Annotated in this window: 57 protein-coding genes, 1 tRNA gene and 1 riboswitch (2 of these 59 only partly in view); of the genes, 28 read left to right on the forward strand and 30 right to left on the reverse strand. The window is 65.8% G+C overall.

The window, feature by feature from the left end:
• Window positions 1–129: the 3' end of a DUF475 domain-containing protein gene (locus ShzoTeo12_RS14970; protein WP_318910195.1), read on the forward strand. The gene continues 978 nt to the left of window position 1, outside the view; 129 of the gene's 1,107 nt are visible here — the last part of the coding sequence; its start codon lies off the left edge, out of view; the stop codon is at window positions 127–129.
• 127 nt (window positions 130–256) lie between these two features.
• Here ShzoTeo12_RS14970 and ShzoTeo12_RS14975 read toward each other — a convergent pair whose 3' ends face one another.
• From ShzoTeo12_RS14975 to ShzoTeo12_RS14995, 5 genes are all read right to left on the reverse strand, one after another.
• Window positions 257–421: a hypothetical protein gene (locus ShzoTeo12_RS14975; protein ID WP_162911546.1), complete on the reverse strand. Its 165-nt coding sequence runs from the start codon at window positions 419–421 to the stop codon at window positions 257–259.
• A 153-nt stretch (window positions 422–574) separates the two neighbouring features.
• A complete protein-coding gene (locus ShzoTeo12_RS14980) occupies window positions 575–2,092 on the reverse strand; it encodes a tripartite tricarboxylate transporter permease (protein ID WP_119259020.1) in 1,518 nt (505 codons plus the stop codon).
• Between the two features lie 10 nt (window positions 2,093–2,102).
• Window positions 2,103–2,591: a tripartite tricarboxylate transporter TctB family protein gene (locus ShzoTeo12_RS14985; RefSeq protein ID WP_318910196.1), complete on the reverse strand. Its 489-nt coding sequence runs from the start codon at window positions 2,589–2,591 to the stop codon at window positions 2,103–2,105.
• Window positions 2,588–3,532 (reverse strand): tripartite tricarboxylate transporter substrate binding protein, encoded by a 945-nt coding sequence (locus ShzoTeo12_RS14990; protein WP_318910197.1) that lies wholly within the window; start codon window positions 3,530–3,532, stop codon window positions 2,588–2,590. The genes ShzoTeo12_RS14985 and ShzoTeo12_RS14990 overlap by 4 nt, the downstream gene beginning before the upstream one ends.
• A 209-nt stretch (window positions 3,533–3,741) precedes the next feature.
• Window positions 3,742–4,809 carry an ABC transporter substrate-binding protein gene (locus ShzoTeo12_RS14995; RefSeq protein WP_318910198.1) on the reverse strand — a complete coding sequence of 356 codons (1,068 nt, stop codon included), beginning with the start codon at window positions 4,807–4,809 and terminating at the stop codon, window positions 3,742–3,744.
• 77 nt (window positions 4,810–4,886) lie between these two features.
• Between ShzoTeo12_RS14995 and ShzoTeo12_RS15000 the strand changes: the two genes are divergently transcribed.
• On the forward strand, window positions 4,887–5,561 hold the full coding sequence (locus ShzoTeo12_RS15000; RefSeq protein WP_318910199.1) for a response regulator transcription factor: 675 nt from the start codon (window positions 4,887–4,889) through the stop codon (window positions 5,559–5,561).
• Window positions 5,558–6,946 carry a sensor histidine kinase gene (locus tag ShzoTeo12_RS15005; RefSeq protein ID WP_318910200.1) on the forward strand — a complete coding sequence of 463 codons (1,389 nt, stop codon included), beginning with the start codon at window positions 5,558–5,560 and terminating at the stop codon, window positions 6,944–6,946. The genes ShzoTeo12_RS15000 and ShzoTeo12_RS15005 overlap by 4 nt, the downstream gene beginning before the upstream one ends.
• On the opposite strand, the gene ShzoTeo12_RS15010 is transcribed toward ShzoTeo12_RS15005, so the two are convergent.
• On the reverse strand, window positions 6,943–7,584 hold the full coding sequence (locus ShzoTeo12_RS15010) for a LysE family translocator (RefSeq protein ID WP_318910201.1): 642 nt from the start codon (window positions 7,582–7,584) through the stop codon (window positions 6,943–6,945). The genes ShzoTeo12_RS15005 and ShzoTeo12_RS15010 overlap by 4 nt on opposite strands.
• A gap of 172 nt (window positions 7,585–7,756) precedes the next feature.
• Between ShzoTeo12_RS15010 and ShzoTeo12_RS15015 the strand changes: the two genes are divergently transcribed.
• Window positions 7,757–8,242, forward strand: a complete 486-nt coding sequence (locus ShzoTeo12_RS15015; protein ID WP_119259027.1) for a MarR family winged helix-turn-helix transcriptional regulator — start codon at window positions 7,757–7,759, stop codon at window positions 8,240–8,242.
• Window positions 8,243–8,312: 70 nt separating this feature from the next.
• Here ShzoTeo12_RS15015 and ShzoTeo12_RS15020 read toward each other — a convergent pair whose 3' ends face one another.
• Window positions 8,313–9,536: an argininosuccinate synthase gene (locus ShzoTeo12_RS15020; protein ID WP_119259047.1), complete on the reverse strand. Its 1,224-nt coding sequence runs from the start codon at window positions 9,534–9,536 to the stop codon at window positions 8,313–8,315.
• 185 nt (window positions 9,537–9,721) lie between these two features.
• Between ShzoTeo12_RS15020 and ShzoTeo12_RS15025 the strand changes: the two genes are divergently transcribed.
• The gene (locus ShzoTeo12_RS15025; RefSeq protein WP_318910202.1) at window positions 9,722–10,573 is read left to right on the forward strand and encodes an SDR family NAD(P)-dependent oxidoreductase; all 852 of its coding nucleotides are present in this window, start codon (window positions 9,722–9,724) and stop codon (window positions 10,571–10,573) included.
• Between the two features lie 70 nt (window positions 10,574–10,643).
• On the forward strand, window positions 10,644–11,285 hold the full coding sequence (locus ShzoTeo12_RS15030) for a LysE family translocator (protein ID WP_318910203.1): 642 nt from the start codon (window positions 10,644–10,646) through the stop codon (window positions 11,283–11,285).
• A gap of 6 nt (window positions 11,286–11,291) precedes the next feature.
• Here the strand turns inward: ShzoTeo12_RS15030 and ShzoTeo12_RS15035 are convergent, their stop codons facing one another.
• The 9 genes from ShzoTeo12_RS15035 to ShzoTeo12_RS15075 all read right to left on the reverse strand — a co-directional run bounded on the left by ShzoTeo12_RS15035 (window position 11,292) and on the right by ShzoTeo12_RS15075 (window position 19,402).
• Complete coding sequence (locus tag ShzoTeo12_RS15035) at window positions 11,292–12,086, reverse strand: ABC transporter ATP-binding protein (RefSeq protein WP_119259029.1); 795 nt, start codon at window positions 12,084–12,086, stop codon at window positions 11,292–11,294.
• Window positions 12,086–12,964, reverse strand: a complete 879-nt coding sequence (locus ShzoTeo12_RS15040; protein ID WP_318910204.1) for an ABC transporter permease — start codon at window positions 12,962–12,964, stop codon at window positions 12,086–12,088. The genes ShzoTeo12_RS15035 and ShzoTeo12_RS15040 overlap by 1 nt, the downstream gene beginning before the upstream one ends.
• Before the next feature lie 121 nt (window positions 12,965–13,085).
• On the reverse strand, window positions 13,086–14,039 hold the full coding sequence (locus tag ShzoTeo12_RS15045) for an ABC transporter substrate-binding protein (protein WP_119259031.1): 954 nt from the start codon (window positions 14,037–14,039) through the stop codon (window positions 13,086–13,088).
• 247 nt (window positions 14,040–14,286) lie between these two features.
• Entirely contained in the window at window positions 14,287–15,516 is a 1,230-nt protein-coding gene (rlmN, locus tag ShzoTeo12_RS15050; protein WP_413251153.1) for a 23S rRNA (adenine(2503)-C(2))-methyltransferase RlmN, read from the reverse strand.
• Window positions 15,517–15,743: 227 nt separating this feature from the next.
• Window positions 15,744–16,247 (reverse strand): invasion associated locus B family protein, encoded by a 504-nt coding sequence (locus ShzoTeo12_RS15055; protein WP_119259033.1) that lies wholly within the window; start codon window positions 16,245–16,247, stop codon window positions 15,744–15,746.
• A 306-nt stretch (window positions 16,248–16,553) separates the two neighbouring features.
• Entirely contained in the window at window positions 16,554–16,943 is a 390-nt protein-coding gene (locus ShzoTeo12_RS15060) for a YkvA family protein (RefSeq protein ID WP_119259034.1), read from the reverse strand.
• An 87-nt stretch (window positions 16,944–17,030) separates the two neighbouring features.
• The gene (locus ShzoTeo12_RS15065) at window positions 17,031–17,339 is read right to left on the reverse strand and encodes a 4a-hydroxytetrahydrobiopterin dehydratase (RefSeq protein ID WP_318910206.1); all 309 of its coding nucleotides are present in this window, start codon (window positions 17,337–17,339) and stop codon (window positions 17,031–17,033) included.
• A gap of 69 nt (window positions 17,340–17,408) precedes the next feature.
• On the reverse strand, window positions 17,409–18,134 hold the full coding sequence (locus tag ShzoTeo12_RS15070) for a beta-ketoacyl-ACP reductase (RefSeq protein ID WP_318910207.1): 726 nt from the start codon (window positions 18,132–18,134) through the stop codon (window positions 17,409–17,411).
• 86 nt (window positions 18,135–18,220) lie between these two features.
• Window positions 18,221–19,402, reverse strand: a complete 1,182-nt coding sequence (locus tag ShzoTeo12_RS15075) for an acetyl-CoA C-acetyltransferase (RefSeq protein WP_313194764.1) — start codon at window positions 19,400–19,402, stop codon at window positions 18,221–18,223.
• A gap of 292 nt (window positions 19,403–19,694) precedes the next feature.
• On the opposite strand from ShzoTeo12_RS15075, the gene phaR reads away from it, so the two are divergent.
• Window positions 19,695–20,273 (forward strand): polyhydroxyalkanoate synthesis repressor PhaR, encoded by a 579-nt coding sequence (gene phaR / locus ShzoTeo12_RS15080; RefSeq protein ID WP_119259038.1) that lies wholly within the window; start codon window positions 19,695–19,697, stop codon window positions 20,271–20,273.
• Window positions 20,274–20,306: 33 nt separating this feature from the next.
• On the opposite strand, the gene ShzoTeo12_RS15085 is transcribed toward phaR, so the two are convergent.
• The 4 genes from ShzoTeo12_RS15085 to mtgA all read right to left on the reverse strand — a co-directional run bounded on the left by ShzoTeo12_RS15085 (window position 20,307) and on the right by mtgA (window position 22,700).
• Window positions 20,307–20,714, reverse strand: a complete 408-nt coding sequence (locus ShzoTeo12_RS15085; RefSeq protein WP_119259039.1) for a hypothetical protein — start codon at window positions 20,712–20,714, stop codon at window positions 20,307–20,309.
• A 155-nt stretch (window positions 20,715–20,869) separates the two neighbouring features.
• Entirely contained in the window at window positions 20,870–21,055 is a 186-nt protein-coding gene (gene rpmF / locus ShzoTeo12_RS15090) for a 50S ribosomal protein L32 (protein ID WP_119257782.1), read from the reverse strand.
• Window positions 21,056–21,200: 145 nt separating this feature from the next.
• Entirely contained in the window at window positions 21,201–21,848 is a 648-nt protein-coding gene (locus ShzoTeo12_RS15095; RefSeq protein ID WP_318910208.1) for a glutathione S-transferase family protein, read from the reverse strand.
• A gap of 69 nt (window positions 21,849–21,917) precedes the next feature.
• Window positions 21,918–22,700 (reverse strand): monofunctional biosynthetic peptidoglycan transglycosylase, encoded by a 783-nt coding sequence (gene mtgA, locus ShzoTeo12_RS15100; protein ID WP_413251102.1) that lies wholly within the window; start codon window positions 22,698–22,700, stop codon window positions 21,918–21,920.
• 100 nt (window positions 22,701–22,800) lie between these two features.
• On the opposite strand from mtgA, the gene ShzoTeo12_RS15105 reads away from it, so the two are divergent.
• The 3 genes from ShzoTeo12_RS15105 to ShzoTeo12_RS15115 all read left to right on the forward strand — a co-directional run bounded on the left by ShzoTeo12_RS15105 (window position 22,801) and on the right by ShzoTeo12_RS15115 (window position 25,547).
• On the forward strand, window positions 22,801–23,718 hold the full coding sequence (locus ShzoTeo12_RS15105; RefSeq protein ID WP_318910209.1) for a farnesyl diphosphate synthase: 918 nt from the start codon (window positions 22,801–22,803) through the stop codon (window positions 23,716–23,718).
• 4 nt (window positions 23,719–23,722) lie between these two features.
• Window positions 23,723–24,778: a histidinol-phosphate transaminase gene (gene hisC / locus ShzoTeo12_RS15110; protein WP_318910210.1), complete on the forward strand. Its 1,056-nt coding sequence runs from the start codon at window positions 23,723–23,725 to the stop codon at window positions 24,776–24,778.
• A 124-nt stretch (window positions 24,779–24,902) separates the two neighbouring features.
• Window positions 24,903–25,547, forward strand: coding sequence for a LysE family translocator (locus ShzoTeo12_RS15115; RefSeq protein ID WP_318910211.1), 645 nt, complete (start codon window positions 24,903–24,905; stop codon window positions 25,545–25,547).
• On the opposite strand, the gene ispG is transcribed toward ShzoTeo12_RS15115, so the two are convergent.
• The 3 genes from ispG to ShzoTeo12_RS15130 all read right to left on the reverse strand — a co-directional run bounded on the left by ispG (window position 25,548) and on the right by ShzoTeo12_RS15130 (window position 28,885).
• Window positions 25,548–26,801: a flavodoxin-dependent (E)-4-hydroxy-3-methylbut-2-enyl-diphosphate synthase gene (ispG, locus tag ShzoTeo12_RS15120; RefSeq protein WP_318910212.1), complete on the reverse strand. Its 1,254-nt coding sequence runs from the start codon at window positions 26,799–26,801 to the stop codon at window positions 25,548–25,550.
• Window positions 26,802–26,893: 92 nt separating this feature from the next.
• Window positions 26,894–28,087: an MFS transporter gene (locus ShzoTeo12_RS15125; RefSeq protein ID WP_318910213.1), complete on the reverse strand. Its 1,194-nt coding sequence runs from the start codon at window positions 28,085–28,087 to the stop codon at window positions 26,894–26,896.
• 27 nt (window positions 28,088–28,114) lie between these two features.
• Entirely contained in the window at window positions 28,115–28,885 is a 771-nt protein-coding gene (locus ShzoTeo12_RS15130) for a DeoR/GlpR family DNA-binding transcription regulator (protein WP_318910214.1), read from the reverse strand.
• A 218-nt stretch (window positions 28,886–29,103) separates the two neighbouring features.
• On the opposite strand from ShzoTeo12_RS15130, the gene ShzoTeo12_RS15135 reads away from it, so the two are divergent.
• The 6 genes from ShzoTeo12_RS15135 (at window position 29,104) to ShzoTeo12_RS15160 (ending at window position 36,454) form a co-directional block, all read left to right on the forward strand.
• Window positions 29,104–29,769 carry a thiamine diphosphokinase gene (locus tag ShzoTeo12_RS15135; protein WP_318910215.1) on the forward strand — a complete coding sequence of 222 codons (666 nt, stop codon included), beginning with the start codon at window positions 29,104–29,106 and terminating at the stop codon, window positions 29,767–29,769.
• Between the two features lie 3 nt (window positions 29,770–29,772).
• Complete coding sequence (locus ShzoTeo12_RS15140) at window positions 29,773–31,599, forward strand: ABC-F family ATP-binding cassette domain-containing protein (RefSeq protein ID WP_318910216.1); 1,827 nt, start codon at window positions 29,773–29,775, stop codon at window positions 31,597–31,599.
• Between the two features lie 180 nt (window positions 31,600–31,779).
• A riboswitch (SAM riboswitch) is annotated at window positions 31,780–31,857 on the forward strand.
• Window positions 31,858–31,916: 59 nt separating this feature from the next.
• On the forward strand, window positions 31,917–32,840 hold the full coding sequence (metA, locus tag ShzoTeo12_RS15145; protein WP_119257792.1) for a homoserine O-acetyltransferase MetA: 924 nt from the start codon (window positions 31,917–31,919) through the stop codon (window positions 32,838–32,840).
• A gap of 3 nt (window positions 32,841–32,843) precedes the next feature.
• Entirely contained in the window at window positions 32,844–33,296 is a 453-nt protein-coding gene (locus ShzoTeo12_RS15150; protein ID WP_318910217.1) for a GNAT family N-acetyltransferase, read from the forward strand.
• A 75-nt stretch (window positions 33,297–33,371) separates the two neighbouring features.
• The gene (locus tag ShzoTeo12_RS15155) at window positions 33,372–34,406 is read left to right on the forward strand and encodes an aldose epimerase family protein (protein WP_413251103.1); all 1,035 of its coding nucleotides are present in this window, start codon (window positions 33,372–33,374) and stop codon (window positions 34,404–34,406) included.
• Between the two features lie 143 nt (window positions 34,407–34,549).
• A complete protein-coding gene (locus tag ShzoTeo12_RS15160; RefSeq protein ID WP_318910219.1) occupies window positions 34,550–36,454 on the forward strand; it encodes a methyl-accepting chemotaxis protein in 1,905 nt (634 codons plus the stop codon).
• A gap of 174 nt (window positions 36,455–36,628) precedes the next feature.
• Here ShzoTeo12_RS15160 and ShzoTeo12_RS15165 read toward each other — a convergent pair.
• Window positions 36,629–36,703, reverse strand: a tRNA-Gly gene (locus tag ShzoTeo12_RS15165).
• 217 nt (window positions 36,704–36,920) lie between these two features.
• On the opposite strand from ShzoTeo12_RS15165, the gene ShzoTeo12_RS15170 reads away from it, so the two are divergent.
• The 4 genes from ShzoTeo12_RS15170 to ShzoTeo12_RS15185 all read left to right on the forward strand — a co-directional run bounded on the left by ShzoTeo12_RS15170 (window position 36,921) and on the right by ShzoTeo12_RS15185 (window position 39,458).
• The gene (locus ShzoTeo12_RS15170; protein WP_318910220.1) at window positions 36,921–37,430 is read left to right on the forward strand and encodes a prolyl-tRNA synthetase associated domain-containing protein; all 510 of its coding nucleotides are present in this window, start codon (window positions 36,921–36,923) and stop codon (window positions 37,428–37,430) included.
• Between the two features lie 58 nt (window positions 37,431–37,488).
• Complete coding sequence (trxA, locus tag ShzoTeo12_RS15175; RefSeq protein WP_318910221.1) at window positions 37,489–38,451, forward strand: thioredoxin; 963 nt, start codon at window positions 37,489–37,491, stop codon at window positions 38,449–38,451.
• 127 nt (window positions 38,452–38,578) lie between these two features.
• On the forward strand, window positions 38,579–39,259 hold the full coding sequence (locus ShzoTeo12_RS15180; RefSeq protein ID WP_119258006.1) for an LON peptidase substrate-binding domain-containing protein: 681 nt from the start codon (window positions 38,579–38,581) through the stop codon (window positions 39,257–39,259).
• 10 nt (window positions 39,260–39,269) lie between these two features.
• Window positions 39,270–39,458 carry a Trm112 family protein gene (locus ShzoTeo12_RS15185; RefSeq protein WP_119257813.1) on the forward strand — a complete coding sequence of 63 codons (189 nt, stop codon included), beginning with the start codon at window positions 39,270–39,272 and terminating at the stop codon, window positions 39,456–39,458.
• On the opposite strand, the gene ShzoTeo12_RS15190 is transcribed toward ShzoTeo12_RS15185, so the two are convergent.
• Complete coding sequence (locus ShzoTeo12_RS15190; protein ID WP_318912461.1) at window positions 39,455–40,675, reverse strand: ubiquinone biosynthesis hydroxylase; 1,221 nt, start codon at window positions 40,673–40,675, stop codon at window positions 39,455–39,457. The genes ShzoTeo12_RS15185 and ShzoTeo12_RS15190 overlap by 4 nt on opposite strands.
• Before the next feature lie 110 nt (window positions 40,676–40,785).
• Between ShzoTeo12_RS15190 and tesB the strand changes: the two genes are divergently transcribed.
• The 6 genes from tesB (at window position 40,786) to ShzoTeo12_RS15220 (ending at window position 48,195) form a co-directional block, all read left to right on the forward strand.
• Complete coding sequence (tesB, locus tag ShzoTeo12_RS15195) at window positions 40,786–41,667, forward strand: acyl-CoA thioesterase II (RefSeq protein WP_318910222.1); 882 nt, start codon at window positions 40,786–40,788, stop codon at window positions 41,665–41,667.
• Between the two features lie 207 nt (window positions 41,668–41,874).
• A complete protein-coding gene (locus tag ShzoTeo12_RS15200) occupies window positions 41,875–42,225 on the forward strand; it encodes a P-II family nitrogen regulator (RefSeq protein WP_162911452.1) in 351 nt (116 codons plus the stop codon).
• A gap of 30 nt (window positions 42,226–42,255) precedes the next feature.
• The gene (locus tag ShzoTeo12_RS15205) at window positions 42,256–43,617 is read left to right on the forward strand and encodes an ammonium transporter (RefSeq protein ID WP_318910223.1); all 1,362 of its coding nucleotides are present in this window, start codon (window positions 42,256–42,258) and stop codon (window positions 43,615–43,617) included.
• Between the two features lie 237 nt (window positions 43,618–43,854).
• A complete protein-coding gene (locus tag ShzoTeo12_RS15210) occupies window positions 43,855–46,527 on the forward strand; it encodes a DNA translocase FtsK (protein WP_318910224.1) in 2,673 nt (890 codons plus the stop codon).
• 97 nt (window positions 46,528–46,624) lie between these two features.
• The gene (locus ShzoTeo12_RS15215) at window positions 46,625–47,299 is read left to right on the forward strand and encodes an outer membrane lipoprotein carrier protein LolA (RefSeq protein ID WP_413251104.1); all 675 of its coding nucleotides are present in this window, start codon (window positions 46,625–46,627) and stop codon (window positions 47,297–47,299) included.
• 89 nt (window positions 47,300–47,388) lie between these two features.
• Window positions 47,389–48,195, forward strand: coding sequence for an exodeoxyribonuclease III (locus tag ShzoTeo12_RS15220; RefSeq protein ID WP_318910225.1), 807 nt, complete (start codon window positions 47,389–47,391; stop codon window positions 48,193–48,195).
• A gap of 223 nt (window positions 48,196–48,418) precedes the next feature.
• On the opposite strand, the gene ShzoTeo12_RS15225 is transcribed toward ShzoTeo12_RS15220, so the two are convergent.
• Both ShzoTeo12_RS15225 and ShzoTeo12_RS15230 read right to left on the reverse strand, forming a co-directional pair.
• On the reverse strand, window positions 48,419–48,874 hold the full coding sequence (locus ShzoTeo12_RS15225; protein ID WP_119257819.1) for a cyclic nucleotide-binding domain-containing protein: 456 nt from the start codon (window positions 48,872–48,874) through the stop codon (window positions 48,419–48,421).
• Window positions 48,875–48,893: 19 nt separating this feature from the next.
• Window positions 48,894–49,577 carry a response regulator transcription factor gene (locus ShzoTeo12_RS15230; protein WP_119257820.1) on the reverse strand — a complete coding sequence of 228 codons (684 nt, stop codon included), beginning with the start codon at window positions 49,575–49,577 and terminating at the stop codon, window positions 48,894–48,896.
• 110 nt (window positions 49,578–49,687) lie between these two features.
• On the opposite strand from ShzoTeo12_RS15230, the gene ShzoTeo12_RS15235 reads away from it, so the two are divergent.
• Together ShzoTeo12_RS15235 and ShzoTeo12_RS15240 are read left to right on the forward strand one after the other, a co-directional pair.
• Window positions 49,688–50,233, forward strand: a complete 546-nt coding sequence (locus ShzoTeo12_RS15235) for a L,D-transpeptidase (RefSeq protein ID WP_318910226.1) — start codon at window positions 49,688–49,690, stop codon at window positions 50,231–50,233.
• 108 nt (window positions 50,234–50,341) lie between these two features.
• Window positions 50,342–51,172 (forward strand): aldo/keto reductase, encoded by an 831-nt coding sequence (locus ShzoTeo12_RS15240; RefSeq protein ID WP_318910227.1) that lies wholly within the window; start codon window positions 50,342–50,344, stop codon window positions 51,170–51,172.
• 58 nt (window positions 51,173–51,230) lie between these two features.
• Here the strand turns inward: ShzoTeo12_RS15240 and ShzoTeo12_RS15245 are convergent, their stop codons facing one another.
• From ShzoTeo12_RS15245 to ShzoTeo12_RS15255, 3 genes are all read right to left on the reverse strand, one after another.
• Window positions 51,231–51,743, reverse strand: coding sequence for a histidine phosphatase family protein (locus ShzoTeo12_RS15245; RefSeq protein WP_318910228.1), 513 nt, complete (start codon window positions 51,741–51,743; stop codon window positions 51,231–51,233).
• A 71-nt stretch (window positions 51,744–51,814) separates the two neighbouring features.
• Window positions 51,815–53,224: a 3-isopropylmalate dehydratase large subunit gene (gene leuC, locus ShzoTeo12_RS15250; protein ID WP_119257824.1), complete on the reverse strand. Its 1,410-nt coding sequence runs from the start codon at window positions 53,222–53,224 to the stop codon at window positions 51,815–51,817.
• Between the two features lie 243 nt (window positions 53,225–53,467).
• Window positions 53,468–53,789, reverse strand: the end of a protein-coding gene (locus ShzoTeo12_RS15255; protein WP_318910229.1) for an amino acid ABC transporter permease. It continues 494 nt past the right edge of the window; the window shows 322 of its 816 coding nt (coding positions 495–816); the start codon falls outside the window, past its right edge — the gene reads right to left on this strand; it ends in the stop codon at window positions 53,468–53,470.

Here is a 53,789-nt window from a genome sequence, read left to right on the forward strand (position 1 = left end):
ACCGGCCTTGGCGGCGCAACGCTCATCGGCATCTCGCTCTGGTCCTCGATCCGCTACAACCGGCGCGAACAGGCGCTGGAACGCCGCGAGGCCGACCATGTGACGGGCGGCCTCGGCAAGAACGCCTGACGCCTGCGGCCGGCCGCCGAAAGCGGCCGGCTCGCTATTCCCAAGACGAACGCAGCCCCAAATACAGAAGGCCCGCCGATCTTCCGACCGGCGGGCCTTTTCCATTCAGGGAATTCTCTCTCCCGCGTCAGACGCGCGGGAAGTCGGCGGGGTTGATGCCGAGGGTCTTCAGGTCGCGTTCCTTCGGGCGGCGGTGGCCCTCTACGGCCGCGGCGGCTGCGTGGGCAGCGCTCAGTACGGCAAAGGCCCGGCCGAAGAAGCCCTGGGCGAAGGAGTTGCGGAGGGTGGTCATTGGAATGCTCGCTTTCTGTTCTAGCTTACGGATGGAAGATGATGCTTCAGCCCCGAAAGTACAAGCGACGGAATCTCAGCCCAGCCATGCAACGGATGCAGGCCGGAAACGAGGTTTCCGGCCTGCAATATTTCCGCTCGTCGAAGAAGAACGTCAGTCTTCGTTGGCGGCGAACTGCGAAAGGACTTCGCCCTTGCCGCGCGCCCGCAGGATAAGCGGGACGATGACGGCGAGGAAGGCGAGGCCGAACAGCACGGCCGCGATGGGCGACATGAAAAGCACCGTCACGTCGCCCTGGCTGATGGCCAGCGCCCGGCGCAACTGCTGCTCCGCCATCGGCCCGAGGATGAGCCCCACCACGACGGGCGCGATCGGATAGCCGAAGAGCCGCATGGCAAAGCCCAGCAGACCGAAGACCAGCAGCATGCCGAGCTCGAAGACCGACGGATTGGCGCCGATGGTGCCGAGCGTCGCGAAGAGCAGGATGCCGGCATAGAGCCAGGGCTTGGGGATCGTCAGCAGCTTCACCCACAGGCCGATCAACGGCAGGTTCAGCACCAGCAGCATGAAATTGGCGATGAGCAGGCTGGCGATGAGGCCCCAGACGAGCTGCGGATTGGTCGCGAACAGCAGCGGGCCCGGCTGGAGGCCGTATTGCTGGAAGCCGGCGAGCATGATGGCCGCCGTCGCCGTCGTCGGCAGGCCCAGCGAGAGCAGCGGCACGAGCGTGCCGGCCGCCGACGCGTTGTTGGCCGCCTCCGGCCCGGCCACGCCCTCGATGGCGCCCTTGCCGAACTCGTCCTTGTGGGCGGAGAACTGCTTTTCCGCCGAATAGGAGAGGAAGCTGGCGATATCGGCGCCGCCAGCCGGCATGGCGCCGATCGGGAAACCGATCACGGTGCCGCGCAGCCACGGCTTCCACGAGCGCGCCCAGTCCTGCGCGTTCATCCAGACCGAGCCCTTCACCGCCTCCACCTTCTCGGGGATGCGGTCGCCCTGGCAGGCAACGTAGAGCGTCTCGCCGATGGCGAACATGGCGACGGCGAGCGTCGTCACCTCGATGCCGTCGAGAAGGTCGGGAACGCCGAAGGAAAGCCGCGCCTGGCCGGTCTGCTGGTCGATGCCGATGATGGCAAGGCCGAGGCCGACGAAGAGGGCGGTGAGGCCACGCAACGTCGAATCGCCGAAGGCGGCCGAGACGGTCACGAAGGCGAGCACCATCAGCGCGAAATATTCGCGCGGGCCGAAGGAGAGCGCGAACTTCACGACGAAGGGCGCAATGAAGGCAAGGCCGAGCGTGGCGATGAGGCCGGCGACGAAGGAGCCAATGGCGGCTGTGGCGAGCGCCGGCCCGCCGCGCCCGGCCCGGGCCATCTTGTTGCCCTCGAGCGCGGTGACGACGGAAGCGCTTTCGCCCGGCGTGTTGAGCAGGATCGAAGTCGTCGAGCCGCCATACATGCCGCCGTAATAGATGCCGGCGAACATGATGAGCGAGCCCGCCGGATCGAGCTTGTAGGTGACGGGCAGGAGCAGCGCCACGGTGAGCGCCGGCCCGATGCCCGGCAGCACGCCGACGGCCGTGCCGAGCGTGACGCCGATCAGCGCATAGAGCAGGTTCATCGGCTGGGCGGCGACGACGAGGCCCTGGAGCAGGAATTCGAATGTACCCATCGTCAGCTCCTCAGAAGAACAGGTGCTCGAGCAGTCCCGCGGGCAGCGAGAGTTGCAGGAAGCGGCCGAAGATGATGAAGACGACGAAGCTGATGGCGATGCCGACAGGCAGGGAGATCCAGAGCTTGCGTCGGCCGAAGCCGAAGGCCGTCAGCGCGAACAGCACGCCCGTGGCGATGGAAAAGCCCGCCGTCTTGAGCAGCAGCATCTGCCCGGCAAGCCCCGCGACGATCCAGACGACCGGCTGGATCTCGACGGGCTCGCGCTCCGGGAAATCACCGCGCCAGGCCTCGAAGCCCGTCCAGACGGCGAGCAGCGCCAGCCCGAGGGCGATGACATGCGGCACCGTCGCGGGGCCGATGCGCGAATAGTTGGTCATCTCCGCAAGCCGCCCCGCATCCCACCAGATGATGCCGGCAAGGATGAAGAGGACGGGAGCGATGACCAGCGCCGCCCTGTCGGGGCGGCGCGCTTCACGGGAGGATGGAACCTCGCTCATTTGACGAGCCCGATATCCTTGAGGATGCTTTCCGTCGCGGCGACATCCTTGTCGAGCTGCGCCTTGAAGGCATCGCCGGCGAGATAGGTGTCCTGCCAGCCCTTGGTCTTCAGGACGTCCTTCCAGGAGGCGGAGGTCACCATCTTCTCGATGTCACCATTGATCGAGGCGACCTGCTCGTCCGAAAGGTCGGGCGCGGCGGCGATCATGCGCCAGTTCTCGACCACGACGTCGAGGCCGCTTTCCTTGATGGTCGGCGCGTCGATGCCCTCGATGCGCTCGCCGCTGGAAATGGCGATCAGGCGCAGCGTGCCGGCCTTTACCTGGGCCTCGAACTCGCCGTAGCCGGAAATGCCCGCCGTCACCTGATTGCCGAGGATCGCGGCAAGCGCCTCGCCGCCGCCGGCATAGGCGACATAGTTGATCTTGGTCGGGTCGACGCCCGCCGCCTTGGCGATGAGGCCGGCCGTGATGTGGTCCGTGCCGCCGGCCGAGCCGCCCGCCCAGGAGACCGCGCCGGGATCGGCCTTCAGCGCCTTGACGAGATCTTCCATGTTCTGGATCGGCGAGGCGGCCGGAACGACGATCGCCTCGTATTCACCGGTAAGCCGCGCGATAGGCGTCACGTCCTTCAGGGTGACCGGCGACTGGTTGGTGAGGATCGCGCCGACCATCACGTAGCCGCCGACGATGAGGGCGTTCGGATTGCCGGAATTCTGGCTGGTGAACTGGGCAAGGCCGATCGTGCCGCCAGCGCCCGGAACGTTGACCACCTGCACGCTGCCGGCGATCTTCTCGTCCTGAAGAACCGTCTGGATCGACCGGGCCGTCTGGTCCCAGCCGCCGCCGGGGCCGGCGGGCGCGATGATCGAATAATCCGCGGCGAAGGCCGGAAGCGCCATGGCGCCGGCGATCAGGGATGCCAGGAAGAAATGTTTCAAGGGTCTGTCCTCCGTCAGGCGCGGGCTCACCCGCGCATCGTTGCCTGTGGCGGGAGGACAGAGCCGCCATGACGGCGCGAGCCGCCTTTCGGCGGGCGCGACTGTGGCAGAATTCTCCTCCCGGTCTTCCGTCCGCCTCCACGGACGATGAAGAACCCCAAGCGACCACAGAAAGCTGTCATTTACCTGACATGGCGGCGGAAGGCCGGCTACTGGTTGCGCAGGACCTCGTTCCAGCGCGCGATCAGCCGGGCACGCTTGACCTGGTCGAGATAGACCATCAGGCCGGGGCTGACCGGCACCGGCTTCAGCTGCGCACCGAGCAGTGCGTTCATCGTGCGCGCCGTGTTGGAGCCCGAGACCTCGGGACTGACGGCAGCGATCTGCAATTCGCGCGACAGGATCTCCTGCCCCTCCTGCGACATGAAGAAGGCGAGATACCGCCGGCCAAGCTCCGGCGAGGCGGCGGCCTGCGGCACCAGCCCGATGCGCGACATGACGACGGTATAGTCCTTCGGCAGCACGATCCCGACATCCGGGTGCCGCGAGGCCCAGTCCGCCGCATAGGAGCCGAGGATGTTGTAGCCGAGCACGAAGCGCCCGTCGGCGACGCGCTCCAGGATCGCCGAGCTGGTCGAATAGAGCTTCACGCCCGCCGCGCCCATCGCCTGGATCACGGTCCAGATGTCGCCGAACTGCTCCTGGTCGCGCGCCATGAAGAGGAAGCCGACGCCGGAGCGTTCGATGTCGTAGGTGCCGATGCGGCCATAGACCTTCTCGCCCTGCCGCTTGAGGTAGTCGACGAACTCGGCGCGCGAAGCCGGCGGCTTGCCGCCCTTGAAGCTCGGCTTGTGATAGACGAAGACGGCGGGCTCGAAGGTCAGCGCATAGGCGGTGTTGCGCCAGTTGGCCCATTGGGGCCAACGGTCGCTCATCGGCAGGTCGCTGCGCTGCGCGTAGCCGTCGTTGCTGAGCTTGACCTGCAGGTCCATCGCCGAGGAGAAGGCGAAGTCGGCGGTCTTCCGCCCGGCATCCGTCTCGCTGACGATGCGGTCATGCACCTCGCCGGTCAACATCTCCTCATAGCGCACCGCCACGTCCGGATTGGCCTTCTGGAAGCCATCGATCATCGGCCGGGCGAGCGGCTCGTCGAGCGAGGAATAGACGACGAGGACGGGCGCGTCCGCATTGCCGTCGCGCGCCGCGAAGAAGGCCGGCTCGGCAAGAACGGGCGAAGAGGTCGCCAGAAGTGCAAGAAGGGTGAGGACAAGGCGCATCGCATGACCTTGCCAAAGCGGACGCCCGTTCACAAGAGCGCCCGCCGCCGCTAAATTCGCCGTGGGAGGACGAAGACGTGCGCATTCTACTGGTCGAGGACAACGAAGCCCTGGCGGACGGCCTTTTCGCCATCCTCAAGGGCACCGGCCATGCCGTGGACGTGGTGCGCGACGGCGCTTCGGCCGACGCGGCCATCGCGTCGGAGAATTTCGACCTCGTCATCCTCGACCTGACGCTGCCGGAAATGGACGGGCTCGACGTGCTGCGCGCCATGCGCGCCCGCTCCAGCAAGGCCGCCGTGTTGATCCTGACAGCGCGCGGCGCGCCGGAAGAGCGGGTGCGCGGCCTCGATCTCGGCGCCGACGACTACATGATCAAGCCTTTCGACATCTCCGAATTCGAGGCGCGCGTGCGCATGCTGCTGCGCCGGCAGGCGGGGCTGCGCTCCTCCGCCATCGCCTTCGGCGGCATCGCGCTCGACCTCAATTCCCGCACCTTCTCGGCCGAGGGCGTGCCGCTCGACATTCCCGCCCGCGAACTCGGCCTTCTCGAGATCCTCTTCATGCGCGCCGGCAAGGTGGTCGCCAAGGAAGCCATCATGCAGTCGCTCGCCGCCTTCGACGACGACCTGTCGGCCAATGCCATCGAACAATATGTCAGCCGGCTCCGGAAGCGCCTCGCCCCGCACGGCCTCACCGTGCGCACCGCCCGCGGCATCGGCTACTATCTCGACAAGGCGGCGGCCGCTTGACGCTCCTTCCCGCCGCCTCCCTTCGCCGCCGCCTCCTCCTCTGGCTGCTCGTCTCGACGGCGGTGATCGGCGTCGTCGCCCTCGTCGACACCTATAACGAGGCGGTGACGACGGCGAACAACGTCTCGGACCGCGTGCTCGCCGGCTCGGCGCTCGCCATCGCCGAGCGCGTCGTGGTGACGGAAAACGGCGCGCTGGAGGTCGACATCCCTTATGTCGCGCTGGAAATGCTGACCTCGGCCGCGCAGGACCGCGTCTTCTACCGCGTCGACGGCCCGCCCGGCCGCTTCATCACCGGCTACCAGACCCTGCCGACCATCGCCGAGATGGGCGGCCGGTCGATCGGTTTTGCGGATGCGACCTTCCGCGGCGAGCCGATCCGCATCGCCGTGCTCCAGCGCTCCGCCTCCACCGGCATCAATTCCGTGCCCTTCGCCGTGACCGTCGCCGAAACCACCATCGCCCGCCGCCAGCTGACGCAGACGATCCTCCTGCGCTCGGCGCTGCGCCTTGCCATGATGATCGCGGGCGCCGCCGCCATCGTCTGGATCGCCGTCACCGTCTCGCTGCGTCCGCTCTACAGGCTCGGCGACGCCATCGCCGAGCGCAGCCCGAACGACCTGCACCCCATCGAACAGCGCGCGCCAAGCGAGGTGCAGGGCCTCGTCGACACGGTCAATTCCTTCATGGTGCGCCTGCAATCGGCGCTCGACGCGCTGCGCCACTTCTCCGGCAATGCCAGCCACCAGCTCCGCACGCCGCTCGCCATCGTCCGCACCCAGCTCGCGCTGGCGGGCCGGGCGGCGACGCTGGAGGAGGCGCAGGAGGCCGCACGCAAGGGGGATGCTGCCGTCGCCCATGCCGAGCGCATCCTCGCCCAGCTCCTGCTGATGGCGAAGATCGACGCCGCCGGCTCCAACGAGCCGCAGACGCTCGCCGCCGTCGACATCGCCGCCCTCGCCCAGCAGCTCACCGCCGACCGCGTGCCCGCCGCCGCCGAGGCCGGCATCGACCTCGGCTACGAAGGCGACGGCCCGGCCTTCGCCCGCGTCGAGCCGTTGCTGTTCGGCGAATTGCTGCGCAACCTCGTGGAGAACGCCATCGCCTATGCCGGCCGCGGCGCGGAGGTGACGGTGAGCGTGCGGCAGGGAAGGGATGCGGTGCATCTCACGGTCGAGGACAACGGCCCCGGCATCCCGCCGGAGCGCCGCACGCTCGCGCGCCAGCGATTCGCGCGCGGCGAACATCGCGACGCGCCCGGCATGGGCCTCGGCCTGCCGATCGTCGAGGAGATCGCCGCGCTGTTCGATGCGGCGATGACGCTGGAGAGCGGCCCCGCCGGCTGCGGCCTTCGCGTGGCGATCCGCTTCCCAGCGGCCGGTTAAGGCTTGCGCCAGCCGAGAAGGCCGGGCGCGGCGTGCCAGATCGCCTGCACGGCAAAGCCCATGAAGAGCAGGCCCGACATGCGCACGATGGCAAGCTCGTGGCGGCGATAGAACCGGCGCACCAGGCTCGCACCGATGATCACGACGAGAACGCCGTCCGCCAGCAGGAAGCCGACGAGCGAGGCGCTGAGGAGGAGCGGCAGCGCCTGGAAGTCCAGCGCGTTCGAGGAGCTGGCGAGCAGCGCCGTGAAGGTCGCGAGCGCCACGGGATAGCCCTTGGGATTGGTGAGACCGAAGATCAGGCCACGGCGCAGCGGCCGCTCGACCGTCAGCATCGACGCGCCGTCCGAGCGCTTGCTCGCCCGAAGCGCCGACCAGCCGAGCCAGGCGAGATAGAAGCCGCAGAGGAGGCCGAGCACGTCGAAGACCGTGGTGCCGATGGTCTTTGCCCCGACGATGGCGACGAGCGCGAGGCTGGACCAGACCATGTCGCCGGCAAGATGGCCGCCGAGGAAGAGCGCGCCTGCCTTGCGCCCCTGCCCCGCGCCGATGCCGAGCAGCGCGAGGAACGCCGGCCCGGGGATGAGCACATAGAGCAGGGCAGCCATGAAGGCGCCGAATAGCATGGAACCGGTCATCAGGAATTCCCTCGAATTTCAGGCATTTCAGTCTGCCGCACGGCTTTCGTCAAGGTGGGTCGGCGGGCATTTTTTCACCGCGCAGGGCAGCCATGCATTGCCGCCGCAGCTCGGCGGTTGTCCATTGCCGCGCCAGCCAGTAAGGAAAGCTTACAATAGCCAGAAAGTCATCATGTCCACGCGCCCCGATCCCGATGCCCTCGGTTTCGTCCTTATCGACGTTGCCCGCATGCTGCGTAGCGCCTTCGAGCGCCGCATCGCCACCGCCGGCCTCGGCCTCACGCCGGGCGAGGCCCGCACGCTCGTGCGCATCGCCACGCTGGAAGGCAGCCGCCAGCTCGAGATCGCCCAGCAGATGGGCATCGAGCCGATGACTCTCTCCACCTATCTCGACCGCCTCCAGAGCCTCGGTTTCATCGAGCGCCGGGCCGACCCCGCCGACCGCCGCGCCAAGCTGATCCACACGACGCCGGCCGCCGCCGAGGTCATCGCCCGCATCCGCGTCGAGCAGATCGAGCTGATGCGGCTGGTGACGGATGGCATCGGCGAGGAAGACCTTTCGCTGATGCGTGCGCGCATGAAGCATCTGCGCGCCAACCTTTCGGCCCTCGAGGAAGGCGGCGGCGCCCCTTCCCTCGCCAGTCAGGCGATCCGCTAGAACGGCGAGTTCCAGACGAAAAACCCGCCGCCGTTCCCGGCAGCGGGTTTCCTTCACGATGCGAGAGCGCTCAGCCGCGCTTGTTGCGGGCAGCGAGCGTGCGCAGGCGCAATGCGTTCAGCTTGATGAAGCCGGCGGCGTCCTTCTGGTCGTAGGCGCCCTGGTCGTCCTCGAAGGTGACGAGCTTGTCGGAATAGAGCGACTTCGGCGATTCGCGGCCGGTGACCATGACATTGCCCTTGTAGAGCTTCAGCGTCACCTCGCCCTCGACATGCTCCTGGCTCCGGTCGATCGCGGCCTGCAGCATCTCGCGCTCCGGCGAGAACCAGAAGCCGTAATAGATGAGCTCGGCATAGCGCGGCATCAGCTCGTCCTTGAGATGGGCGGCGCCGCGGTCGAGCGTGATGCTCTCGATGGCGCGGTGCGCAGCGAGCAGGATCGTGCCGCCGGGCGTCTCGTAGACGCCGCGCGACTTCATGCCGACGAAGCGGTTTTCCACGAGGTCGAGGCGGCCGATGCCGTTGTCGCGGCCGTAGTTGTTGAGCGTCGCCAGGATCGTCGCCGGCGACATGCGCACGCCGTTGATCGAGACGGCATCGCCCCGCTCGAAACCGACCTTGATGACGGTCGCCTTGTCGGGTGCCGTTTCCGGCGAGATGGTGCGCATATGCACGTATTCCGGCGCCTCGACGGCCGGGTCTTCCAGCACCTTGCCCTCGGAGGAGGAGTGCAGGAGGTTCGCGTCGACCGAGAACGGCGCTTCGCCCTTCTTGTCCTTGGCGACCGGGATCTGGTGCTGCTCGGCGAATTCGAGCAGATGCGTGCGGCTCTTGAACGACCAGTCGCGCCACGGCGCGATGATCTTGATGTCCGGGTTCAGCGCATAGGCCGAAAGCTCGAAGCGGACCTGGTCGTTGCCCTTGCCGGTCGCGCCGTGCGCGATGGCGTCGGCACCGGTCTTGGCGGCGATCTCGATGAGGTGCTTGGAGATCAGCGGGCGGGCGATGGAGGTGCCGAGCAGGTAGACGCCCTCATAGACCGCATTGGCGCGGAACATCGGGAAGACGAAATCGCGCACGAATTCCTCGCGCACATCCTCGATGAAGATTTCCTTGATGCCGAGCATCTCGGCCTTCTTGCGTGCCGGCTCCAGCTCTTCGCCCTGGCCGAGGTCGGCCGTGAAAGTCACGACTTCCGCGCCGAGTTCCGTCTGAAGCCACTTCAGGATGATCGAGGTATCGAGGCCGCCGGAATAGGCGAGCACGACTTTCTTCACGTCTTTATGTGATGCCATGATGATGAGGTCCGTTGCATGAAGGGCCGCAGCAAACCCGCGAAAGCCCGGTGTCGCGGCACTTTTAGCGAGATTGGCGCGCGGCGCAAGGGCAAGGCCCGGCGCATCGTGACGCAAAGCGGGTTTGACGGCGCCGCGCGCCTCCCCATATTCGGGGAAAGTGGACCATGGAAGGGGACGATCCCATGACGACCATCGAGGACATCATCAAATCCGCCAATGTCGCCGTCATCACCGGCGGCGCCTCCGGCATCGGGCTTGCCGCCGCAAGGCGCTTCGCCGAGGCCGGCATGTGCGTGGCGCTCGCCGACCGCAACGCCGACCAGCTCGGCGAGGCCCGCGCCGAACTCGAAGCCATTGCCGGCGAGGCGAATGTCATGGCCGTCGAGACCGACGTCGCCCACCGGCACGAGCTGGAATCGCTGGAACGCGCCGTTCTCCAGCGCTTCGGCCGCGTGCATGTGCTGATGAACAATGCCGGCATCCAGCCGGACACCTCCATCTTCAGCACTGAAGCCAACTGGGACCATATCCTCGCGGTCAACCTGATGGGCGTCATCCACGGCACGCAGGTCTTCGGCCCGAACATGCTGGCCCATGGCGAGCCCGGCCTCATCATCAATACCGGCTCCAAGCAGGGCATCACCACGCCGCCCGGCAATCCGGCCTACAATGTCTCGAAAGCCGGCGTGAAGGTCTTCACCGAAGCGCTCCAGCACGAATTGCGCAACACGGCGGGCGCGAAGGTTTCCGCCCATCTGCTGATCCCCGGCTTCGTCTTCACCGCCCTGACGAAGGGCGAGCGCACGGAGAAGCCCGGCGCCGCCTGGACGCCGGCCCAGACCGTCGACTTCATGCTGGAAAGCCTTGCGCGCGGCGACTTCTACATCCTCTGCCCGGACAACGACGTCGCCCGCACCCTCGACGAGCGCCGTATGGCCTGGGCGATGGGCGACGTCATCGAGAACCGCCCGCCGCTCTCGCGCTGGCATCCGGATTACGCGGAGAAATTCAAGGCCTTCGCCGAACGTCCCTGAAAGCGTTTCGGCTGGCAATTTTCCGAAAGGCGGATAAGAGTCGCCTCTTTCCGCCTTCCAGAGGATCGCCATGGACTTCGTGCCCGCGCTTGCGACGCTCATCACCTTCGCGGCGACGACATTGCTTCTGGCCGCCACGCCCGGGCCGGACATGACGCTCTCGATCAGCCGCGCCCTGTCGCAGGGCCGCGGCCCGGCGCTCTACGTGGTGCTCGGCACCTGCCTCGGCATCCTCGTGCACACGCTGCTCGTCGCCTTCGGCATCTCGGCTCTCATCGCCGCCTCGCCGACGACCTTCACCATCCTGAAGAGCGGCGGCGCGGCCTATCTGCTGTGGCTCGCCATACAGGCGATCCGCCACGGCACCAGCCTGACGATCAAGGCGGCGGACAGCCCGCGCGGCACCGCGCTCGCCAGCATCTCCACCGGCTTCTGGGTGAACCTGCTCAATCCGAAGGTCGTCATCTTCTTCGTGACGTTCCTGCCGCAGTTCGTCAGCGCCGGCGATCCCCATGTCACGGGCAAGCTGGTCTTCCTCGGCCTGTTCTTCATCGCCGTCGGCATACCCGTCAACATCGCGGTAATCCTTGCCGCCGACCGGCTCGCCGGCTGGCTGCAGCGGAACCCGAAGGCGCTGCGCGGCCTCGACTACACCTTCGCGGGCGTCTTCTCGGTCTTCGCCGTCAAGATCTTCCTGACGCAGGCGCGATAGGAAGCGTCAGCCGATCAGCAGCGCGTCGTCGTCGAGCGTCTGACCGCGCATCTTGCGGAACATGGCGATCAGGTCCTCGACCTCGAGATTCTTGCGGTTGTCGCCGGCGACGTCGAGCACGATCTCGCCGCCATGCAGCATGACAGTGCGGTGCCCGTAGTCGAGCGCCTGGCGCATCGAATGGGTCACCATCAGGGTCGTCAGCTTGCGCTCGGAGACGATCTTCTGGGTGAGGGTCATGATGAATTCCGCCATGCCCGGATCGAGCGCGGCGGTGTGCTCGTCGAGCAGCAGCACGTCGGAGCCGGCAAGCGTCGCCATGACGAGCGAGACCGCCTGCCGCTGGCCGCCGGACAGAAGGTCCATCCGGTCGCGCATGCGGTTCTCGAGCCCGAGATTGAGCTCGGCGATGCGCTCGCGGAAATGCGCGCGGCGCTGCGGCCCGAGCGCCGAGGAAAGGCCGCGCCGTTCGCCGCGCCGGGCGGCGAGCGCAAGGTTCTCCTCGATGGAGAGCGCGCCGCAGCTGCCGGTCAGCGGATCCTGGAAGACGCGGGCGACGCGGCCGGCGCGCGCGGCGGTGCCCTGCCGGGTGACGTCGGTGGTGCCGATCTTCACCTGGCCTTCGCTGGCGATGACGTCGCCGGCAAGAACCCCGAGCAGCGTCGACTTGCCGGCGCCGTTCGAGCCGATGACGGTGACGAACTGGCCTTGATCGATGGTGAGGCTGACGCCGTTCAGCGCCTGCTTCTGCAGCGGCGTGCCCTTGCCGAAGACGACCTTGATATCGGAAACGGAGATCATCAGGCGGCTCCCCCGCGGCGAAGGCGCGGCAGAACGAGCGCCACGGTGACGAGCAGGGCCGTCACGAAGTTGAGGTCCGATGCCTGCAGGCCGAGCACGTCCGAGGAGAGCGCGAGCTGGATGGCGATGCGGTAGAGGATCGAGCCGATGACGCAGCCGATCAAGGCCATCAATATCCCGCGGGCGCCGAACAGCGTCTCGCCGATGATGACGGCGGCAAGGCCGACGACGATGGTGCCGACACCCGACGTGACATCCGCAAAGCCGTTGGTCTGCGCGAAGAGCGCGCCGCCGAGGGCGACCAGCGCGTTGGAGAGCGCGATGCCGAGATAGATCTGCTTGTTGGTGTTGACGCCCTGCGCGCGGGCCATGCGGGCATTCGCCCCCGTCGCGCGCATCGAAAGGCCGGCATCGCTTTCGAGAAAGCGCCAGACGAGGAAGACCGTGACGACGACGAGGATGCCGACGAAGAGCGGCCGCACGTAGAAGTCCCTGAGGCCGAGACCGAAGAAGGGGCTGATCATCGTGTCGGCATTGATGAGCGCGACATTCGGCTTGCCCATGACGCGCAGGTTCACCGAGAAGAGCGCGATCATGGTGAGGATCGAGGCGAGCAGGTTGAGGATGCGGAAGCGCACGTTCAGCATGGCCGTCACGAGGCCGGCGACCGCGCCCGCCACCATGGCGACGGCGGCGGCGAGCCAGGGATTGAGGCCGGCGATGATCAGCACCGCCGTGACGGCCGCGCCGAGCGGAAACGATCCGTCAACGGTCAGGTCCGGAAAATCCAGCACGCGGAAGGCAAGGTAAACGCCGATCGCGACGAAGGCATAGACCAGCCCCAGTTCGACGGCACCCCAGAAGGCAATCAGGCTCACGGCTCTCGGCTTTCCTTGTTCCCCCTCCGCCTCTCGCGGATGGGTCTTTCTAACAGATCAACCGCTGCCGGGCGATCCGGCAGCGGTTGATTCCGGTTGGCAATGTCCGGGAAATCCCGGATTATTCGATCACGCGGGTTGCGCGGCCGACGACGGCTTCCGGAAGGGTAACGCCCATCTTGGCGGCGGCGCCCTTGTTGATGACGAGGTCGGTGCCGGCGGCAACCTTCACGGCGATGTCGCCGGGCTTCTCGCCCTTGAGGATGCGCACGACCACTTCACCGGTCTGACGGCCGACATCCTTGTAGTTGAAGCCGAGCGCCGCGACGGCGCCGCGCGAGACGGAATCCGTGTCGGCGGTGAAGAGCGGGAGCTTGGCTTCCTCGGCAACCGCGACCGCGCCTTCGAGGGCGGAGATGATCGTGTTGTCCGTCGGGACGTAGATCGCGTCGGCGCGGCCGACCAGCGCACGGGCAGCGCCCTGCACTTCGGCGGACTTGGTGGCAGCGGATTCGACGACCGTCAGGCCGGCCTTCTCGGCTTCGGCCTTCAGCACGGCGAGCAGCGAGACGGAATTCGCCTCGCCCGAATTGTAGAGGTAGCCGATGGTCTTCACGTTGGGCAGGATTTCCTTGATCAGCGCCAGATGCTCGGCGACCGGCGACAGGTCGGAAAGGCCGGTGACGTTGCCGCCCGGCTTGTCCATGTCCTTGACGAGCTGCGCGCCGACCGGATCGGAAACGGCGGTGAAGACGATCGGGATGTCCTTCGTCGCGGAAACGACGGCCTGGGCCGAGGGCGTGGAGATCGGCACGATGACGCTCGGATTGTCGCCGACGAACTGGCGGGCGATCTGCGCGGCGGTCGCGGGGTTGCCCTGCGCCGACTCGTAGATGAACTTCAGGTTCTCGCCTTCCTTGTAGCCGGCCGCTTCCAGCGCTTCCTTCACGCCGTCGCGGGCGGCGTCGAGCGCGGGATGTTCGACGATGGCGGTGACGGCAACCGTAACGTCCTCGGCCTTGGCGGGCAGCGCAAGTGCGAGCGTTGCAGCGGCGGCAAGCAGAATATGGCGCATGAAAATCCTCCCTAGAATGATTTTAGGCCGTTTCTAGGCAAAACGGCCGTTCAAATCAATTCTTGGAATCGGTTGGGCCGATCATATTTTCTGATGGAGGGTGCGCTCGGAGCCAAGCCGGGAGGCATGCCCCCTCATCCGGCCCTTTCGGGCCACCTTCTCCCCGAGGGAAGAAAGAAACCACCGCCGCCGCAAGCCCCCTTCTCCCGCCGGGGAGAAGGCGCCGGCAGGCGGATGAGGGGCGCCCTCAGTCGTCCTCGCCGTGGCCGACGATCATCATCGCCTCGAAGGCCATGCGCTCGACCTTGCGCATGCGCTCGGATTCCGACTTGAGCTGGCCGCAGGCGGCGAGAATGTCGCGGCCGCGCGGGGTGCGGATCGGCGAGGCGTAGCCGGCCTGGTTGATGAAGTCGGCAAAACGCTCGATCTGCTCCCAGTCAGAACACTGGTAGTTCGTGCCCGGCCAGGGATTGAAGGGGATGAGGTTGATCTTCGCCGGAATGCCCTTGAGGAGCTGCACCAGCAGCTTGGCGTCCTCCAGCGTGTCGTTGACGTCCTTCAGCATCACATATTCGAAGGTGATGCGCCGCGCGTTCGACAGGCTCGGATAGGCGCGGCAGGCGTCGAGCAGCTCCTTCAGCGGATACTTCTTGTTGATCGGCACCAGCATGTCGCGCAGCTCGTCGCGCACCGCATGCAGCGAGATCGCCAGCATGACGCCGATCTCCGAGCCGGTGCGGTAGATTTCCGGCACGATGCCGGAGGTCGACAGCGTGACGCGGCGCTTGGAGAGCGACAGACCGTCGCCGTCGGTGGCGATGAGGAGCGCCGTCTTGACGCTCTCGAAATTGTAGAGCGGCTCGCCCATGCCCATCATGACGATATTGGAGACCTTGCGGCCTTCCGCCGGCACGATGGCGCCGGCCGGCGTGTCGCGGTCCGGGAAGTCGCCGAGCCGGTCGCGGGCGAGCAGCAGCTGCGAGAGGATTTCCTCGGCCGTCAGGTTGCGCACCAGCTTCTGCGTGCCGGTGTGGCAGAAGGAACAGGTGAGCGTGCAGCCGACCTGGCTGGAAATGCAGAGCGTGCCGCGCCCTTCCTCGGGAATGTAGACGGTTTCGATCTCGACCGGCCGGCCGGCGCCGCGCGCGGGAAAGCGCATCAGCCACTTGCGCGTGCCGTCATTGGAGATCTGCTCGTCGACGATCTCGGGACGGGCGATGGTGAAATGCGTCTTCAGCATTTCGCGCATGTCCTTCGAGACATTCGTCATGTCGTCGAAATCGGAGACGCCGCGCACATAGAGCCAGTGCCAGAGCTGGCTGACGCGCATCTTCACCTGCCGCTCGGCAACGCCCTTCTCGACGAGCGCGCGACCCATATCCTCGCGCGAAAGGCCGATCAGCGTCGGCTTTTCGGCGGCCGGGATGTTGCGGACGACCGGCGCCTTGACGGGCTCGGCCGTGTTGAGAAAGTCCATGCTTGCCATCGGGTCATCCTCAAGAACAGGAAGCGCCTGCGCAGGCTTCCTGCGCCGCAAGCGGTCCATGCTCGACTGAAGTTCAGCGGGCCTTTCGGCGCCGACAGGTGCGGCGGAGGCCCAGTTGCGGGCCCTTTAGCATTGTTCTGGCGGAAAGTCACCTGTCCTGCAAAAGCAAAGGGCCGGCATTTCTGCCGGCCCTTCGTATCGGGAAGAAAGCGCCGCGATCAGCGGCAGCCCTCGATCTGCTTCAGCGCCGCCGAGATGCCGGAGAGCGAATAGGAATAGGAGGTGCCGGTGCCGCGGCGCGACTTGGCCTGCACCGTCATCGACTTGCCGCCCTTCATGGCCGCCACGAGCGCCGGCTCCTCGGCGGCGTTCTCCACCCAGGCCGAATTGCCCTTCGTGAACATGACGAAGGTGCGGTTGTCGATCACGACATTGACCTTGGAGTTTTCCTGCAGCGGATAGCCCATCATCGCCTGCGGCTCGTAGCTGATGTTCTGGCCCGGGCGCTGCGAGACGAGGAAGAACACGTCGCCATGGTCGACGCCGGCGGGGTTCTTCTCCTTGGGAACGGAAAGGACGTAGCAGACCTTGCCGCCCTTTGCCTGATAGGAATAGGCGCCCCAGGCATTGAACTGCTGAATGCGCGTCGGCGTCTGGGCCGAGGCAACGCCTGCGGTCATAAGAACGAGGGCGAGTGCGGTTGCGAGCTTTCTTACGAACATGTTTTCCTGCCGGTTGTCTTGCCATTGATTTCCGGCCGAAAGCCCGAGCCTTCGATACCGGTGTCGGCCACGCATGATGACGATTTGATTTATTTTGACTTAATTCAGGTTACCAAACCGTCAACATACGCTCATTTTAAGAAGGCCATCAGCGCCGCACCGGGACAAGATTGCGTCGAATCTCCGCCGCTGCCTTCCTGCGGAAAGCGGGCGTGCCCAGTCCCGATTTGGTGAGATAGAACCCGTCGAAAGGCCTAAAGGCACAAGGAATAGGGCAAGAATTTGACCCGAATCGGACAAGCCCGCCTAACCCGCGGGTTGCATGTCCGGCTCGTCCGCAAGCGCCTTGTCGGCGGCGGCATAATGGTCCTCGCGAATATGGCCGCGGATCGCCGCAAAGGCCGCCGTCAGCACGGCGATGTCGTCGGAAAAGCCGACGAGCACGAAGAAATCCGGGATGCCGTCGAGCGGCAGGACGAAATAGGCGAGCGCGGCGAGCAGGATGCCGCGGACCTTCGTCGGCGTGCGGGGATCGAGCGCGCAATAGTAGGATGCGACGAGATCGCGGGAAAATGGCACGTAGCGCATCGCGCGCTTGAGCACCGGCCAGAACCGCTTCCGGACGCGCTCGCTCTGGCGCTCCTGTTCGGCCTCGTCTCCGGGCAGGAGGATTTCACCGATCTTCACGTCATCCATGCAGGGCCTCCTTCAGGTGGCGATGCCGGCCTCGAACGGGTGGAAAATCGTCCGGCGGAATTCATATGGGAATGCGATAACGTCCCTTCAACTCTTCGTGCGAAGCGCGGCCGCCGCCTCCATCGCCGAGGCGAGCTTGAAATCGAGCTCCGTCAGACCACCCGCGTCGTGGTTGGTGAGCCGCACCTCGACGCGGTTATAGACGTTGAACCATTCGGGATGATGATTGAACTTCTCCGCCGCCAGCGCCCCCTCGGTCATGAAGCCGAAGGCCTCGCGGAAATTGCGGAATTTGAAGCGCTTCTCGATGGCGATGCCATCGTCCGAGCGCGTCCAGCCGTCAAGCGATGCCAGCGCCTCGGAAATCGCCGCCTCGCCGAGCTTTTCCTGTTTCATCGCACGTTCTCCTTCGCCGATCGACATGGAAACGGCGCCCGAAGGCGCCGTGTTCCGGTTTGGCAGGCGTCAGACGAAGAACTGGCCGCCATTCGCCGAAATGGTCGAGCCGGTGATGAAGCCGGCATCGTCCGAGGCGAGGAAGACGACCACGCGGGCGATCTCCTCCGGCTCGCCGAGGCGCCCGACGGGAATGAGCGGGATGATCCGCTCGTTCAGCACCTTCTCGGGGATGGCGCGCACCATCTCCGTGCCGATATAGCCGGGGCAAATCGCGTTGACGGTGATGCCCTTGGCCGCGCCCTCCTGCGCCAGTGCCTTGGTGAAGCCGAGATCGCCGGCCTTGGCGGCGGAATAGTTCGCCTGGCCCATCTGGCCCTTCTGGCCGTTGATCGAGGAGATGTTGATGACGCGCCCGAAATTGCGGTCGCGCATGCCCGACCACACCGGATGGGTCATGTTGAAGAGGCCGGTGAGGTTGGTGTTGACGACGGCGCCCCACTGGTCGGGCGTCATCTTGTGGAACATGGCGTCGCGGGTGATGCCCGCATTGTTGACGAGCACGTCGACCGGGCCGATATCGGCCTCGACCCTTGCGATCCCCTCCGCGCAGGATTCGTAGCTCGAGACATCCCATTTGTAGACCGGGATGCCCGTTTCCGCCTTGAAGGCGTTGGCGGCATCGTCGTTGCCGGCGTAGTTCGCAGCCACCTTGTATCCCGCGGCCTTCAGCGCGACCGAAATGGCTGCGCCGATGCCCCGCGATCCTCCCGTAACCAATGCTACCCTGCTCATGTGGCTCACTCCCCTTGGCTGTTTTATGAGTCGACCCGTCGCCCCGCCGGCGGCGGGTCATGGCAAAGCAACTTGCAAGCGGATGCTTACATGCGCTCAACGCACATCGCCACGCCCATGCCGCCGCCGATGCACAGCGTGGCAAGCCCCTTCGAGGCGCCGCGGCGCTTCATCTCGAAGAGGAGCGTGTTGAGGATGCGGGCGCCGGACGCACCGATCGGGTGACCGATGGCGATGGCGCCGCCGTTGACGTTGACGATGGACGGATCCCAGCCGAGATCCTTGTTGACGGCGCAGGCCTGGGCCGCGAAGGCTTCGTTGGCCTCGACGAGGTCGAGGTCGCCGATCTTCCAGCCGGCCCTTTCGAGCGCCTTGCGGGAGGCCGGGATCGGGCCCGTGCCCATGATCTTCGGATCGACGCCGGCCGTCGCCCAGGAGACGATGCGGGCGAGCGGCTGGATGCCGCGGCGCGAGGCTTCCGCTTCGCTCATGAGAAGGGCGGCGGCCGCGCCGTCGTTGAGACCGGAGGCGTTGGCCGCCGTCACCGTGCCCTCCTTGTCGAAGGCCGGGCGCAGCTTGGCCATGGATTCGAGCGTCGCGCCGTGGCGGATATATTCATCGGCGTCGACCGTCACGTCACCCTTGCGGGTCTTGACGATGAAGGGGACGATCTCGTCCCTGAAGCGGCCCTCCTTCTGGGCGGCCTCGGCCTTGTTCTGCGAGGCGACGGCGAAGGTGTCCTGCTCGTCGCGCGAGAGCTGCCACTGCTTGGCGACGTTCTCGGCGGTGATGCCCATGTGGTAGCCGTAGAAGGCATCCGTCAGGCCGTCCTTGATCATCGTGTCGATCATCTTGAAGTCGCCCATCTTCACGCCGCCGCGCAGATGCGCGCAATGCGGCGCCATGGACATGGATTCCATGCCGCCGGCGACGATGATGCTCGCATCGCCCGTGGCGATCTGCTGCATGCCGAGCGCGACGGCGCGCAGGCCCGAGCCGCAGAGCTGGTTCATGCCCCAGGCGGTGGCTTCCTGCGGCAGGCCGGCCTTCATGGCGGCCTGGCGGGCCGGGTTCTGGCCTTCGCCGGCCGGCAGCACCTGGCCGAGGATCACCTCGTTCACCTCGCCCACTGCCACGCCCGCGCGCTCCAGAACCGCCGAGATCACGGTCGCGCCCAGTTCGTGGGCGGGCGTGTTGGCGAAGGCTCCGTTGAAGGAACCGACCGCGGTGCGGGCGGCGCTGGCGATGACGATGGACGGGGTGCTCATGGTATGATTCCTCAGTTCTGACGGCCATGCGGCCGGCCTTGGAACCGGGCCGGCGCACGAACGGCGCGAGCCCGGCGGTTCTCCCGAAATCAAAACTGGCAAAGCGAGACAGGAGAGTCAAACGGGATATCCGATGCCGCTAAAATTTCATGGAAGGCGGGGTGCAGCATGAAAATCCATGTTGCGCAGCATTGCTCGCCGCATCGCACAATTCGATTGTCACGGCGCTGCTTTTTGCCGATACTCGCCGGAACCAAAAAAGAAACAGGAATACGGGGATGAGGAGACCCTAATGGCCAGGAACGACGGTCAGATCGTCATCAAGAAATACGCGAACCGCCGCCTCTACAACACCGGCACGAGCACCTATGTCACTCTCGACGATCTTGCGGTCATGGTGAAGAAGGGTGAGGACTTCACCGTGCAGGACGCCAAGTCCGGCGAGGACATCACCCATTCCGTGCTGACCCAGATCATCTTCGAGCAGGAATCCAAGACGGGCAACACGCTGCTGCCCATCTCCTTCCTGCGCCAGCTCATCTCCTACTACGGAGACCAGATGCAGATGGTGGTGCCGAGCTATCTCGAGCACTCCATGCAGGCCTTCACGGAACAGCAGACGCAGATGCGCGAGCAGATCAACAAGACCTTCGGCGACACGCCGCTCGGCAAGAACCTGCAGGTGCCGATGCAGATCGTCGAGGAGACGGTGCGGCGCAATACGGAGATGTTCCAGCAAGCGATGAAGATGTTCTCGCCCTTCGCCAATGCGACGCCGCCCAAGGAAACCCGCAAGGCGGAAGCCAAGGACCTCGACGAGCTCAAGGAGCAGCTTCGCGCGCTCCAGACCAAGCTCGACAATCTCGGCTGATGAAATTTGACCGGCGCGGGGCTTCCCGCGCCGTCAGAGCCCGATCGAAAGGTCGCGGCTCGCCGTGCGGATCGAGACCGCAAAGCCCGCGATGACGTCGATGAAGCAGATGGTCATCAGGATGAAGAAGATCTGCGTCGCCGCGCCCTGCACCAGCAGGAACTCGACCAGGAACACCACGAACAGCACCATCGAGAGCATGTGGTCGAGAAGGGCCCGCGAGCCCGGCCGCGTGGCCTTCAGGATCTCCACGAAGAGCAGCACGAGCGCGATCAGGATGAGAAGGTCGCCGAAGGCCATGGTCCATGTCGTGCCGGACAGCATGTTGACCGCCATCACCTCGCTGTCGAGCACGGCAACGCCGCCATTGCCGAAGAGGCCGGTCATGGCGAGGTTGTAGAGGGCGAAGGGAATGATCAGCAGCGGTATGGCCAGAAGCATGGGGCGACGGTCTCCTACGGCTGCGCCGGCGTGGCCAGCCCGTCCGGTCGTCTTAGCCGAAGAATCGGCTCAAGAAAATGTCGCCCGCAAAAGCGGCGCAAAAGAAAAGGCCCGGTTTCCCGGGCCTTGATCTCGGCTGATGCCGGAAAAGCGGATTATGCGCTTTCCTTCGGCGTCAGAACCTGGCGACCGCGGTACATGCCGGTCTTCAGGTCGATGTGGTGCGGACGGCGCAGTTCGCCCGAGTTCTTGTCTTCCACGTAGGTCGAACCCTTCAGAGCGTCTGCGGAACGGCGCATACCGCGCTTGGACGGGGTCGTTTTTCTTTTCGGTACAGCCATTTGACTAACTCCACTTATCGGGCAAACACATCCCTACGGCACCGGATGGGCGACAGGACATGCCTTTTTCTCGGAAATTGGGCCGGCTTATACATGGCAAAACCCTGCTTGACCAGTCCCCGTGCGGATTTTTTCGACTCCGCCGTCAGACCTCGTCTTCCGGCACGATCCAGGGCTCGGCGAGCGCCGCCGCCTGCCACCTCTGCCAGGCCGGATGCGCCTTCATGCGCGCCATATAGGCAAGGATCGTCTCGTCCCGCGTCAGGCGATAAATCTCCAGCCGGTTGACCACCGGCGCATACATCGCGTCGGCCGCCGAGAAGCTGCCGAACAGGAACGGCCCGCCCGAGCGCGCCAGCGCGTCCTTCCAGATCGTCTCGATGCGGGCGACGTCCTCCGTCACGCCGTCGGCAAGGTCGATGCTGCCGGGCGTGCGGCGGATGTTCATCGGGCAGGCATTGCGCAACGCACGGAAGCCGGAGAGCATTTCCATCGAGATCGCCCGCGCCTCGGCGCGCGCCACCCGGTCCTGCGGCCAGATGCCGGCATCCGGAAAGAGCTCGGCGACATATTCGATGATGGCGAGCGATTCCCAGACCTTGACGTCGCCGTGCTGCAGCAGGGGCACCCGGCCCGTCGGCGAGACCTTGCGGATTTCCGGGTTGCCGGCGGCGAAATCGAACGGGATCACCCGGTCGGTGAACGGCACGCCCGCCGCCGCCATGGCGATCCAGGGCCGGAAGGACCAGGAGGAGTAGTTCTTGTTGCCGACATAGAGGACGAGGTCTGTCATTTCAGGCTCCTTTAAGCGGGCTGGACCCTAGGCGCCCAGGACCGCGAGCGCCAATGAAAAGCCCTGAACTCACTCATAAAGGCACTTGATGTATTCGCCGGAACGGTTTGCGCGATGCTCGATCAGCCGCGCCAGCCGCTGCAGGCCGCGGCCCGGCTTGCCGGCATTGCGCTCGTAGGGGTTGGGCAGCGAGACGGCGAGAAGCGAGGCCTGCCGGCGCGAGAGCTTTGCGGCCGGCACGTTGAAATGGTGCTGCGCCGCCGCCTCGATGCCGTAGATGCCCGGCCCCCATTCGGCGATGTTGAGATAGATCTCCATCAGCCGCCGCTTGCTCCAGACGAAATCCGCCGCCACCGCCAGCGGCACCTCCATCGCCTTGCGCAGGAAGGAGCGGCCGTTCCACAGGAAGAGGTTCTTCGCCGTCTGCATGGGGATGGTGCTCGCCCCGCGCGTCTGCTCGCCGGCCAGCGCCTCGTTCACCACGGCGCGCATCTCGCCCCAGTCGACGCCGGAATGGCGGCAGAACTGCCCGTCCTCCGACATCATCACCGCCTGAACGAGATTGGGCGAGATATCCTCGAAGGAAACCCATTGCCGGTCGTAGCCGCGCAGCAGCACGAGGTCGCGCAGCATCAGCGTGGAGACGGGGTGGACGAAGGCGAGCGTATAGAGGAGGATCAGCGCATAGGGCAGCGCGATCAGGGCCACAACGGCGAGGACAAGTCGGCGCCTGCTCCGGCGAAGCCGGCTCATCCAGCCGTCCCTCTCACCGGTTTCAACCTCCATGTCCGTCCGTGTTTCCGGTACGATGTCCAAGTGCCGGCGCCCATCCATCCCGCGTTGCGCCTTCATACCGTCCCGGCTCGGCAAAAACCAGCGCCGGGCCGCGATTCTTTGCCGCCGTCCCGGCATTCCCGTTGCTTCGCCGGGGAGCCCATGCCAAAGAGCGGCGATGAGCGAACGTCACCAGGAATTCCAGTCCCTTCTCAAGAGCAATGCCGAGGCGGTGGAAGCCCTTCTCGAACGACTGCTCTCGGCCGAGATTGAGGCCGGCGAGATCGCCCGGCCGGAACGCCTGCTGGCCGCCATGCGCCATGGCGTGCTGAACGGCGGCAAGCGGCTGCGTCCCTTCCTCGTCGTCGAGTCCGCCGCGCTCTTCCCCAATGTCGAGCGCGAGGCGACCTTGCGCATCGGCGCGGCGCTCGAATGCATCCATTGCTACTCGCTCGTCCATGACGACCTGCCGGCAATGGACGACGACGACCTTCGCCGCGGCCAGCCGACCGTGCACATCGCCTTCGACGAGGCCTTGGCCATCCTTGCCGGCGATAGCCTTCTGACGCTCGCCTTCGACATCGTCGCCGCGCCCGAAACACGCCTGCCCGACGCCACCAAGACGGCGCTGGTGCTGGCGCTCGCCCGCGCCGCCGGCATCGGCGGCATGGCCGGCGGACAGGTGCTGGACCTTGCGGCTGAAAAGCAGGCTCCCGACGAGGACGGCATCGTGACGCTGCAAGCCATGAAGACCGGCGCGCTGCTGCGCTTTGCCTGCGAGGCCGGCGCCATCATCGCCGGCGCCTCGGCGGAGGACCGCGCCACGCTGCGCCGCTACGGCGAGACGGTGGGCCTCGCCTTCCAGATCGCCGACGACCTGCTCGACCTCACCGCCGATGCGCAAACCATGGGCAAGGCGACCGGCAAGGACGCCGAACGCGGCAAGGCCACGCTCGTTTCCCGCCGCGGCCAGGCATGGGCGGAAAATCGCCTGAAGGAACTTGTCACGGAGGCCGAGGCGCTTCTTGCGCCGTTCAGCCATCGGGCCGGAATCCTCGTCGAAACCGCCCATTTCATCGCCAATCGCAGGAACTGACGTCATGAGCAAATTCTGGTCGCCGATCGTCGCCACGCTCAAGCCCTATGTCGCAGGCGAGCAGCCGCGCATTCCCAACCTCATCAAGCTCAACACCAACGAAAACCCCTACGGCCCCTCGCCCAAGGCCATCGCCGCCATGCAGGCCGCCGTCGCCGACAGCCTGAAGCTCTACCCGGATCCCAGCGCACTGGCGCTGCGCCAGTCCATCGCCCGCTTCTACGGCGTGGAAGCCGACGAGGTCTTCGTCGGCAACGGCTCGGACGAGGTGCTGGCGCACGCCTTCGTCGCCCTCCTCAAGCATGAGCAGCCGCTGCTCTACCCCGACATCACCTACAGCTTCTACCCGACCTATTGCCGCCTCTTCGGCATCGAGTCGGTCGAGGTTGCGCTGAAGGACGATTTCACCATCGATCTTGCGGACTACGATCACCCCGCTGGCGCGATCATCCTGCCGAACCCCAACGCGCCGACCGGCATCGGCCTGCCGCTCGCTGCCATCGAAAAGCTCGTCGCCGCGCACCCGGACCAGCCGGTGGTGATCGACGAGGCCTATATCGATTTCGGCGGCGAGAGCGCGATCCCGCTGACGAAGAAATACGACAACCTCCTCGTCGTCCACACGCTCTCCAAGTCCCGTTCGCTGGCGGGCCTTCGCGTCGGCTACGCCATCGGCCAGCGCCCGCTGATCGATGCGCTGGAGCGCGTGAAGGACAGCTTCAACTCCTATCCGCTCGACCGCGTGGCCCAGGCCGGCGCGACCGCCGCCATCGACGATCGCGAATGGTTCGACGCGACGCGCGGCAAGGTCATCGAGTCCCGCGAGCGGGTGACGGGCGCGCTGCGCCAGCGCGGCTTCGAGGTGCTGCCCTCGCAGGCGAATTTCGTCTTTGCCCGCCATCCAGACCACAGCGGCGAGGCGCTTGCAAAAAGTCTGCGCGAGCGCGCCGTTCTGGTGCGCCATTTCGCCAAGCCCCGCATCTCGGATTTCCTGCGCATCACCATCGGCACGCCCGAGGAATGCGACCGGCTGATCGCAGCGCTGGAAGACATCCTCTAGGATCGCAAACCGCGACAGCGCCCCCTTCCGGCCCGGCGGCTGGAAGGGGGACATGTGGTGCAATTCTCCGGCTTGGAGCGTGCGAAACGCTCCGTTATCGTCCACCGACATTCAGCGGTGGCCCATGACCGATCTTACACCCTACCTGCCCCAGCTTGCCGTCGCGTGGACGGCCTATTTCATCGCCACCGCCTCACCCGGCCCGGCGATCATCGCCATCATCGCGACGTCCATCAGCCAGGGCCGGCGCGCCGGCTTGACACTGGCATCCGGCGTGCTGACGGGTTCCTATATCTGGGCGATCCTCACGGCATCGGGCCTCTCCGCCCTCATCCGCACCTATGGCGAAGCGATTATCGTGCTGAAGATCGTCGGCGGTTGCTATCTGCTGTGGCTTGCCTGGAATGCCTATCGCGCGGCCCGCAAGAGCGAGGAGACCTATCGCGCGCAGATGGCGGCCCTGCCGGCGCTTTCGCCGCGGCGGCAGTATCTCAAGGGCCTCGGCATCCACCTCACCAATCCCAAGGCGATCTTCAACTGGATCATGCTGACATCGCTCGGCATGCCGCCGGGTGCGCCGGGCGGCGTCATGGCAACCTTCATCGCCGGCTGCATGGTGATGGGGGTCTGCGTCTTCCTCGGCTTCGCGCTGGTGTTTTCGCTCGGCCCGGTCCACCGCGCCTACCTGAAGGCGCGCCGCGGCATCGAAGGCGTGATGGCCGCCTTCTTCGCCTTTGCCGGCTTCAAGCTGCTGACGACGCGCCTGTAACTACTCGGCCGCCGCCTGGCCCTGCCCGTAACGCTTCTCGATATAGTCGTTGACCAGCGCCTCGAATTCGCCGGCGATATCGGTGCCGCGCAGCGTCATCGCCTTCTTGCCGTCGACATAGACGGGCGCGATGGGGAGTTCTCCGGTGCCCGGCAGCGAGATGCCGATATCGGCATGCTTGCTCTCGCCCGGCCCGTTGACGATGCAGCCCATGACGGCGACCTTGAGGCCCTCGACACCCGGATATTTCTCACGCCAGACCGGCATGTTCTTGCGGATGTCGTCCTGGATTTTCTGCGCCAGCTCCTGGAAGACCGTCGAGGTCGTGCGTCCGCAGCCGGGACATGCGGCGACGACGGGGATGAACTGGCGGAAGCCCATGACCTGCAGCAGCTCCTGCGCCACCTGCACCTCGCGCGTGCGGTCGCCGCCGGGCTCGGGCGTCAGCGAGATGCGGATCGTGTCGCCGATGCCCTGCTGCATGAGGATGCCGAGCGAGGCCGAGGAGGCGACCACGCCCTTGGTACCCATGCCGGCCTCCGTCAGGCCGAGATGCAGCGCATGGTCGGAGCGGGCCGACAGCATCGCATAGACGGCGATGAGGTCCTGCACGTTGGAGACCTTGGCCGACAGGATGATGTGGTCGCGCGGCAGGCCGATCTCCTCGGCAAGCTCGGCCGAGAGCAGCGCCGACTGGCAGATCGCCTCGCGCATCACCTGCTGGGCGGTGAGCGGGAAACCCCTGTCCTGGTTCTCGTCCATCAGCCGGGTCAGGAGCTCCTGGTCGAGCGAGCCCCAGTTGACGCCGATACGCACCGGCTTGTCGTGGCGGATCGCCGTTTCGACGATGGCGGCGAACTGGCGGTCCTTCTTGTCCTTGAAACCGACATTGCCGGGATTGATGCGGTACTTCGCCAGCGCCTCGGCGCAGGCCGGGTGATCGGCCAGCAGCTTGTGGCCGATATAGTGGAAGTCGCCGACGAGCGGCACATCCAGGCCGAGACGCAGCAGTCGCTCGCGGATCTTCGGCACCGCCGCCGCGCTCTCGTCGCGGTCGACCGTGATGCGCACGATCTCGGAGCCGGCCCGGTGAAGGGCGGCAACCTGCGCCACCGTCGCATCCACATCGGCCGTGTCCGTGTTCGTCATCGACTGGACGACGACGGGCGCCCCGCCGCCGACGAGCACGCCGCCGACATCGACGCCGACGGACACGCGCCGCGGCTTCGGTTCAAAATCGAAGGAAAAGGACATTTTGGAGCCTCTTGCTCGAAAGCGGCCGCGCGGGCGCGACCTTTGCCCTCAGGTGGATCAGGAAATGTGGCTTGTCAACCGTCAGGGCGATTTCAGTGCCGCTCGCGCACGTCCGCATGCACCGCGTGGTGCGAGAGCGCCAGCACGACGATGAAGAGGAGCGGCAGGAGCGTGAAGATCATCGCGAAACCGACATGCTCGGCGATGAAGCCGATGAAGGAGGGCGCGAAAAGCGAGCCGGAATAGCCCATGACCGTCGCGACCGACAGCGCCACGCCCTGCGCATAGCCCGGCAGGTTGCCGGCGGCGGAAAAGGCGATGGGCACCATGTTGGAAATGCCGACGCCGCAGAGCGCGAAGCCGGCTATCGCCACATAGGCGTTCGGCGCCGTGCCGGCCACCACCATGCCGAGGATCGCCATGACCGTGCAGAAGCGCAGCGTCTTCACCGCGCCGAAACGGTCGCGCACATGATCGCCGGCAAAGCGCATGACGGCCATGGTCAGCGAGAAGGTGCCGAAGGCGAAGCCCGAAAGCGCCAGCGACGCGCCGAGTTCGTTGCGCACGTAGAGCGCGCCCCAGTCGAGGATCGCCCCTTCCGGCACCATGCAGAACAGCGCCATCAGGCCGATCAGCCAGGGCAGCGGCGTCAGCGGCAGGCGCACCTTCTGGCGCTCCTCGCCCGGATGGTGCGCATCGTGCAGGATGCGCGGCCAGACGAGAACCAGCATCGCCGCCCCGGCGACGGTGAGCAGGGCAGCATGGCCCATCACCCCGAGCGCCTCCATGAGAAAGCCGCCGGTTGCCGCGCCGATGAAGGCGCCGAGGCTCCAGAACGCATGGCAGGACGACATGATCGCCCGGCGCATGGATTTCTCCACTTCGACCGCATTGCCGTTCATGGCGACATCCATCCCGCCCATCAGCCCGCCGAAGAGGAAGACGGCGATGGCGCCGAGCGGGATCGTCGGTGCGGCAGACAGCAGCAGCATGGTGGTGAGGAAGAGGATCGTCGCGCCCTTCACCGTGCGCGTCGTGCCGAAATGGGCGATCAGCACGCCGGCGATCGGCATCAGGATCAGCGAGCCGATGCCGAAGCACATGATCATCAGGCCGAGCCCGGCCTCCGTCAGCCCGAAGCGCGCGGCGAATTCCGGAATCTTCGGCGCCCAGGCGCCGGCGAAGGTGCCGTTCAGCAGGAAGAGGCCCGACACGGCGAGCCGCGTCGGCGGAAAATAGGTCCCGGTGAAGGATTTGCCGGCAAGGGCGGTTTCGGACGTCGTCATGGAAGGTCTTTCGGGATTGCGCCGGACTCAGCCGGCCCGCAGGGTTTCGATGCCGGCCACCTTCAGCGCAGCCGCCTCCTCGTCGTCCGCATCCGCCTCGATCACGACCTGCGCCACGCGGGAAAGCGGCACGACCGAATAGGGGGCTGCGGTGGAAAGCTTGTCATTGGTCGCCACGACCATCACGGTGCGGCTGCGCGAAGCGAGGAAACGCTTGAACTCCGCCTCCTCGAAGCTCCCGGCAGTCACGCCCGCCTCCGGATCGATGCCGCAGACGCCGAGGACGAGGATATCCGGGCGCAGCGCCTCGGCATCGCGCATCGCCTTGGCGCCGATCGCAGCACCCAGGCGGGCGTCGATCAGGCCGCCGAGCTGGATGGTCGTAAGATCGCGCTCCAGGAGCGCCGCGGCGATGGCCGGCGCATTGGTGGCGACCGTCAGGCCTTGGCCGGCAGGCAGCGCGCGGGCGAGCGCAAGATTGGTGCTGCCGGCATCGAGGAAGACCGTGGCGCCCGCGGGAACCAGCGTCGCCGCCGCCCGCGCCAGCGCCGCCTTGCGCGCGCCGCCGATAGTCATGCGCTCGTTCATCGTGGTCGAAGCCGGCGAAATCCGCAGCGCCCCGCCATAGACCCGCTGGCAAAACCCGGACGCCGCCATCTCGCGCAGGTCCCGCCGGATCGTATCCTCGGAAACGCCCAGCTCCTGCGCCAGCTCCGCCGCGATCACCCGCCCCGAAAGGTCGAGCCGCATGCGAATGAGCGCCTGCCGCTCGCCAAGAAGAAGATCCTGTACCGACATCACCAAACCAAATCATGCACGATTACGCGTCAATACGCATGAATTGGCAAAATCGTCAATGAACAGGCAGGTCACGTTTCGTTGCAGGCGGATGCGGCCCGGCAAGTCTTCGAATGGCATAATGAGAAAGAATGGTCATCGCGTGGTTCATCGCGCCGGCGGCCGCCCGCCTGCAAATTCTTTCCCTTTCGCCAAAACATGCGCTAAGGGCATCAGCCATGATCAAGCGGGCCCCCACAGACCAGACTTTCGTCGTCCTTCTCGGCGGCGCGCTCGCCGTGACGCCGCGTCTTCGCGCGGATGTCGCCGGGGCCCGGGTCGTGGCCGCGGATGGCGGGATGCGGCACGCCGCAGCGCTCGGCCTAACGCCCGAAATCTGGGTCGGCGATTTCGATTCCACGCCGCCGGAACTCCTGGCCGCCTGGTCCGGCATAGAGCGCCAGCCCTGGCCCGCCGCCAAGAACGAGACCGACGGCGCGCTCGCCGTTTCCGTCGCGGCGGAGCGGGGCGCGAAGAACATCGTGCTTGCCGGCGCGCTCGGCGGCGAACGCAGCGACCATGCGCTGATGCACCTCATCCACGCCGTCTCGCTGGAAGAGGAGGGCTTTTCGATCAAGCTCACCTCCGGCGAGGAGGAAGCCTGGCCGCTGCTGCCGGGCAGCCGCGAGATCGACCTGCCGCAGGGCAGCCTCTTTTCCGTGCTCGGCCTTTCTCCGCTCGCCGGCCTTTCGCTCGGCAATGTACGTTACCCGCTCAGCGATTTCACATTGCCCTTCGGCGCGTCCCGCACCATTTCCAATGTCGCGGAAGGCCCGATCCGCCTTTCGCTCGCCTCCGGCCGCGCGATCCTCATCGCCCGGCCCTATGACCTTTCAGGAGCCTGACCCTTGGCACCGCCGATCCTCAAACTCGACGACATCTTCCTCAGCTTCGGCGGCACGCCGCTCCTTGCCGGCGCGAGCCTGCAGGTGGAGCCCGGCGACCGTATCTCACTCGTCGGCCGCAACGGCTCGGGCAAGTCGACGCTGATGAAGATCGCCGCCGGCCTTGCCGAGGCGCAGTCCGGCGAGGTCTTCCGCCACCCCTCCGCGACGATCCGCTACCTGCACCAGGCCCCCGATTTCGACGGCTACGACACGGTCGCCGCCTATGCCGAAGCGGGCCTCGGGCCAAGCGACGACCCATATCGCGTCACCTACCTGCTCGAACATCTCGGCCTTTCCGGCAGCGAGGACCCGAAGTCGCTCTCCGGCGGCGAGGCGCGCCGGGCGGCGCTCGCCCGCGTCATGGCGCCGGAGCCGGACATCCTGCTCCTCGACGAGCCGACCAACCATCTCGACCTGCCCACCATCGAATGGCTGGAAGGCGAGCTGCAATCGACCCGCTCGGCCCTCGTCGTCATCTCGCACGACCGCCGCTTCCTCGAAAAGGTCTCCAACGCCACCGTCTGGCTCGATCGCGGCCAGTCGCGCCGGCTCAATCGCGGCTTCGGCCATTTCGAGGCCTGGCGCGACGAGGTGCTGGAAGCCGAGGAACTGGAGCAGCACAAGCTCGGCAAGGCCATCGAGCGCGAGGAACACTGGCTGCGCTACGGCGTGACGGCCCGCCGCAAGCGCAACATGCGCCGCCTCGGCGCGCTGCACGACCTGCGTGCCCGCTATCGCGGCCACAAGGGCCCGCAGGGCTCGGTACAGGCCAGCGCCTCCGACGCGCAGGAATCCGGCAAGCTGGTCATCGAGGCGGAAAAGATCACGAAGGCCTATGGCGAGCGCACCATCGTCGCCCCCTTCTCGATCCGCGTGCATCGCGGCGACTGCATCGGCCTCGTCGGCCCGAACGGCGCCGGCAAGACGACGCTCTTGAAGATGCTGACCGGCCAGCTCGAACCCGACAGCGGCACCGTCAAGCTCGGCACGAACCTGGAGATCGCCACGCTCGACCAGCGCCGCGAGGACCTCAACCTCGACGACACGCTCGCCCATTACCTCACCGACGGGCGCGGCGAGACGCTGCTGGTCAACGGCGAGCAGCGCCATGTCACCGGCTACATGAAGGAATTCCTCTTCCAGCCGGAACAGTCCCGCACGCCGATCCGTAACCTCTCGGGCGGCGAACGCGCCCGGCTGATGCTGGCGCGCATCCTCTCGCGCCCGACGAACCTGCTCATCCTCGACGAACCCACCAACGACCTCGATATCGAGACGCTGGACCTCCTTCAGGAGATCGTCGCGGGCTTTGCCGGCACGGTGCTGCTCGTCAGCCACGACCGCGACTTCCTCGACCGCACCGTCACCTCCACCATCGCGCCCGCCGATCCGGAAAGCCCGGATGGACGCTGGATCGAATATGCCGGCGGCTATTCGGACATGATGGCCCAGCGCCGCGGCGCGATCGAGGAGAAGCGCAAGGCGGAAAAGGCCGAAAAGGCCAAGGCCGCCGACACGCCTGCCGCTGCCTCCGCGGACGCGAAGGGCAAGGCGAAGCTCTCCTACAAGCAGAAATTCGCGCTCGAAAACCTGCCGAAGGAAATGGAAAAGGCCGAAAAGGAAATCGCCGCCCGCGAGGCGAAGATGGCCGACCCGAACCTCTTCACCAAGGACCCCGCCACCTTCAACAAGCTCGCCGCCGAGATGGAGAAGCTGCGCGACAGCCTGACGAAGATGGAAGAGGAATGGCTGGAGCTGGAAATGCTGCGGGAAGAGCTGGAAGGCTGAGGCATCCGCGCGCTCATCCGCCAACCTCTCCTCCGTCATGGTCGGGCTTGACCCGACCACCCACGCCACGGACCACGACGTCTCTTCAGAAGACGAAAAAGCGCCGCCGATTTTCCCCGCCCGGCCGGGCTCCGGTAGACTGGAGACCGCCGGATTGATTCGCGCCCGCAGTGGCGTTATCAATATTCCCGTGGTGATTTGGCCGGCCGGCTTGCAGCCACGTTAAACAAGTCGCTAAAGGGCCGCGCGAGGAAGAGCCTTACGTGGACCGGTTGCGACATCGTTGCGGCCGGTTTTGTTTTGGATCGAGTTGAAACATGCCCATCAAGATTCCCGATACGCTCCCCGCCTTCCAGACCCTCGTCAACGAGGGCGTGCGGGTGATGACCGAAACGATGGCGATCCGGCAGGATATCCGCCCGCTGCAGATCGGGCTGCTCAACCTCATGCCGAACAAGATCAAGACGGAAGTGCAGATGGCGCGCCTCGTCGGCGCCTCGCCGCTGCAGGTCGAATTGTCTCTCATTCGCGTCGGCGGCCACCGCGCCAAGAACACCTCGGAAGAGCACCTCCTCGCCTTCTACGATACGTGGGAGGAGGTGAAGCACCGCAAGTTCGACGGCTTCATCATCACCGGCGCGCCGGTGGAAACCCTCGACTACGAGGACGTCACCTATTGGGACGAGATGAAGCAGATCCTCGACTGGACCGAGACCAACGTCCATTCGACGCTGAACGTCTGCTGGGGCGCCATGGCGGCGATCTACCATTTCCACGGCGTGCCCAAGCACACGCTGGAGGAAAAGGCCTTCGGCGTCTACCGCCACCACAACCGCAAACCCTCGTCGGTCTATCTCAACGGCTTCTCGGACAATTTCGAGGTTCCGGTCTCGCGCTGGACGGAGATCCGCATCGAGGACATCCGAAGCGTGGCGGAACTCGACATCCTGCTCGATTCCGACGAGACGGGCGTCTGCCTCATCCAGGAGAAGGCCGGCAACCGGCTCTATATCTTCAACCATGTCGAATACGATTCGACCTCGCTCGCCGACGAATATTTCCGCGATGTCTCGGCCGGCGTGCCGATCAAGCTGCCGAAGAACTATTTCCCGCACAACGATCCATCCCTGCCGCCGCAGAACCGCTGGCGCGGCCATGCGCACCTGCTCTTCGGCAACTGGATCAACGAGATCTACCAGACCACGCCCTACGACCTCGAGAAAATCGGAACAGGAGCCTGACCCATGAGCCGTGTCGTCGTTCGCCCTCTGCACAAGGATGATGAAGGCGAATGGCGGCGCCTGTGGACCGCCTATCTCGCCTTCTATGAGACGGTCCTGCCCGAGGAGATTTTCGCCAGCACCTTCGCCCGGCTGACGGGCGAGACGGCGGACGGCGAATATCGCGGCCTTCTGGCGACGCTCGACGGCAAGCCGGTGGGCCTTGCGCATTACCTCTTCCACCGCTCCTGCTGGACCATCAACAGCATCTGCTACCTGCAGGATCTCTTCGCCGATCCCGAGGTGCGCGGCAGCGGCATCGGCCGGGCGCTGATCGAAGGCGTCTATGCCAAGGCAGAGGAAGCGGGCGCGCCCGAGGTCTACTGGATGACGCAGGACTTCAACGCCACCGCCCGCAAGCTCTACGACCGCATCGCCGACAAGACGCCCTTCATCGTCTACCAGAAGAATTTCTGAGGCGGCATCAAAAAGTATGACTTTTTGATTGCGGGTGGCGGCAAATAACGGCACGTTGCCGCCACAATGAACCGGATGCGGAGGAAACGGGCGGTGCGGGCAGGAAACGGGATCTTCGGCCATCTGGAAAACGGCGAGCCGGTCGAGCGCATCACGATCACCGGCGGCGGGCTGACGGCTCATGTGCTCACCTGGGGTACCGTCATTCAGGATCTGCGCCTTCAGGGCCACGATGCCCCGCTCGTTCTAGGCTACGCGGACCTGCCCTCCTACCGCGCCCACTCCCCCTATTTCGGCGCGACGCCCGGCCGCTGCGCCAACCGCATCGCCGGTGGCCGCTTCTCCATCGACGGCACCGCCTACCAGCTCGAATGCAACGAGCGCGGCATCACGCATCTGCACGGCGGCAGCGACGGCATCGGCCAGCAGAACTGGCGGATTGCCGATCAGGGCCCAGATTTCGTGACCCTTGCTGTCACGGACCCCGCCGGACGCGCCGGCTATCCCGGCACCGCTTCCATCACCTGCACCTACCGCCTCACCGGCGACGGCGTGCTCTCTGTCGTCTACGAGGCGACGACCGATGCGCCGACGCCCGTCAATCTCTGCCAGCACAGCTATTTCATCCTCGACGGCAGCGCCGACGCCTTCGGCCACGAGATCCGCCTTGCCGCCGATCACTACCTGCCCGTCGACGAGAACCTCATCCCGAGCGGCGAGGTCCGCCCCGTCGCCGGCATGCCCTTCGATCTCAGGGACTGGACGCCGCTTTCCCGCCAGAAGGCGGCCGATGGTGTCGCCTTCGACCACAACTTCTGCCTCTCGCCCGAACGGCAGGCCAAGCGCCCCGTCGGCGCCGTGCGAAGCCCGGCATCCGGCGTCTCGCTGGAGGTCCTGACCACCGAACCCGGCGTGCAGCTCTATACCGGCGCCTATGTGGATTCGCCCGTCCCCGGTCTCGATGGCCGCCGCTACGGCCCCTTTGCCGGCTTCTGCCTCGAAACGCAGATCTGGCCGGACGCCGTCAACCACGACAACTTCCCGAAGGCGGTCCTGCGCCCCGGCGAGACGCTGCGGCAGGAAACGGACTACGTCTTCCGCAAGGGTTGACCACCCCGAACGGGTTGGCAAAACGCAAGGAAATCGAAACTTTTGTAGCGGACAACCGAGCCATATTGGCCCGAAATGACGCCGGGTCGTGCGGGATTGAACGCGCCAGGACAGCGCCGGTCGCCCCCAGGGGACACCTGTCCATGAAAATCTCGGATCTCTCCATTTCCCGGAAAGTCGGCTTCCTGGTGCTCCTCATGGGCATCGCCGCCGGCACCATCGCCACCGTCGGCAGCCGCGGCCTCACCTCGCTCGGCGCGGCCCTTCAGGACACCGGCACGCGCGAGGAAGTCGCCCGCGAAGCCATGGACCTGCGCATCGACGTCATCGCCATCAGCCGCATGACCTACCAGTTGGCGACCGCCCCGGAAAAGGCGGCGGACTTTGCCGCCGAGACGGAAAAGCGCGCCGGCGAGATGCTGGACCGCCTGCCGAAGATCGCCTCGACCGCCGATGCCAGCGAACAGAAGCTGCTCGAAGGCGTGCGCGCGGCGCTGGTTCCCTATTTCGACCAGATCCGCGCCATGGTGGCCGTCGCCTCGCAGAACGGCGCAGACCGCGCCGCGATCCACGCCGCACTCGACAAGGCGCTGGAAGGCCAGAAGGCCGTTACCGCGGCGCTGAAGGAATACACCAACTACTCCGCCGAGACCCTTTCGGCCTCCCGCGCCGTCGCGATCTCCCGGTCTGCGAACACGCAGGTCCTGCTGCTCGCCACCGCCTTCGTCTGTATCGTCGCGGGCATGCTGCTGAGCATGCTCTTCGCCCGCAACGGCATCGTGCGGCCGATCCAGCGCCTGACCGGCGTGATGTCGAACCTTGCCGCCGGCAAGCTGGACGACGAGATTCCCGGCACCGACCGCAAGGACGAGATCGGCGCCATGGCGCGCACGCTCGACGTCTTCCGCGCCAACGAGATGCAGATGCGCGAAATGGAGGCGCAGGAAGCGGCCCTTCAGGCGCAGAGCAAGGACCTGCAGTCCAACATCAGCACCATCGTCGCCGCCGCTGCCGCCGGCGATTTCTCCCGCCGCATCACCAAATCCTACGAGGACGAGGATCTCAGCCGCTTCGCAGGCAGCGTCAACGAACTGGTGGCCAATGTCGACCGGGGCGTCAGTGAAGTGCGCCGCGTCATCGCCTCGCTGTCGCATGCCGACCTCACACAGGAAATGGCGGGCCATTTCCAGGGCGACTTCGCCGAGCTCCAGGCCAACGTCAACGGCGCCATGCTGACGCTGCGCAGCACGATGAGCGGCATTCTCTCGACCGCCGGCACCATCACCGGCAATTCCCGCGAGCTTTCCGCCGCCGCCGACCAGCTCGCCCACCGCACCGAGCAGCAGGCCGCCTCGCTGGAGGAGACCGCCGCCGCGCTCGAGGAGATCACCACGACCGTGAAGACCTCCACGGCCCGCGCCGTGGAAGCCTCGGAGATCGTGCGCGAGACCAAGGAAAGCGCCGAGAAATCCGGCGACATCGTGAAGAGCGCCATCGACGCCATGGGCCGCATCGAGCAGTCCTCGCAGAAGATCAGCCAGATCATCTCGGTGATCGACGAGATCGCCTTCCAGACGAACCTTCTGGCGCTGAATGCCGGCGTCGAGGCTGCCCGTGCAGGCGAGGCGGGGCGCGGCTTCGCCGTCGTCGCGCAGGAAGTGCGCGAGCTCGCCCAGCGCTCGGCCAATGCGGCCAAGGAGATCAAGACGCTGATCAACGCCTCGGCAGGCGAAGTGAAGGGCGGCGTTTCGCTTGTTTTGTCGACCGGCGACGTGCTCTCCGAGATCAAGGACCTCGTGAACCGCGTCAACGACCATGTCGTCTCGATCACCCGCGCGGCACAGGAACAGTCCGCCGCGCTCGGCGAGATCAACACGGCCGTCAACCAGATGGACCAGATGACCCAGCAGAACGCCGCCATGGTAGAAGAAACCACCGCGGCGAGCCAGGTCCTCGCCAGCGAGGCCGCCCAGCTCCAGACGGCGCTCTCGCAGTTCCATATCGGCGAGGGCCACGCTCACGCCACGCAGCATCGCCGCGCCGCCTGAGCCTCACCTGCCGAATCGCGGCCGGGCAAAAACCGGCCGCGACTTCCGACGCAAATCGTCACAGCCGTATTAAAACAGCCAAAGCGCTGGCCAACCCTAGCGCCCGCCCGGGTTTCCCAGCGCCAAAACGCACAAAAGCCCCGGCGAACCGAGGCTTCGAAACTTTGGAGAGAATGGAGCGGGTGAAGCGATTCGAACGCTCGACCCCAACCTTGGCAAGGTTGTGCTCTACCCCTGAGCTACACCCGCTCATCGTCGACGGCCTGGGGTAGTCTGTGGCCGAAGGTCGCTGCGTTGCGGCGACGGGCGGTATATGGCCCAAGCCATTTTCAAATGCAACAGGGAAATGTCGGATTTTGAAGAAAAAATTGCAGCGCTTTGCCAGGCCCCGGTTTCTCAGGTGGTTGCGCGCGGGCAGGCGAAGTCCTAATCAGCGGGCGGAGTTATTCGGGACAGGAATCAGGACATGAGCGAAGCGCAGCCGAAGACGGACAAGGACCTCTTTCAGTTTCTCGACGGGCTGGGCATCGTCCACACGACGAAGGAGCATGCCCCCGTCTTCACCGTCGCCGAATCCGTCGCGCTGCGCGACGAGATTCCCGGCGGCCACACGAAGAACCTCTTCGTGAAGGACAAGAAGGACAATTACTTCCTGATGACCGTCGAGGAACATGCGACGGTAGACCTGAAGACCATTCATACCGTCATCGGCGCGGCAAGCCGGGTCTCCTTCGGCAAGCCGGAGAAGCTGATGGAATATCTCGGCGTCATTCCCGGCGCCGTCACCGCCTTCGGCGTCCTCAACGACGCGGGGAAGAACGTGAAGATCATCATCGACCAGGACCTGATGGCCTTCGACACGATCAACTGCCACCCGCTGCGCAACGACGCCACCACCTCGATCGGCTCGAAGGACCTGCTGCGCTTCATCGAGGCGACGGGGCACGAGCCGCTTGTCTTGAAAGTCACGGCCTGACATACGATTTTGGGCACAGACACGCGTTTGACGGCGCCATGCGCCACAGGAGAGACCCATGAGTGCAGGCGACAACCCCTATGCATCGTCCTATGGCGGACAGATGAACGTTTCGGCGAACTATGGCGGGGCGGCACCGGCGGATGACCTGATCAAGGACACGACGACGGCGAACTTCTCGCGCGACGTGCTGGAGGCCTCGCGCCAGCAGCCGGTCCTCGTCGATTTCTGGGCGCCCTGGTGCGGCCCGTGCAAGCAGCTCCAGCCGCTCATCGAGAAGGTCGTGCGCGAGGGCGCCGGCCGGGTGAAGCTCGTCAAGCTCAACATCGACGACCATCCCTCCATTCCCGGCCAGCTCGGCATCCAGTCCATTCCCGCCGTCATCGCCTTCGTCGGCGGCCGGCCGGTGGACGGCTTCATGGGCGCGGTGCCGGAAAGCCAGATTCGCGAGTTCATCGACAAGGTGGCCGGCCCCGCGGGCGCCGACGAGAAAGCCGAGATCGAGGCGATGCTCGCTGAAGCGAAGACGCTCTTCGACGCGGGCGACCTTGCCGGCGCGGCCGATCTCTACGGCGCGCTGCTGCAGGCCGACCCGGAGAACGCCCCGGCACTTGCCGGCATCGCCGAATGCATGATCGCCGTCGGCCAGCCGGACAATGCCCGCCAGGCGCTCGCCAACCTGCCGGAGGCGCTTGCCGCCGACCCGGCCATCGCGGCGGTCGCCAGGAAGCTCGACCAGATCGAGGAGGCCCGCAAGCTCGGCGATCCGGCCGCGCTCGAACAGGCGCTGGCGCTGGACCCGGACGATCATGCCGCGCGGCTCAACCTTGCGAAGATCCGCAATGTGGAGGGCGACCGCCAGGCGGCGGCCGACCATCTGCTCCACATCATGAAGCGTGACCGCGCCTTCGACGACGATGGCGCACGCCGCGAACTGCTGCAGTTCTTCGACGTCTGGGGTCCCAAGGACCCGGCGACGATCGCCGCCCGCCGCAAGCTGTCGTCGATCCTGTTCTCCTGAGCCTTTTTTCAGGGCCACGGGCGCGGCGTCCCTTGAGAAACGCCGCGCCTACCCCACATTCGGGAAAGGGCGCGCTGACGAGGGGCGGGAGATGTTTCGCCGCGCCGCGAATTGGGAAGGCAATGCCATGCAGGTGGGAAATGCGCGTTATCTGAAGCCGGAGGACCTGCCCGAGGCCATTCCCGTCTTTCCGCTGACGGGTGCGCTGCTCCTGCCCGGCGGCCAGCTGCCGCTCAATATCTTCGAGCCGCGCTATCTTTCCATGTTCGACGATGCGCTCGCCTCGCACCGACTGGTCGGCATGGTGCAGCCGGTCTTCGGCGAGCACCGGGCGGAAGAGCCGGCAGGCGAGACGCCCGCGCTCTGCCAGGTCGGCTGCCTCGGCCGCATCACCTCCTTCGCCGAGACCGGGGACGGGCGCTACATCGTCTCGCTCACCGGCATCTGCCGCTACAGGCTGCTGGAGGAGGTGCGGAGCGGCAAGTCCTATCGCAGCTTCCGCATCGCCCCCTTCATCACCGACCTTTCGGCCGGCGACGACGAACAGAGCGTCGATCGCGAGGCGTTGCTTTCCGCCTTCAAGGCCTATCTCGACGCCAACAAGCTGGAGGCGGACTGGGAGAGCGTCGAGCGCGCCAGCAACATGACGCTGGTCAACTCCATGGCGATGATGTCGCCCTACGGCCCGGCGGAAAAGCAGGCGCTGCTGGAGGCACCGGACCTCAAGACGCGGGCGGAAACGCTGATCGCGATCACCGAAATCGTCCTAGCGCGCAGCTACGGCGACGTCGACACCCGCCTGCAATAGGACTCGCCCCATGGATGCCAGCACCAGCCGCGTCGATCCGAAGCTGCTCGAACTCCTCGTCTGCCCGCTGACCAAGGGGCGGCTGGTCTACGACGCCAAGGCCGGCGAGCTTGTCTCCGAAAAGGCGAAGCTCGCCTACCCGATCCGCGACGGGATCCCGATCATGCTGATCTCGGAGGCACGGGAGATCAAGGATTAGATCGGCTGCCCCACCAGCATGCGCGGATGGTTTCCGCCCGTGGTGCCCTCGGCCTGGCGGATGAAGAAGGATTTGAGGCCGGGCAGGCGGTCGACGACGCCGAGGCCGACGTCGCGCAGGACGCGCAGGGGCGTTACGTCGTTGGAGAAGAGGCGGTTCAGGACGTCGGTGGTCATGCCCATGCGGACCGTGTCGAAGCGGCGCCAGGTCTCGTAGCGTTCCAGCACCGAGACGGCGCCGATATCGAGGCCGAGACGGTCTGCCTCCACGATGGTCTCGGCCAGCGCCGCCACGTCCTTGAAGCCGAGATTGAGGCCCTGGCCGGAAATCGGGTGGATGCCGTGGGCGGCGTCGCCCGCCAGCGCGAAGCGCGGGGCGACGAAGGCGCGGGCGAGCGTCAGGCCGAGCGGGAAGGCGCGGCGGCCGTCGACGACCTTCAGCGCACCGAGCTTGTGGCCGAAACGGCGCTCCAGCTCTTCCTCGAAGACGAGATCGTCGCTCTCGACGAGGCGGCGGGCATCTTCCGTGCGCTCGGTCCAGACCAGCGAGGAGCGGTTGCCGGTGAGCGGCAGGGTGGCGAAGGGGCCGGCGGGCAGGAAATGCTCTTCCGCCGTGCCCTCGTGCGGACGCTCGTGCTCGACGGTGGTGACGATGCCGGACTGGCCGTAGTCGAAGCGCACCACCTTGATGCCGGCCATGTCGCGCAGCTTCGAGCGCACGCCGTCGCAGGCGACGAGGAGACGCGTCTGGCGCTCCGTGCCGTCGGACAGGGTGACGGTGGTGGAATGCTGGCCGGTTGCAAAACCTTCCACGGAGGTCGACCAGCGAATTGCTACGCCAAGGGCTTCCGCCTGCTTCAGCAGGCCGCCGGTGATGGCGCGGTTCGGCACCATATGGGCGAAGGGCTGGCCGTCGTCACCGGAGCCGGCACCCTCGAAGGTGAGGAAGACGGGGCGGACGGGGTCGGCCGTGCGCGAATCGGTGATCACCATCCGGCGGATCGGCTCGGCCTCCGGCTCGATCTCGTTCCAGATGCCGAGCACGTCGAGCAGGTTACGCGCGGCGGCGACGATGGCGAAGGCGCGCTCGTCTTTGCGCCAGGCATGATCGGGCGCTGCATCCACCACCTCGACGGCAAGGTGCGGCGCGGCCTTCTTGACGGCGACGGCCAGCGACAGGCCGACATAGCCGCCGCCGGCGACGAGGACGTCGAGCATCTGGGCTTCGGGCATGGCGGTCTCCACGGCGCTTGAGGTCTTTCCTTCCCCTATATAGAGGAGGAGGAAACGCTTTCCTACCTCGGGTCCAAGAGAGGAGCCACGTCCAAATGTCGCGCCAGACCGCCAATCCCGCCATGGATGTTCTCCTTCGGACGCTCGATATCGAGCGGCTGGAAACCCGCCTGTTTCGTGGAGAAAGCCCGCAGGTCGGCTGGCAGCGGGTGTTCGGCGGGCAGGTGATCGGCCAGGCGCTGGTCGCCGCCACGCGCACGGTGGAGGAAAACCGCTTCGTGCATTCGCTGCACGCCTATTTCGTGCGGCCGGGCGATCCCTCCATCCCGATCATCTACGACGTGGAGAACATTCGCGACGGCGGCTCCTTCGCCACGCGCCGCGTCGTCGCCATCCAGCACGACCGGCCGATCTATTTCATGACCGCCTCCTTCCAGGACGACGAGGACGGCTTCGAGCACCAGACGGCGATGCCCGACGTGCCGCCGCCGGAAAAGCTCATCGGCGAAGCGGAGCTGAAGGCGCAGTTCATGGCCGCCGCGCCGCCGCATATCCGCGCCTACTGGGAGCGCCCGCGCCCCATCGAGCTGCGCCCGGTCTCGCTGAAACACTATCTTTCCTCGGAGAAGCTAGACCCGCACCAGAACATCTGGGTGCGCACCACGGGGCCGGTGCCGGCCGACCGCCATCTGCAGGCGGCGGTGCTTGCCTATCTCTCCGACATGACGCTGCTCGACACCTCGCTCTTCGCCCATGGCACGTCGGTTCTCGACCGTTCGCTGCAGGTGGCGAGCCTCGACCATGCCATGTGGTTCCACCGCCCGCCCGTCCTCGATGACTGGCTGCTCTACAGCCAGGACAGCCCTTCGGCCTTCGGCGCGCGCGGCATGACGCGCGGCGCAATCTTTACCCGCTCCGGCACCCTCATTGCCTCCGTTGCCCAGGAAGGGCTGATCCGGAAAAAGGCAACCGCCTAAATTTTACGCACCATTCCATTGACGACTATTTTTTGAGCATGTGCGGCGGTGAATTTTTGAACCGCAGTATGCCTGCGATTTTTATCGGTTTGATTTCAGTTATTTAGCCAAGACGTTCGAATCTGGCACGCCCCTTGAATGTGTATCTCCAGTCGTTGCGCTGCCAACGGCCAGAGAGATGGCCCCGGCTGGGGACAAGCACGAAGGATGGGAAACCAGATGAAAATCGTAATGGCCATTATCAAGCCGTTCAAACTCGACGAGGTGCGCGAAGCCCTCACCGCCGTCGGCATCCAGGGCCTGACCGTGACCGAGGTGAAGGGTTACGGCCGCCAGAAGGGGCATACGGAAATCTATCGCGGCACCGAATATGCCGTCAGCTTCCTGCCGAAACTGAAGATCGAGATCGCCGTGCCGGGCGACGTCGTCGACAAGGCCGTCGAGGCGATCGCGTCGGCCGCCAAGACCGGCCAGATCGGGGACGGCAAGATCTTCGTCTACTCGATCGACCATGCCGTGCGCATCCGCACGGGCGAAACCGATACCGAAGCCCTTTAAGCAAACGGCCTGTCAGGGAGCCTTTTCAACATGTCTGCATTCACGCTTACCCGTATCCTTCCCCGCGCGGCCGCAGCCGCGGCGGCCCTGCTGACGCCGGTCGCCGCCTTCGCGCAGGAAACCGCCCCGGCCGCAACGCAGGCCGCAGCCGCCGCACCCGTTCCGGACAAGGCGGACACCGCCTTCATGTTCCTCGCGACGCTGCTCGTCTTCTTCATGCTGATCCCGGGCCTTGCCCTCTTCTACGGCGGCCTGGTGCGCGCCAAGAACATGCTGTCCGTCCTCATGCAATGCACGGTCATCGGCGCCATGATGATGATCGTCTGGGTGATCTACGGCTACTCCTTCGCCTTCGGTGGCTCGACGAGCGCCTATTTCGGCGGTTTCGCCAAGGTGTTCCTCACGGGCGTCACCGTCGAGAGCACGGCCGCGACCTTCACGGACGGCGTCGTCATCCCGGAATATATCTTCATGCTGTTCCAGATGACCTTCGCGGCGCTGACGCCCGCGCTGATCGTCGGCGCCTTCGCCGAGCGCATCAAGTTCTCGGCCGTCATCCTCTTCACGCTGCTCTGGTCGACCTTCGTCTACTTCCCGATCGCCCACATGGTCTGGGACGGCAACGGCCTGATCTTCAAGATGGGCGCGCTCGATTTCGCCGGCGGCACCGTCGTGCATATCAATGCCGGCGTCGCGGGCCTCATCGGCGCGATCATGGTCGGCAAGCGCACAGGCTTCGGCAAGGACATGATGGCGCCCCACTCCATGACGCTCACTCTCGTCGGCGCCGCCATGCTGTGGTTCGGCTGGTTCGGCTTCAACGCGGGCTCCAACCTCGAAGCCTCGGGCGGCGCGATCCTCGCCACCGTCAACACCTTCGTCGCGACGGCTGCCGCGATCCTCGCCTGGTCGGTGGTGGAGACCTTCACCCGCGGCAAGGCCTCGTTGCTCGGCGCCGCCTCCGGCATGATCGCCGGCCTCGTCGCCGTCACGCCGGCTGCCGGCTCCGTCGGCCCGTTCGGCGCCATCGTGCTCGGCCTCGTCGTCTCGCCGGTCTGCTACTTCTTCGTCGCCGTCGTGAAGAACAAGTTCGGCTATGACGATACGGCGGACGTCTTCGGCGTCCATGGCGTCGGCGGTCTCATCGGCGCGCTCGGCACGGGCATCTTCACCGCCCCGTCGCTCGGCGGCACGGGCGGCGCGGATTTCTCCATCGCCTCGCAGTTCATGACCCAGCTCACCGCCGTCGCCATCACCATCGTCTGGTGCGCCGTCGGCTCGGCGATCCTCTACAAGATCGTCGACATGGTCGTGGGCCTGCGCGTCTCCGTCGAGGCCGAGCGCGAGGGTCTCGACCTCTCGTCGCACGGGGAAGCGGCCTACCACGCCTAAGCTCCGCGGCGGCCCGCCCGGCCGCCGCATAACTATCCATCGCGGATATGGTCCGCCATATCCGCCTCTGGCCCGGACTTCGGTCCGGGTCTTTTTCGTTTACGCTGCGGAAACCATGATGCGGCACTGCATGGTTAACATGCCATTAAGCCTTCCTTCGTAGGGTTCGCAGTCAGGCACCTTTCGCGAATCATGCGGATCGTCGCGATTTTCCTTGTGTAGGCACAGGCTGGAACCATGAGCAGAAGCATTTCGGCAGGACTGGACAACCGTCACGACCGTTTCGTTCTGTCGGCATTCGTCTTGCGGCAGATACAGGTCCTCGCCGGGCTCGGCATCTTCGCCGGTCTGGCGCTCGCCATCGCCGCGCTATCCACCTGGAACGTCTCCGATCCCAGCCTCTCCTACGCCTCAGGAGGCGAGCCGAAGAACATCCTCGGCTATCCGGGCGCCGTCTTCGCCGATCTCTTCATGCAGTTCTTCGGTCTTGCCAGCGTCATCGCGCTGCTGCCGGTCGTCGCCTGGGGACTGGCGATGGTGAGCGGCCGGCGCTTCCACCGCATTCCGCAGCGCGCGGTCGCCTGGCTCGGCGGCGCGATCCTCGCCTCCGCCGCGCTCGCCTGCGTGCCGGGGCCCGTGACCTGGCCGCTGCCGACCGGCCTCGGCGGCGTCTTCGGCGACATGATCCTGCGCTTCCCCGCGCTCTTCACCGGCGCCTATCCCACCGGCATGTTCGCGACCGTCATCGGCTGCATCGTCGCTGTACCCGCCGCCTGGCTGATGGTGTTCAGCGCCGGCCTCGTCGGCGCCGTCCCGGCCGATGACGAGGACGACCATGCGCCCGCTCCGGCCCAGAGCCGCGCCCGCGCGGTGGCCGAGGAAGACGACGAGGACGACGAGCGTGAAGGCCCGCTCACCGTGCTTGCCGGCGCGATGACCCATGCCTGGTATACCGGGCAGGCGCGCGTGCGCCGCATCTTCGGCCTCTCGAACCAGCGCCGCAGGGCGCGCGGCATCGAGCAGCCCTACGATTTCAACGAGGACGAGTTCGGCACGCTGAACGAGCCGGTGCGCGCCCGCGCCGCAAGCCGCACGGCCGAGCGCGTCGAGCCCTCCATGGACGGCCGCCGCGCCGTCGCCGCACCGTCGATCTCGCTCGATGACGACGACCTGCCCTTCGACATGGGCGACGAGCCGCTCGCCCGCCCGAGCGGCATCCTGCCGGACGAGGACGCTGACGACATCGCCGCCGACTGGGCACCGCGCCGCGCGCCGGCCCGCCAGGCGGAACCTGCCGCAGGTGCCCGCGTCGTCGCCCCCGCCGCGCGGCCGAAGCTCGGCCAGCGCGCCGACCGCGAAGCGCAGACCTCCTTCGTCGGCCCGGACGGCTTCCAGCTTCCGCCGATCCACCTGCTCGCCGAGCCGAGGGGCCAGGTGCGCGACGCGACGCTTTCCGCCGACGCGCTGGAGCAGAACGCCCGCATGCTGGAAGGCGTGCTGGAGGATTTCGGCGTCAAGGGCGAGATCATCCATGTGCGCCCCGGTCCGGTCGTCACGCTCTACGAACTGGAGCCGGCGCCCGGCATCAAGTCCTCACGCGTCATCGGCCTTGCCGACGACATCGCCCGTTCGATGAGCGCGATCGCCGCCCGCGTCGCCGTCGTGCCGGGCCGCAACGCCATCGGCATCGAGCTGCCGAACCAGAGCCGCGAGACCGTCTATCTCCGCGAACTCATCGCCAGCCGCGATTTCGAGACCTCGAAGGCCCGCCTCGCCATGGCGCTCGGCAAGACGATCGGCGGCGAGCCGGTCATTTCCGACATCGCCAAGATGCCGCATCTGCTGGTCGCCGGCACCACCGGCTCGGGCAAGTCGGTCGCCATCAACACCATGATCCTGTCGCTGCTCTACCGTCTGAAGCCGGAACAGTGCCGCCTGATCATGATCGACCCGAAGATGCTGGAACTCTCCGTCTATGACGGCATCCCGCATCTCCTCTCCCCCGTCGTCACCGATCCCAAGAAGGCCGTCGTCGCCCTCAAATGGACGGTGCGCGAGATGGAGGAGCGCTACAAGAAGATGTCGAAGATCGGCGTGCGCAACATCGACGGCTTCAACAGCCGCGTCGAGCAGGCGCTCGCCAAGGGCGAGACGATCACCCGCACCGTGCAGACCGGCTTCGACCGCCAGACCGGCGAGGCGATCTACGAGACGGAAGAATTCGATCTGCAGCCGATGCCCTATATCGTCGTCATCATCGACGAGATGGCCGACCTGATGATGGTCGCCGGCAAGGATATCGAGGGCGCCGTGCAACGGCTCGCCCAGATGGCGCGCGCCGCCGGCATCCACGTCATCATGGCGACGCAGCGTCCCTCGGTCGACGTCATCACCGGCACGATCAAGGCGAACTTCCCGACGCGCATCTCCTTCCAGGTGACGTCGAAGATCGACAGCCGCACCATCCTCGGCGAGCAGGGCGCCGAACAGCTCCTCGGCATGGGCGACATGCTCTACATGGCCGGTGGCGGGCGCATCCAGCGCGTGCACGGCCCGTTCGTCTCGGACGGCGAGGTCGAGGCCGTCGTCGCCCATCTGAAGACGCAGGGCGCGCCGCAATATCTCGACGCCATCACCGAGGACGACGACGAGGACGGCGAGGGCGGCCACGGCCCGGCCGGCACCGCCAACCTCGACGATTCGGACGATCCCTACGACCAGGCGGTGGCCGTGGTGCTGCGCGACGGCAAGGCCTCCACCTCCTATATCCAGCGCCGCCTCGGCATCGGCTACAACCGCGCCGCCTCGCTGATCGAGCGCATGGAGAAGGAGGGCCTGATCGGCCCCGCCAACCACGCCGGCAAGCGCGAGATCCTCGTGCCGACGGAAGACGAAATTTCGGGACGATGACCGGGAACGCGGGGCCTTCCGCGGCGTTTTCTCCGGCAAGTCTCACGTCAGGAGCCAGTGCCATTATGGCGCCGCGTTTGGCTCGCATGACAGACGCATGAAGGAGACCGACATGATCCGATCCGAACACGGCCGGCCGGCCGGCACACTGACCCGCCGCGGCTTCACCGGCCTTCTGGCCTTCACGCTCGCGGCCGGCCTCTCGGTGCTCGCGCCCGCGCCCGCCTCCGCGCAGGCGAGCGGCACCGCGCAGAAGATCGCCGATCACTTCGCCTCCGTGAAGACGATGATGGGCGAGTTCGTGCAGTTCGGCCCGCGCGGCGAGCAGACCGGCGGCAAGTTCTATATCGACCGTCCCGGCAAGATCCGCTTCAACTACGAGGATCCCTCGCCGATGCGCGTGATCGCCGACGGCAAGTCCGTCGTCATCGGCAACCGCAAGCTCAAGACCTGGGACATCTACCCGCTCTCCAAGACGCCGCTGAACCTCCTGCTCGCCAACAGGATCGACCTTTCCTCCAAGATGGTGCGCGGCGTGAAGGAGGAGGCGGACCTGACGACCATCGTCCTCGGCGACAAGAGCGTGTTCGGCGATTCGACCATCACCATGATGTTCGATCCCAAGACCTATGACCTGCGCCAGTGGACGATCACCGACGCCCAGGGCAAGGACACGTCCGTGATGATCTTCAACGTCAAGACCGGCGTGCCGCTCGACGACAAGGTCTTCTCGATCCCCTACGATGAAATCCGCAACCGCGGCCGCAACTGACGGCGCGAAAGCCTTCCTGCGCGCCGTGAAGTGATTCCACTCGCCGGCAAAATGCTTTAAGACCCCCGGACGATTTCCCGGGGGCCGGCATGACACTTTCGATCGCGACATGGAACATCAACTCGGTGCGGCTGCGCATGCCGCTCGTCGAGCATTTCCTGAAGACCTATTCGCCGGACGTCCTGTGCCTGCAGGAGACGAAGTGTCCGAACGACCAGTTCCCGTCAAAGCCACTGAAGGCGCTCGGTTACGAGCATATCGTCATGCATGGCCAGAAGGGCTATCACGGTGTCGCCACCGTCTCGCGCCTGCCGCTGACGGAGATCGTCGAGCGGCGCGACTATTGCGGCGTCGGCGATGCGCGGCATGTCTCGGTGGTCTTCCATCACCGGAACAAGTCGATCCGCCTGCACAATTTCTATGTGCCGGCCGGCGGCGATGAGCCGGACCGCACGATCAATCCGAAATTCGGCCACAAGCTCGATTTCATCGAGGAAATGAAGCTGCTGCACGCGGAGGCCGAGGCGGGCATTTCCTCAATCCTCGTCGGCGACCTCAACATCGCGCCGCTGGAGCATGACGTCTGGTCGCACAAGCAGCTCCTGAAGATCGTCAGCCATACGCCCATCGAGACCGAGGGGCTGATCGACGTGATGACGAAGGGGGCCTGGGTGGACCTGATGCGCCGCAAGGTGCCGGCGGAGGAAAAGCTCTATACGTGGTGGAGCTACCGCTCGGCCGACTGGCAGGCCGCCAACAAGGGCCGCCGCCTCGACCATATCTGGTCCTCCGCCGATCTCGACCCGCACCTCACCAACATCTCGGTGATCCGCGAGGCCCGCGGCTGGGAACGGCCGTCCGACCACGTGCCGGTTATCGCGGAATTCGATTTCTGAGGGTGCTTGCGGGAGGTTTCACGCTGGCGTCTTTCGGACAAGGATGATCACCTGCGGAAACCGCCCCTCATCCGGCCTGCCGGCCACCTTCTCCCCGCAAGCGGGGCGAAGGAGATATGACGCGCCGTTTTCCCGGCTTTCGGGTACCGCGTGGGGCAGTCCCCTCTCCCCGCCTGCGGGGAGAAGGTTAGGGTGAGGGGCCAATCCAGCCCGCTACAGAGTTTCAGGCAAACCGGCCCGCCAGCCCCCGCATCCGGGTGATCATCGCCGCAAGATTCTCGCGGATGCGCGCATCGACCAGCACGGCGACGTCGGGATATTCTTCCAGCATGCGCCGGAAGAGTGGGCGGTTGATGCGGATGACCTCGCTGTCCTCCAGCGCGACCGCCGTATATTTCCGCTCGACGGCGGAGATCATGGCAAGTTCCGAAAGAAGCGTGCCGGCGCCCGCCGTGCCTTCATTACGCGTCGAACCGTCCCGAAGCGTGGATGTCAGCTGGAACGCGCCATAGGCGACGACGAAGCCGCAATCGGCGGACGTGCCCTCGCGAAACAGCGTCTGCCCTTCCACCAGCCGCCGGCGCTCGGCGCCGAAGGCCATCAGCCGCAGCTTGTCGTCGGAAAGGCCGGCGAAGAGCGGCACGCGGGAGAGAAGGGCGATGTCGTCGCTGAGAGCCACGTCGGGCGCTCCTTACTGATTACGGAACGATTTTATACCCGCCGTTCTCTGTCACGAGAATCTCCGCATTGGAAGGGTCCCGCTCGATCTTCTGGCGAAGACGGTAGACATGGGTCTCCAGCGTATGGGTCGTGACGCCGGAATTGTAGCCCCAGACCTCTTCCAGCAGCACGTCGCGCGTCACCACCTTCTGGTCGGCGCGGTAAAGGTAGCGGATGATCGCCGCCTCCTTCTCGGTGAGGCGGATCTTCTGGCCGTTTTCCAGCGTCAGCAGCTTCTGGCCGGGCTTGAACGTATAGGGGCCGACGGTGAAGGTGGCGTCCTCGCTGCTCTCGTGCTGGCGGAGCTGTGCGCGGATACGCGCGAGCAGCACGGCGAAGCGGAAGGGCTTGGTCACATAGTCGTTGGCCCCGGCCTCGAGACCGAGGATCGTGTCCGAATCGGTGTCATGGCCCGTCAGCATGATGATCGGCGCCTTGAAGCCGCCCTTGCGCAAGAGCTTCACCGCCTCGCGGCCATCCATGTCGGGCAGGCCGACATCCATGATGAGCAGGTCGATCTGGTTGCTGCGCGCCGTCTGGATGCCCTTGCCGGCCGTCGTTTCCTCGAGCGTCGCGAATTCCTCGTAGAGCGAAAGCTGCTCGACGAGCGTCTCGCGAAGGTCGTTGTCGTCGTCGACAAGTAGGATCGTGCGGGATGTCATGCTTTACCTCTCGGCATTCCTCTGGAAAGTAAGGGAACTGGCGCTTTTGGCAAGCCCGCCTGTGGCTTAGCCGATCAGGTTGCCGCATGGCGCGAATATGGCGGACGGAAATGAACCGGATCACATCTCCTGAACATTGCGTGAAGACGATCCTCGTGCGCCCCGCGCCAGGCAGCAAGACCCGTGCCATCGTGCAGGTAGGGCCGCTGCGTATCCCCGCCGCCATCGGCCGCTCGGGCCGCACGAGTCGCAAGCGAGAGGGGGACGGGGCGACCCCCATTGCCGCCATGCCGCTTCTTTCCGGTTTTACGCGCGGCGACCGCCTGTCCCTGCCGAAGACCGGCCTGCCGATGGCGCGCATCCGCCCGTCCATGCTCTGGTGCGATGAACCGAAGCATCCGAGCTACAACCGGCCCGTCAACGCGCCCTTCCGGCCGAGCCACGAGGAACTGGCGCGCAAGGACGAGCTCTACGACATCTGCCTCGTGCTCGACTGGAACGTGTCGGCGCGCCGGCGCAATGCCGGCTCGGCGATCTTCTTCCACCTCATCCGTCCCGGCTACGAGCCGACGGCAGGATGTGTCGCCATCGCCCGGCGCGACATGCTGCGCATTCTTCCCTATCTGCGGCGCGGAACCGTTCTTCGCGTTCTTTGAAATGACGTGCGGCGCGCCTATATCTGCCTCGACCGTCGCCGGGCTGCAAGGCGCCACGGGAAGCCCTTCGGGTTCAAGCACGCCATCCCTTTTCATGGAGACATTCTGATGAGCGATCAACCGACAATCCTGTTTCACGACGGCAACAGCATTCCCCAGATCGGCCTCGGCGTCTGGCAGACCCCGAACGAGACGGCCGTGACTGCCGTCAAGGCGGCGCTCGCCACCGGCTATCGCCATGTCGACACGGCGGCGATCTACGAGAACGAGGAAGGTGTCGGCGAGGGTATCCGCGCCTCCGGCGTCGACCGTTCCGAAATCTTCCTGACGACGAAGCTCTGGAATTCCGACCAGGGCCATGACGCGACGCTGAAGGCCTTCGATGCCAGCCTCAAGCGCCTCGGCACCGACTATGTCGACCTCTACCTCATCCACTGGCCGGCGCCGAAGCGCGACCAGTATGTGGCGACCTGGAAGGCCTTCATCCAGCTCCAGAAGGAAGGCCGCGCCCGCTCCATCGGCGTCTCCAACTTCTATCCCGAGCACCTTCAGCGCCTGATCGACGAAACGGGCGTGACCCCCGTCATCAACCAGATCGAGCTGCATCCGGACTTCCCGCAGAAGGAGGCCCGCGCCTATCACGACAAGCACCGCATCGTCACCCAGTCCTGGAGCCCGCTCGGCCAGGGCACGCTGCTGGAAAACCCCGTCGTCGCCAAGGTCGCCGCAAAGCATGGTCGCGCCCCGGCGCAGGTCATCACCCGCTGGCACATCGACAACGGGCTGGTGGTCATCCCGAAATCGGTGACGCCCTCGCGTATCGCCGAGAACTTCAAGGTCTTCGACTTCAAGCTCGACGCCGAGGACATGGCGACCTTCGCGACGCTGGAAAAAGACGGCAAGCGCATCGGGCCGGACCCGATGACGGCGACGTTCTGAGGCGGAAAGCGGGTGGCCTTGGCCGCCCGTTCCATCATACCCGAGATGGCGACGCTCCTTATGGCAGCGTCTTCGGCGTAATGAAGGATTCGAGGCCGCCCTTGCCGGGTGCGGCTTCGACCCAGCGCTCGATGTTCAGTGCAATCACGGCAAGAGCAGCCGTTGTGAATTTCATCCTTAGCCGGCTAATCGCATCCGCATCTCCTGTCGGCGCCAGCAGTTTTGCCAGATCCTCGAAACCGGGATTGTGACCGATGACGAGCAGCCTTTCGCTTTCCTCCGGCGCATCGCGGATCGCTGCGAGGATCGCCTGCGGCTCGGCCTCGTAGATCGACGGCACCGTGCGGGAGGGGCATGGCTTTACGAGGGCCGGTTCCACCAGCGCCCATGTTTCCTGGGTGCGCCGTGCGGAGGAGATCAACGCGAAATCCGGCTGGAGGCCCGTTTCGGCCATGTAGGCGCCCATGCGGGGAGCGTCCCGGCGGCCACGGTCGGCGAGGGGGCGGTCGTGGTCGGGGACGCCGTCCGGCCAGGCGGACTTGGCGTGGCGGAGCAGGAGAAGCTGCTTCATCGGGATACTCCTAAAAGGAAAAGGCCGGGAGCATGCTCCCGGCCTTTCAGCATATCGGCAAACGCCTGGATTTACTGCCAGTCGCGGATATCGACGAAATGACCGGCAATCGCGGCGGCGGCGGCCATGGCGGGGGAGACGAGGTGCGTGCGGCCCTTGAAGCCCTGGCGGCCCTCGAAGTTGCGGTTCGAGGTGGAGGCGCAGCGCTCGCCCGGCTTCAGGCGGTCGTCGTTCATGGCAAGGCACATGGAGCAGCCAGGCTCGCGCCAGTCGAAGCCGGCTTCCTTGAAGATCCTGTCGAGGCCTTCCCGCTCGGCCTGTTCCTTCACGAGGCCGGAGCCCGGAACGATCATGGCATTGACGGTGGGGGCCACTTGCCTGCCTTCGACGACGGCGGCGACGGCGCGCAGGTCCTCGATGCGGCCATTGGTGCACGAGCCGATGAAGACGCGGTCGATGGCGATGTCGGTGATCTTCGTGCCCGGCTTCAGGCCCATATAGTCCAGCGCGCGCCACTTGGACGAACGCTTGGTCTCGTCTTCGATATCATCCGGGTTCGGCACAACGCCCTCAACGGAAACGACGTCTTCCGGCGAGGAGCCCCAGGAGACGATCGGCGGCAGGTTGGCCGCGTCGAGCACGACGACGCGGTCGAAATGCGCGCCTTCTTCGGTGTAGAGCGTCTTCCAGTAGTCGAGCGCCATTTCCAGCGCCTTGCCCTTCGGCGCGCGCGGCTTGTCCTTGATATATTCGAAGGTCTTCTCGTCCGGCGCGATGAGGCCGGCGCGGGCGCCGCCTTCGATCGTCATGTTGCAGATCGTCATGCGGCCTTCCATCGACAGCGAGCGGATGGCTTCGCCCGCGAATTCGATGACGTGGCCGGTGCCGCCGGCCGTGCCGATCTCGCCGATGATGGCGAGGATGATGTCCTTCGCCGTCACGCCTTCGGGAAGCTTCCCGTCGACGCGCACCAGCATGTTCTTCGCCTTCTTCTGGATCAGCGTCTGGGTGGCCAGAACGTGTTCCACTTCCGACGTGCCGATGCCGTGCGCCAGCGCGCCGAAGGCGCCGTGCGTGGAGGTATGGCTGTCACCGCAGACGATGGTCATGCCGGGCAGCGTGAAGCCCTGCTCGGGGCCAACGATGTGCACGATGCCCTGGCGGACATCCTTTTCCGAATAGTATTCGACGCCGAAATCGGCCGCGTTCTTCGCGAGCGCCTCGACCTGGATGCGGCTTTCCTCGTTCTTGATGCCCTGGTGACGATCCGGCGAGGTGGGGACGTTATGGTCGACGACGGCGAGCGTCTTCTCCGGCGCGCGGACCTTGCGGCCGGTCATGCGCAGGCCTTCGAAAGCCTGGGGAGACGTCACTTCATGGACGAGGTGACGGTCGATGTAGAGAAGACAGGTGCCGTCTTCCTGGCGGCTGACGATGTGGTCGTCGAAAATCTTGTCGTAGAGGGTACGGGGTGCGCTCATGGCTCTTCATCCGCTGGCATGTTGAGGGGGTTCTGGAAATCCGCAGCGCATGGCTGCGGGATCGCGTCTGGAAGCGGCGATCAGGATAGGCGGCTGATGAGCGCCCCGAAGACACGCGCAAAGAAGCGTGCCGGCAGGCGCTTGTGATCCTGCAGCACGACAACATGCTTTTCCGTGCATCCGAACTTGGATTCCATGAACCCGCATATAGCGATTTTTGCGCCTTTCGGCAATTGCGAAGAATCAAGGCGCGATGCCGCGCCTCAGCCGCTTTTCCAGTGCCCGGAGCGCCAGCGAAAGGCCGATGGTCAGGAAGAGATAGACATAGGCGACGATGGAATAGGTCTCGAAGAAGCGGAAGGAGCCGGAGGCATAGACCTTGCCCATCTGGGTGATGTCTGCGACGCCGAGCACGGAGACGAGGGACGAGTCCTTCACCATCGCCACGAAATCGTTGCCGAGCGGCGGCAGGATCACGCGGATCGCCTGCGGGAAGACGACGAGGCGGAAGCGCTGGAAGCGCGAGAGGCCGAGGGCCTTGGCCGCCTCGACCTGCCCCTTGTCC

Source organism: Shinella zoogloeoides (genome assembly GCF_033705735.1).
Lineage (GTDB): Bacteria > Pseudomonadota > Alphaproteobacteria > Rhizobiales > Rhizobiaceae > Shinella > Shinella zoogloeoides_A.

Excerpts from the sequence above, each read along its gene's own strand:
- ShzoTeo12_RS14975 (WP_162911546.1), bottom strand. The coding sequence starts at position 421 with ATGACCACCCTCCGCAACTCCTTCGCCCAGGGCTTCTTCGGCCGGGCC.
- ShzoTeo12_RS14980 (WP_119259020.1), bottom strand. The coding sequence starts at position 2,092 with ATGGGTACATTCGAATTCCTGCTCCAGGGCCTCGTCGTCGCCGCCCAG.
- ShzoTeo12_RS14985 (WP_318910196.1), bottom strand. The coding sequence starts at position 2,591 with ATGAGCGAGGTTCCATCCTCCCGTGAAGCGCGCCGCCCCGACAGGGCG.
- ShzoTeo12_RS14995 (WP_318910198.1), bottom strand. The coding sequence starts at position 4,809 with ATGCGCCTTGTCCTCACCCTTCTTGCACTTCTGGCGACCTCTTCGCCC.
- ShzoTeo12_RS15010 (WP_318910201.1), bottom strand. The coding sequence starts at position 7,584 with ATGACCGGTTCCATGCTATTCGGCGCCTTCATGGCTGCCCTGCTCTAT.
- ShzoTeo12_RS15015 (WP_119259027.1), top strand. The coding sequence starts at position 7,757 with ATGTCCACGCGCCCCGATCCCGATGCCCTCGGTTTCGTCCTTATCGAC.
- ShzoTeo12_RS15020 (WP_119259047.1), bottom strand. The coding sequence starts at position 9,536 with ATGGCATCACATAAAGACGTGAAGAAAGTCGTGCTCGCCTATTCCGGC.
- ShzoTeo12_RS15025 (WP_318910202.1), top strand. The coding sequence starts at position 9,722 with ATGACGACCATCGAGGACATCATCAAATCCGCCAATGTCGCCGTCATC.
- ShzoTeo12_RS15030 (WP_318910203.1), top strand. The coding sequence starts at position 10,644 with ATGGACTTCGTGCCCGCGCTTGCGACGCTCATCACCTTCGCGGCGACG.
- ShzoTeo12_RS15035 (WP_119259029.1), bottom strand. The coding sequence starts at position 12,086 with ATGATCTCCGTTTCCGATATCAAGGTCGTCTTCGGCAAGGGCACGCCG.
- ShzoTeo12_RS15045 (WP_119259031.1), bottom strand. The coding sequence starts at position 14,039 with ATGCGCCATATTCTGCTTGCCGCCGCTGCAACGCTCGCACTTGCGCTG.
- rlmN (WP_413251153.1), bottom strand. The coding sequence starts at position 15,516 with ATGGACTTTCTCAACACGGCCGAGCCCGTCAAGGCGCCGGTCGTCCGC.
- ShzoTeo12_RS15055 (WP_119259033.1), bottom strand. The coding sequence starts at position 16,247 with ATGTTCGTAAGAAAGCTCGCAACCGCACTCGCCCTCGTTCTTATGACC.
- ShzoTeo12_RS15060 (WP_119259034.1), bottom strand. The coding sequence starts at position 16,943 with ATGGATGACGTGAAGATCGGTGAAATCCTCCTGCCCGGAGACGAGGCC.
- ShzoTeo12_RS15065 (WP_318910206.1), bottom strand. The coding sequence starts at position 17,339 with ATGAAACAGGAAAAGCTCGGCGAGGCGGCGATTTCCGAGGCGCTGGCA.
- ShzoTeo12_RS15070 (WP_318910207.1), bottom strand. The coding sequence starts at position 18,134 with ATGAGCAGGGTAGCATTGGTTACGGGAGGATCGCGGGGCATCGGCGCA.
- ShzoTeo12_RS15075 (WP_313194764.1), bottom strand. The coding sequence starts at position 19,402 with ATGAGCACCCCGTCCATCGTCATCGCCAGCGCCGCCCGCACCGCGGTC.
- phaR (WP_119259038.1), top strand. The coding sequence starts at position 19,695 with ATGGCCAGGAACGACGGTCAGATCGTCATCAAGAAATACGCGAACCGC.
- ShzoTeo12_RS15085 (WP_119259039.1), bottom strand. The coding sequence starts at position 20,714 with ATGCTTCTGGCCATACCGCTGCTGATCATTCCCTTCGCCCTCTACAAC.
- rpmF (WP_119257782.1), bottom strand. The coding sequence starts at position 21,055 with ATGGCTGTACCGAAAAGAAAAACGACCCCGTCCAAGCGCGGTATGCGC.
- ShzoTeo12_RS15095 (WP_318910208.1), bottom strand. The coding sequence starts at position 21,848 with ATGACAGACCTCGTCCTCTATGTCGGCAACAAGAACTACTCCTCCTGG.
- mtgA (WP_413251102.1), bottom strand. The coding sequence starts at position 22,700 with ATGAAGGCGCAACGCGGGATGGATGGGCGCCGGCACTTGGACATCGTA.
- ShzoTeo12_RS15105 (WP_318910209.1), top strand. The coding sequence starts at position 22,801 with ATGAGCGAACGTCACCAGGAATTCCAGTCCCTTCTCAAGAGCAATGCC.
- hisC (WP_318910210.1), top strand. The coding sequence starts at position 23,723 with ATGAGCAAATTCTGGTCGCCGATCGTCGCCACGCTCAAGCCCTATGTC.
- ShzoTeo12_RS15115 (WP_318910211.1), top strand. The coding sequence starts at position 24,903 with ATGACCGATCTTACACCCTACCTGCCCCAGCTTGCCGTCGCGTGGACG.
- ispG (WP_318910212.1), bottom strand. The coding sequence starts at position 26,801 with ATGTCCTTTTCCTTCGATTTTGAACCGAAGCCGCGGCGCGTGTCCGTC.
- ShzoTeo12_RS15125 (WP_318910213.1), bottom strand. The coding sequence starts at position 28,087 with ATGACGACGTCCGAAACCGCCCTTGCCGGCAAATCCTTCACCGGGACC.
- ShzoTeo12_RS15130 (WP_318910214.1), bottom strand. The coding sequence starts at position 28,885 with ATGTCGGTACAGGATCTTCTTCTTGGCGAGCGGCAGGCGCTCATTCGC.
- ShzoTeo12_RS15135 (WP_318910215.1), top strand. The coding sequence starts at position 29,104 with ATGATCAAGCGGGCCCCCACAGACCAGACTTTCGTCGTCCTTCTCGGC.
- metA (WP_119257792.1), top strand. The coding sequence starts at position 31,917 with ATGCCCATCAAGATTCCCGATACGCTCCCCGCCTTCCAGACCCTCGTC.
- ShzoTeo12_RS15150 (WP_318910217.1), top strand. The coding sequence starts at position 32,844 with ATGAGCCGTGTCGTCGTTCGCCCTCTGCACAAGGATGATGAAGGCGAA.
- ShzoTeo12_RS15155 (WP_413251103.1), top strand. The coding sequence starts at position 33,372 with ATGCGGAGGAAACGGGCGGTGCGGGCAGGAAACGGGATCTTCGGCCAT.
- ShzoTeo12_RS15160 (WP_318910219.1), top strand. The coding sequence starts at position 34,550 with ATGAAAATCTCGGATCTCTCCATTTCCCGGAAAGTCGGCTTCCTGGTG.
- ShzoTeo12_RS15170 (WP_318910220.1), top strand. The coding sequence starts at position 36,921 with ATGAGCGAAGCGCAGCCGAAGACGGACAAGGACCTCTTTCAGTTTCTC.
- trxA (WP_318910221.1), top strand. The coding sequence starts at position 37,489 with ATGAGTGCAGGCGACAACCCCTATGCATCGTCCTATGGCGGACAGATG.
- ShzoTeo12_RS15180 (WP_119258006.1), top strand. The coding sequence starts at position 38,579 with ATGCAGGTGGGAAATGCGCGTTATCTGAAGCCGGAGGACCTGCCCGAG.
- ShzoTeo12_RS15185 (WP_119257813.1), top strand. The coding sequence starts at position 39,270 with ATGGATGCCAGCACCAGCCGCGTCGATCCGAAGCTGCTCGAACTCCTC.
- ShzoTeo12_RS15190 (WP_318912461.1), bottom strand. The coding sequence starts at position 40,675 with ATGCTCGACGTCCTCGTCGCCGGCGGCGGCTATGTCGGCCTGTCGCTG.
- tesB (WP_318910222.1), top strand. The coding sequence starts at position 40,786 with ATGTCGCGCCAGACCGCCAATCCCGCCATGGATGTTCTCCTTCGGACG.
- ShzoTeo12_RS15200 (WP_162911452.1), top strand. The coding sequence starts at position 41,875 with ATGGGAAACCAGATGAAAATCGTAATGGCCATTATCAAGCCGTTCAAA.
- ShzoTeo12_RS15205 (WP_318910223.1), top strand. The coding sequence starts at position 42,256 with ATGTCTGCATTCACGCTTACCCGTATCCTTCCCCGCGCGGCCGCAGCC.
- ShzoTeo12_RS15210 (WP_318910224.1), top strand. The coding sequence starts at position 43,855 with ATGAGCAGAAGCATTTCGGCAGGACTGGACAACCGTCACGACCGTTTC.
- ShzoTeo12_RS15215 (WP_413251104.1), top strand. The coding sequence starts at position 46,625 with ATGAAGGAGACCGACATGATCCGATCCGAACACGGCCGGCCGGCCGGC.
- ShzoTeo12_RS15220 (WP_318910225.1), top strand. The coding sequence starts at position 47,389 with ATGACACTTTCGATCGCGACATGGAACATCAACTCGGTGCGGCTGCGC.
- ShzoTeo12_RS15230 (WP_119257820.1), bottom strand. The coding sequence starts at position 49,577 with ATGACATCCCGCACGATCCTACTTGTCGACGACGACAACGACCTTCGC.
- ShzoTeo12_RS15235 (WP_318910226.1), top strand. The coding sequence starts at position 49,688 with ATGAACCGGATCACATCTCCTGAACATTGCGTGAAGACGATCCTCGTG.
- ShzoTeo12_RS15240 (WP_318910227.1), top strand. The coding sequence starts at position 50,342 with ATGAGCGATCAACCGACAATCCTGTTTCACGACGGCAACAGCATTCCC.
- ShzoTeo12_RS15245 (WP_318910228.1), bottom strand. The coding sequence starts at position 51,743 with ATGAAGCAGCTTCTCCTGCTCCGCCACGCCAAGTCCGCCTGGCCGGAC.
- leuC (WP_119257824.1), bottom strand. The coding sequence starts at position 53,224 with ATGAGCGCACCCCGTACCCTCTACGACAAGATTTTCGACGACCACATC.